Annotated in this window: 61 protein-coding genes and 3 pseudogenes; 15 read left to right on the forward strand and 49 right to left on the reverse strand. The window is 50.6% G+C overall.

The genetic code is table 11. The features are described 5' to 3' along the window. A partial coding sequence (locus A9587_RS19085; protein ID WP_172955459.1) for a transposase occupies positions 1-485 on the forward strand: 485 nt, incomplete at its 5' end. A gap of 188 nt (positions 486-673) precedes the next feature. Here A9587_RS19085 and A9587_RS19090 read toward each other — a convergent pair. The 6 genes from A9587_RS19090 to A9587_RS19125 all read right to left on the reverse strand — a co-directional run bounded on the left by A9587_RS19090 (position 674) and on the right by A9587_RS19125 (position 4320). Then, positions 674-961 (reverse strand): helix-turn-helix domain-containing protein, encoded by a 288-nt coding sequence (locus A9587_RS19090; protein WP_174498321.1) that lies wholly within the window; start codon positions 959-961, stop codon positions 674-676. Further along, on the reverse strand, positions 961-1272 hold the full coding sequence (locus tag A9587_RS19095) for a type II toxin-antitoxin system RelE/ParE family toxin (RefSeq protein WP_105263842.1): 312 nt from the start codon (positions 1270-1272) through the stop codon (positions 961-963). The genes A9587_RS19090 and A9587_RS19095 overlap by 1 nt, the downstream gene beginning before the upstream one ends. A 1140-nt stretch (positions 1273-2412) precedes the next feature. Beyond that, positions 2413-3270 carry an incFII family plasmid replication initiator RepA gene (gene repA / locus A9587_RS19105; protein WP_123057490.1) on the reverse strand — a complete coding sequence of 286 codons (858 nt, stop codon included), beginning with the start codon at positions 3268-3270 and terminating at the stop codon, positions 2413-2415. Beyond that, positions 3263-3337: a RepA leader peptide Tap gene (gene tap / locus A9587_RS19110; protein ID WP_001365705.1), complete on the reverse strand. Its 75-nt coding sequence runs from the start codon at positions 3335-3337 to the stop codon at positions 3263-3265. Before tap ends, repA begins: the two co-directional genes overlap by 8 nt. A 233-nt stretch (positions 3338-3570) precedes the next feature. After that, positions 3571-3828 (reverse strand): replication regulatory protein RepA, encoded by a 258-nt coding sequence (locus A9587_RS19120; protein ID WP_075842903.1) that lies wholly within the window; start codon positions 3826-3828, stop codon positions 3571-3573. A gap of 285 nt (positions 3829-4113) precedes the next feature. Beyond that, positions 4114-4320, reverse strand: coding sequence for a Hok/Gef family protein (locus A9587_RS19125; protein WP_001362723.1), 207 nt, complete (start codon positions 4318-4320; stop codon positions 4114-4116). Between the two features lie 279 nt (positions 4321-4599). On the opposite strand from A9587_RS19125, the gene A9587_RS19130 reads away from it, so the two are divergent. Continuing rightward, a complete protein-coding gene (locus A9587_RS19130; RefSeq protein ID WP_097762362.1) occupies positions 4600-4806 on the forward strand; it encodes a hypothetical protein in 207 nt (68 codons plus the stop codon). 498 nt (positions 4807-5304) lie between these two features. On the opposite strand, the gene A9587_RS19140 is transcribed toward A9587_RS19130, so the two are convergent. The 7 genes from A9587_RS19140 to traD form a co-directional block, all read right to left on the reverse strand. Beyond that, positions 5305-5811, reverse strand: a complete 507-nt coding sequence (locus tag A9587_RS19140; RefSeq protein WP_157922924.1) for a PIN domain-containing protein — start codon at positions 5809-5811, stop codon at positions 5305-5307. A gap of 476 nt (positions 5812-6287) precedes the next feature. Further along, on the reverse strand, positions 6288-6488 hold the full coding sequence (locus A9587_RS19145) for a hypothetical protein (protein WP_001558275.1): 201 nt from the start codon (positions 6486-6488) through the stop codon (positions 6288-6290). A gap of 132 nt (positions 6489-6620) precedes the next feature. Further along, positions 6621-7181, reverse strand: coding sequence for a fertility inhibition protein FinO (locus tag A9587_RS19150; RefSeq protein WP_105263846.1), 561 nt, complete (start codon positions 7179-7181; stop codon positions 6621-6623). A gap of 74 nt (positions 7182-7255) precedes the next feature. Continuing rightward, a complete protein-coding gene (gene traX, locus A9587_RS19155) occupies positions 7256-8005 on the reverse strand; it encodes a type-F conjugative transfer system pilin acetylase TraX (RefSeq protein ID WP_097762353.1) in 750 nt (249 codons plus the stop codon). Positions 8006-8012: 7 nt separating this feature from the next. Then, on the reverse strand, positions 8013-8234 hold the full coding sequence (locus tag A9587_RS19160; protein WP_000412083.1) for a hypothetical protein: 222 nt from the start codon (positions 8232-8234) through the stop codon (positions 8013-8015). Further along, entirely contained in the window at positions 8234-13450 is a 5217-nt protein-coding gene (traI, locus tag A9587_RS19165) for a conjugative transfer relaxase/helicase TraI (protein WP_105263847.1), read from the reverse strand. Before traI ends, A9587_RS19160 begins: the two co-directional genes overlap by 1 nt. Then, positions 13450-15648 (reverse strand): type IV conjugative transfer system coupling protein TraD, encoded by a 2199-nt coding sequence (traD, locus tag A9587_RS19170; RefSeq protein ID WP_105263848.1) that lies wholly within the window; start codon positions 15646-15648, stop codon positions 13450-13452. The genes traI and traD overlap by 1 nt, the downstream gene beginning before the upstream one ends. A 132-nt stretch (positions 15649-15780) precedes the next feature. Here traD and vapB point away from each other — a divergent pair, with 132 nt between their 5' ends. Together vapB and vapC are read left to right on the forward strand one after the other, a co-directional pair. Further along, positions 15781-16008, forward strand: a complete 228-nt coding sequence (gene vapB, locus A9587_RS19175; RefSeq protein ID WP_000450523.1) for a toxin-antitoxin system antitoxin VapB — start codon at positions 15781-15783, stop codon at positions 16006-16008. Beyond that, positions 16008-16406, forward strand: a complete 399-nt coding sequence (gene vapC, locus A9587_RS19180) for a type II toxin-antitoxin system tRNA(fMet)-specific endonuclease VapC (RefSeq protein WP_105263849.1) — start codon at positions 16008-16010, stop codon at positions 16404-16406. The genes vapB and vapC overlap by 1 nt, the downstream gene beginning before the upstream one ends. A 265-nt stretch (positions 16407-16671) precedes the next feature. Here vapC and traT read toward each other — a convergent pair whose 3' ends face one another. The 9 genes from traT to trbC all read right to left on the reverse strand — a co-directional run bounded on the left by traT (position 16672) and on the right by trbC (position 26716). Then, on the reverse strand, positions 16672-17409 hold the full coding sequence (gene traT, locus A9587_RS19185; RefSeq protein WP_097762358.1) for a conjugal transfer complement resistance protein TraT: 738 nt from the start codon (positions 17407-17409) through the stop codon (positions 16672-16674). Positions 17410-17480: 71 nt separating this feature from the next. Further along, positions 17481-18128 carry a hypothetical protein gene (locus tag A9587_RS19190; RefSeq protein WP_105263864.1) on the reverse strand — a complete coding sequence of 216 codons (648 nt, stop codon included), beginning with the start codon at positions 18126-18128 and terminating at the stop codon, positions 17481-17483. A gap of 14 nt (positions 18129-18142) precedes the next feature. Beyond that, positions 18143-21052 (reverse strand): conjugal transfer mating-pair stabilization protein TraG, encoded by a 2910-nt coding sequence (gene traG / locus A9587_RS19195; RefSeq protein ID WP_105263850.1) that lies wholly within the window; start codon positions 21050-21052, stop codon positions 18143-18145. After that, positions 21052-22458: a conjugal transfer pilus assembly protein TraH gene (gene traH / locus A9587_RS19200; RefSeq protein WP_097736375.1), complete on the reverse strand. Its 1407-nt coding sequence runs from the start codon at positions 22456-22458 to the stop codon at positions 21052-21054. The genes traG and traH overlap by 1 nt, the downstream gene beginning before the upstream one ends. A gap of 52 nt (positions 22459-22510) precedes the next feature. Beyond that, a complete protein-coding gene (trbB, locus tag A9587_RS19205) occupies positions 22511-23101 on the reverse strand; it encodes a type-F conjugative transfer system pilin assembly thiol-disulfide isomerase TrbB (RefSeq protein ID WP_105263851.1) in 591 nt (196 codons plus the stop codon). Between the two features lies 1 nt (position 23102). Next, positions 23103-23375 (reverse strand): hypothetical protein, encoded by a 273-nt coding sequence (locus A9587_RS19210; RefSeq protein ID WP_105263852.1) that lies wholly within the window; start codon positions 23373-23375, stop codon positions 23103-23105. A gap of 17 nt (positions 23376-23392) precedes the next feature. Next, positions 23393-24178, reverse strand: coding sequence for a type-F conjugative transfer system pilin assembly protein TraF (gene traF, locus A9587_RS19215; protein WP_089704651.1), 786 nt, complete (start codon positions 24176-24178; stop codon positions 23393-23395). Position 24179: 1 nt separating this feature from the next. Beyond that, the gene (gene traN, locus A9587_RS19220) at positions 24180-26114 is read right to left on the reverse strand and encodes a type-F conjugative transfer system mating-pair stabilization protein TraN (RefSeq protein WP_105263853.1); all 1935 of its coding nucleotides are present in this window, start codon (positions 26112-26114) and stop codon (positions 24180-24182) included. Further along, positions 26111-26716, reverse strand: coding sequence for a type-F conjugative transfer system pilin assembly protein TrbC (trbC, locus tag A9587_RS19225; protein WP_236942013.1), 606 nt, complete (start codon positions 26714-26716; stop codon positions 26111-26113). The genes traN and trbC overlap by 4 nt, the downstream gene beginning before the upstream one ends. A gap of 81 nt (positions 26717-26797) precedes the next feature. Here trbC and A9587_RS24675 point away from each other — a divergent pair, with 81 nt between their 5' ends. Further along, entirely contained in the window at positions 26798-27907 is a 1110-nt protein-coding gene (locus A9587_RS24675) for a hypothetical protein (protein WP_157942549.1), read from the forward strand. Positions 27908-28272: 365 nt separating this feature from the next. Here A9587_RS24675 and traU read toward each other — a convergent pair whose 3' ends face one another. The 14 genes from traU to traM form a co-directional block, all read right to left on the reverse strand. Then, positions 28273-29268 (reverse strand): conjugal transfer pilus assembly protein TraU, encoded by a 996-nt coding sequence (traU, locus tag A9587_RS19235; RefSeq protein WP_198599853.1) that lies wholly within the window; start codon positions 29266-29268, stop codon positions 28273-28275. Beyond that, on the reverse strand, positions 29268-29885 hold the full coding sequence (traW, locus tag A9587_RS19240) for a type-F conjugative transfer system protein TraW (protein WP_105263854.1): 618 nt from the start codon (positions 29883-29885) through the stop codon (positions 29268-29270). Before traW ends, traU begins: the two co-directional genes overlap by 1 nt. Continuing rightward, positions 29882-30106 (reverse strand): TraR/DksA C4-type zinc finger protein, encoded by a 225-nt coding sequence (locus A9587_RS19245; protein WP_000752802.1) that lies wholly within the window; start codon positions 30104-30106, stop codon positions 29882-29884. Before A9587_RS19245 ends, traW begins: the two co-directional genes overlap by 4 nt. Positions 30107-30108: 2 nt before the next feature. Further along, the gene (gene trbI, locus A9587_RS19250; RefSeq protein WP_105263855.1) at positions 30109-30525 is read right to left on the reverse strand and encodes a type-F conjugative transfer system protein TrbI; all 417 of its coding nucleotides are present in this window, start codon (positions 30523-30525) and stop codon (positions 30109-30111) included. After that, a complete protein-coding gene (traC, locus tag A9587_RS19255; RefSeq protein WP_336595934.1) occupies positions 30504-33077 on the reverse strand; it encodes a type IV secretion system protein TraC in 2574 nt (857 codons plus the stop codon). Before traC ends, trbI begins: the two co-directional genes overlap by 22 nt. 62 nt (positions 33078-33139) lie before the next feature. Continuing rightward, the gene (gene traV, locus A9587_RS19260) at positions 33140-33673 is read right to left on the reverse strand and encodes a type IV conjugative transfer system lipoprotein TraV (RefSeq protein ID WP_105263856.1); all 534 of its coding nucleotides are present in this window, start codon (positions 33671-33673) and stop codon (positions 33140-33142) included. Then, positions 33670-35016, reverse strand: coding sequence for an F-type conjugal transfer pilus assembly protein TraB (traB, locus tag A9587_RS19265; protein ID WP_105263857.1), 1347 nt, complete (start codon positions 35014-35016; stop codon positions 33670-33672). The genes traV and traB overlap by 4 nt, the downstream gene beginning before the upstream one ends. After that, positions 35009-35788, reverse strand: a complete 780-nt coding sequence (traK, locus tag A9587_RS19270) for a type-F conjugative transfer system secretin TraK (RefSeq protein WP_105263858.1) — start codon at positions 35786-35788, stop codon at positions 35009-35011. The genes traB and traK overlap by 8 nt, the downstream gene beginning before the upstream one ends. Continuing rightward, on the reverse strand, positions 35763-36341 hold the full coding sequence (gene traE / locus A9587_RS19275) for a type IV conjugative transfer system protein TraE (protein ID WP_000365872.1): 579 nt from the start codon (positions 36339-36341) through the stop codon (positions 35763-35765). Before traE ends, traK begins: the two co-directional genes overlap by 26 nt. 14 nt (positions 36342-36355) lie before the next feature. Next, complete coding sequence (gene traL, locus A9587_RS19280; protein ID WP_105263859.1) at positions 36356-36655, reverse strand: type IV conjugative transfer system protein TraL; 300 nt, start codon at positions 36653-36655, stop codon at positions 36356-36358. An 18-nt stretch (positions 36656-36673) separates the two neighbouring features. Beyond that, entirely contained in the window at positions 36674-37045 is a 372-nt protein-coding gene (locus A9587_RS19285; RefSeq protein WP_105263860.1) for a type IV conjugative transfer system pilin TraA, read from the reverse strand. A 298-nt stretch (positions 37046-37343) separates the two neighbouring features. Next, the gene (locus tag A9587_RS19290) at positions 37344-37535 is read right to left on the reverse strand and encodes a TraY domain-containing protein (protein ID WP_306372092.1); all 192 of its coding nucleotides are present in this window, start codon (positions 37533-37535) and stop codon (positions 37344-37346) included. A 97-nt stretch (positions 37536-37632) separates the two neighbouring features. Next, the gene (locus A9587_RS19295) at positions 37633-38397 is read right to left on the reverse strand and encodes a hypothetical protein (protein ID WP_105263861.1); all 765 of its coding nucleotides are present in this window, start codon (positions 38395-38397) and stop codon (positions 37633-37635) included. 159 nt (positions 38398-38556) lie between these two features. Further along, positions 38557-38952, reverse strand: a complete 396-nt coding sequence (gene traM, locus A9587_RS19300) for a conjugal transfer relaxosome DNA-binding protein TraM (RefSeq protein ID WP_105263862.1) — start codon at positions 38950-38952, stop codon at positions 38557-38559. A 511-nt stretch (positions 38953-39463) separates the two neighbouring features. Between traM and A9587_RS19310 the strand changes: the two genes are divergently transcribed. Next, on the forward strand, positions 39464-39916 hold the full coding sequence (locus tag A9587_RS19310; RefSeq protein WP_097736382.1) for a transglycosylase SLT domain-containing protein: 453 nt from the start codon (positions 39464-39466) through the stop codon (positions 39914-39916). A gap of 278 nt (positions 39917-40194) precedes the next feature. Here A9587_RS19310 and A9587_RS19315 read toward each other — a convergent pair whose 3' ends face one another. The 3 genes from A9587_RS19315 to A9587_RS24770 all read right to left on the reverse strand — a co-directional run bounded on the left by A9587_RS19315 (position 40195) and on the right by A9587_RS24770 (position 41647). Next, the gene (locus A9587_RS19315) at positions 40195-41016 is read right to left on the reverse strand and encodes a DUF932 domain-containing protein (RefSeq protein ID WP_001234451.1); all 822 of its coding nucleotides are present in this window, start codon (positions 41014-41016) and stop codon (positions 40195-40197) included. A 105-nt stretch (positions 41017-41121) separates the two neighbouring features. Beyond that, the gene (locus A9587_RS19320) at positions 41122-41418 is read right to left on the reverse strand and encodes a hypothetical protein (RefSeq protein ID WP_097736367.1); all 297 of its coding nucleotides are present in this window, start codon (positions 41416-41418) and stop codon (positions 41122-41124) included. 22 nt (positions 41419-41440) lie between these two features. Beyond that, on the reverse strand, positions 41441-41647 hold the full coding sequence (locus tag A9587_RS24770) for a hypothetical protein (RefSeq protein ID WP_053272777.1): 207 nt from the start codon (positions 41645-41647) through the stop codon (positions 41441-41443). A 69-nt stretch (positions 41648-41716) separates the two neighbouring features. On the opposite strand from A9587_RS24770, the pseudogene A9587_RS24880 reads away from it, so the two are divergent. Further along, positions 41717-41983, forward strand: a pseudogene (locus tag A9587_RS24880) (hypothetical protein); the annotation flags it as partial. Here A9587_RS24880 and A9587_RS25135 read toward each other — a convergent pair. Next, on the reverse strand, positions 41891-42091 hold the full coding sequence (locus A9587_RS25135) for a hypothetical protein (RefSeq protein ID WP_105265883.1): 201 nt from the start codon (positions 42089-42091) through the stop codon (positions 41891-41893). The pseudogene A9587_RS24880 and the gene A9587_RS25135 sit on opposite strands and share 93 nt — an antisense overlap. 265 nt (positions 42092-42356) lie before the next feature. On the opposite strand from A9587_RS25135, the pseudogene tnpC reads away from it, so the two are divergent. Both tnpC and A9587_RS19350 read left to right on the forward strand, forming a co-directional pair. Beyond that, positions 42357-43304 (forward strand): annotated as a pseudogene (gene tnpC / locus A9587_RS19340) (IS66 family transposase); the annotation flags it as partial. Between the two features lie 498 nt (positions 43305-43802). After that, a complete protein-coding gene (locus A9587_RS19350; protein ID WP_157941550.1) occupies positions 43803-44108 on the forward strand; it encodes a DUF6685 family protein in 306 nt (101 codons plus the stop codon). Between the two features lie 58 nt (positions 44109-44166). Here the strand turns inward: A9587_RS19350 and A9587_RS19355 are convergent, their stop codons facing one another. The 6 genes from A9587_RS19355 to A9587_RS19370 form a co-directional block, all read right to left on the reverse strand. Next, the gene (locus A9587_RS19355) at positions 44167-44784 is read right to left on the reverse strand and encodes a ProQ/FINO family protein (RefSeq protein ID WP_105264032.1); all 618 of its coding nucleotides are present in this window, start codon (positions 44782-44784) and stop codon (positions 44167-44169) included. Positions 44785-44978: 194 nt separating this feature from the next. Then, positions 44979-45587: a hypothetical protein gene (locus tag A9587_RS25140; RefSeq protein ID WP_236941934.1), complete on the reverse strand. Its 609-nt coding sequence runs from the start codon at positions 45585-45587 to the stop codon at positions 44979-44981. Between the two features lie 76 nt (positions 45588-45663). After that, a complete protein-coding gene (locus A9587_RS25145; RefSeq protein ID WP_336595935.1) occupies positions 45664-46128 on the reverse strand; it encodes an AAA family ATPase in 465 nt (154 codons plus the stop codon). Between the two features lie 15 nt (positions 46129-46143). Next, complete coding sequence (locus tag A9587_RS25150) at positions 46144-46551, reverse strand: AAA family ATPase (protein WP_236941933.1); 408 nt, start codon at positions 46549-46551, stop codon at positions 46144-46146. Positions 46552-46797: 246 nt separating this feature from the next. Beyond that, positions 46798-47388 carry a hypothetical protein gene (locus tag A9587_RS19365; protein ID WP_097736501.1) on the reverse strand — a complete coding sequence of 197 codons (591 nt, stop codon included), beginning with the start codon at positions 47386-47388 and terminating at the stop codon, positions 46798-46800. Further along, a complete protein-coding gene (locus A9587_RS19370) occupies positions 47388-47642 on the reverse strand; it encodes a hypothetical protein (protein ID WP_105264033.1) in 255 nt (84 codons plus the stop codon). Before A9587_RS19370 ends, A9587_RS19365 begins: the two co-directional genes overlap by 1 nt. Positions 47643-48238: 596 nt before the next feature. Between A9587_RS19370 and ccdA the strand changes: the two genes are divergently transcribed. The 3 genes from ccdA to A9587_RS19385 are packed head-to-tail and all read left to right on the forward strand — an operon-like array spanning position 48239 to position 49571. After that, positions 48239-48457, forward strand: coding sequence for a type II toxin-antitoxin system antitoxin CcdA (gene ccdA, locus A9587_RS19375; RefSeq protein ID WP_000813639.1), 219 nt, complete (start codon positions 48239-48241; stop codon positions 48455-48457). A gap of 1 nt (position 48458) precedes the next feature. Then, positions 48459-48764 carry a type II toxin-antitoxin system toxin CcdB gene (gene ccdB / locus A9587_RS19380; protein WP_001159871.1) on the forward strand — a complete coding sequence of 102 codons (306 nt, stop codon included), beginning with the start codon at positions 48459-48461 and terminating at the stop codon, positions 48762-48764. Next, positions 48765-49571, forward strand: coding sequence for a site-specific integrase (locus tag A9587_RS19385; protein ID WP_105265885.1), 807 nt, complete (start codon positions 48765-48767; stop codon positions 49569-49571). Positions 49572-49930: 359 nt separating this feature from the next. Here A9587_RS19385 and msrQ read toward each other — a convergent pair whose 3' ends face one another. The 3 genes from msrQ to hiuH all read right to left on the reverse strand — a co-directional run bounded on the left by msrQ (position 49931) and on the right by hiuH (position 52071). Then, positions 49931-50566, reverse strand: coding sequence for a protein-methionine-sulfoxide reductase heme-binding subunit MsrQ (gene msrQ, locus A9587_RS19390; protein WP_105281942.1), 636 nt, complete (start codon positions 50564-50566; stop codon positions 49931-49933). Continuing rightward, on the reverse strand, positions 50567-51559 hold the full coding sequence (gene msrP, locus A9587_RS19395; protein WP_105281943.1) for a protein-methionine-sulfoxide reductase catalytic subunit MsrP: 993 nt from the start codon (positions 51557-51559) through the stop codon (positions 50567-50569). It lies immediately after the preceding gene. Positions 51560-51657: 98 nt separating this feature from the next. Continuing rightward, entirely contained in the window at positions 51658-52071 is a 414-nt protein-coding gene (gene hiuH / locus A9587_RS19400; protein ID WP_000920117.1) for a hydroxyisourate hydrolase, read from the reverse strand. Between the two features lie 131 nt (positions 52072-52202). On the opposite strand from hiuH, the gene hprR reads away from it, so the two are divergent. The 3 genes and pseudogenes from hprR to A9587_RS19420 form a co-directional block, all read left to right on the forward strand. Beyond that, a complete protein-coding gene (gene hprR, locus A9587_RS19405; protein WP_105264054.1) occupies positions 52203-52874 on the forward strand; it encodes a response regulator transcription factor HprR in 672 nt (223 codons plus the stop codon). After that, the gene (locus tag A9587_RS19410; protein WP_105264053.1) at positions 52874-54232 is read left to right on the forward strand and encodes a heavy metal sensor histidine kinase; all 1359 of its coding nucleotides are present in this window, start codon (positions 52874-52876) and stop codon (positions 54230-54232) included. Before hprR ends, A9587_RS19410 begins: the two co-directional genes overlap by 1 nt. A 420-nt stretch (positions 54233-54652) precedes the next feature. Then, positions 54653-55115 (forward strand): annotated as a pseudogene (locus A9587_RS19420) (tyrosine-type recombinase/integrase); the annotation flags it as partial. Positions 55116-55242 lie beyond the last annotated feature (127 nt).

Consider the following 55242-nt stretch of genomic DNA (forward strand, 5'->3'; position numbering starts at 1 on the left):
ACGTATCCCGGGTGATGGATAACGCCACACATGTGGCGGTGTACTTCGGCTCTTACCTGAAAAAGCCACAGGTGCCGATGAGTCGTCTGGAGCATTATGCCGGTCAGGATGAAATCGGTCTGCGTTACAACAGTCACCGTACAAAACGGGAAGAATACCTGTTGATGAGTGGAGATGAGTTCATGGAAAGGTTCTCCTTGCATGTAGCAGATAAGGGGTTCCGTATGGTGAGGTACTACGGTTTCCTGAGTCTGGTGAAGCGCCGGTTACTGGAAGATGTTGTGTACGTCATAATGGAAACGGTGAGAAAAATGGCGATACAAATCAGGTGGAGAGGGATGTATCAGCGGTTACTGAAGGTTGACCCGCTGAAGTGCGTGCTGTGCGGCAGTCAGATGCGATTTACGGGGCTGAAGCGGGGATACCGTCTGGCAGAGCTGGTTATGATGCATGAGCCACTGGCCAGGATGCGGTGGTGCGGCTGAGAGCCGCATCGGGGAAGTTGCATCCATTGTCCGGGAAATGGAGCAAAAAAACATCACTGATACCGATATCAATCAATGCCAGACCATTTAATTGACGGCGGTGCACTCATGGCACGCAGACAGTGTTGAATAAACATCCGTTTTTGGGTGTTTTTTTAATCTTTTTGGGGATTTAAATTCCTATCGATTCAATAGACTGCGTGAATATCGATGGTTGCACCACAGGCCTGAGCATATTTTGTCAAAGTTTTCATACTGGCTCCTAAAGGATTACTTTCCAGGCGGCTGATTGCTGACGGACGTAACCCCATTCGTTCGGCCAGAGCAGACTTTGTTAACCCCGCTTTTTCTCTCATTTCGTACAACATTTCTACCATCTCCAGTTCTTTATCGGCATCTTCATACCCTTTGACAGCTTCTGGAGTATTAAGCAGTTTTTGCTTTACCTGGCTGAACGGAACACCTTTTACTTTCATCATTTCATCTCCTTCAGGCGCATCCTGGCGGTTTCAATAGCTTTCGTTGGTGTCTTTTGCGTCTTTTTCACAAATGCATGCAGCAGATAGATTTCGTTACCCGTTGCATAAGCGTACAGTGTCCTTGCGATATTTTTATCCCGGACTCTCAGTTCAAAAAGCCCTCCGCCAATTACACGGCTGTGAGGCATTTTCATTTTGTTACCTTCCTGTTCCAGCCGTTCAATCAGTCTGGCCATGCGACCACGCAGATTGTCTGGTAATTCCAGCAGCTCATCCAGTGCGGTCGGGTGAGTAATCACATTAAACATATTATAGCCTCCGAAAGAATAAAATACACCAGAACGAGAAAATTGCGCAAATATAAAATTTCATCAATAAATGAAAATACACATTGAGTACAGAGATCACTGGGGAAGAAAGGGTTTTTGATGCCGCGTCAGCGGCATGGAAGGCGGCACTCCGTTGTAGCATATGGCGTAGGAGTAAAACCGCCGAAGCCCGGCGTAAGCCGGTACGTATTGATAGGTTTCACCTATCCCATCCCTGCCCTGCGAGGCCATGCGGGCTTTCAGCGATGATGAAGTATAGATAAGCCCTTTTAACCCCGTTAGCGCGGCGTAGCCGCGCTGTATCGGGGACTTAGTGCTGACAGCTTGCTGGCAGTACTTAGGGGGCTGTACGTCAGAGTTCAAGCGATTTTTCTTGAGGGAACACGGTAGCTGCTAAGCCATACCTGTTTTCAGCCATGAGAGCGCTTTTGTGCGCGGTCGGAGTGGTCCCGACGAGGGTTTACCCGAAGTCGGGGCGTATCTCCGCGTTAGCGGGCCGTCAGGGCCGCTTACGAGCGTGTACTGAGGACTTCCAGCCAGAAGACTGACAGCGATGATGACGCTTAGTTACAACATTCATAATTAAAAGCGATGTTGTTCCCGCCCTTTGGGCGGGGGCGGCGGCGCTTTTCAGTTATGAGGAGGGGCTTTGTGGTTTCAGTTCTGCGCGGAACTAGGGTTTTTCCGGGGTCTATGTTTGCATGTTGTAACTAAATCGGCTCCGGTCGGGGCCCGCCGCTTGCGGTGGGAGGTGCATATCTGTCTGTCCACAGGACAGGCAGTGAACAGGTTTTCTTTTTAAATGAATGTAATTAAGTAGTTTAAAGGAGATATAAACAGGTGTTTAAAAGATACATTGCACCCTGTAAGGCTGGCGGCTGGCGCTTTATGACATGAACGGTTGTAACCTTATGAAGAAGTCCCTTGCAGTTAAATGTGGATAAGCAAAATTACCCGTCTGTTAGACGTGTTTTGAATCAAAAACAGGGGGAACCGGATGCAGCAGAAGGTGGATGATGAGGTTGTTTTTTTATGTGGTGCTGCTTTTTTTGTGCACTGCCAGGCTTCAGGTGTGCGGATGCCTCCGGCGCGGGCCGGATTATTCTGAGGAGGTCACTTTCAGGGGGAAGCTGTGGCCAGCCGGCTGTAATTACGGTTACGTGACAGAATCATGCGCTCCTTCACACGACGCTCAACTTCGCGTTTTACCGCCTCACGACTGGCAGTGAAACGTCCTTCCGCGATTTCACGCGTCAGCTGCCGTTTCACCAGGGTGACGATATCCTGACGTTCCCTGTTCGCATCACGACGCGCACGGGCACGCTTTATTCCCCGGGACTTAAGCTCTGTCTGGTAACTGCGGAAACGCTCACGCACAAAACGCCAGGCTTTCGCAATCAGTTCATCCATACCCATGGTATCCAGTCCCTGCTTTTTACGCTGTCTGTTTTCCCATTCCACGCGGCTGCGGCGTGCGGAAGCCACTGCTTCTTCAGACACATCGAGAGCAGCAAACAGCGCCGGTGTGAACGTGATATCGGTCGGGATATAGCACCCGATAAGCGGGTCATATTCCGTCTGGTAGGTAATCAGGCCCAGCTCTGCGAGGAACGTCAGGGCGCGGGTGGCACGGGTGATGGAGAGTTTTCCTGCACCAGACTCTGTCGCCAGTCCGCACTCAATGGCCAGCGTGGTGATGGAGCACTGGACGCGGTTCGCCAGCGGGTCATAGTGAAAACACAGCCCCTGCAGCAGCGCATCAATGGCCCGGCGACGCAGTACCGGTGGCATGCGCCGACGCAGACCACGCGAACGGGCATGCGCCACATGAATGGCGAAATCAAAACGGGAGGTGAAGCCCACCGCCTTTTCCATCAGTTTTTCGCAGAACTTCAGCGTTCCGGCACCTTCACGGGGTGTAAACACCGGATTCGGGTTCTTTACCTGGCGGTAATACGTTTGTTGAAGATTAGTCACACCATCCTGCACTTACAATGCGCAGAAGGAGTGAGCACAGAAAGAAGTCTTGAACTTTTCCGGGCATATAACTATACTCCCCACATAGCTGAGTTGATGGCTATGCGGTTTTATGGGGCCCCGGTAATCTTTCTGACTCGCCAAAGTTAAAGAAGATTATCGGGGTTTTCGCTTTTCTGGCTCCTGTACATCCACATCAGAACCAGTTCCCTGCCACCTTACGGCGTGGCCAGCCACAAAATTCCTTAAACGATCAGTAATCTAGCACTGACAGAAAAAACTAGCAAGAATGTGATCCCATCACATCATATTCCGGTGACAGACCTCTTTCTCGATAAGCCTTTCTATCAACTCTGCCTGAGTTACCCCTTCCTCTGCGCACAGACTGGTAAGGTAGTTTTTTAGCTCTGGTCTGACGAAAACCTTGATCTCTTTACATACAGATCGTTTGCGCGCAGAAGCTGCTCTCTGTCGTTCTGCTTCACTCAAAGGTTTACCCTTTCTGTATGCTCGTTTTGCGCCAGATGAGGAAGTCACTGCATTTTCTGTCTGCGACATCTCGCCTCCTCAATTCTCAAACAGGGATCGTTTCGCAGAGGATACTACAGTTTTTTGAAATCAGCGACTTGAAAGTTGTGACGATGATCTGTGTTGGCGCACAAATCATGTCTGATTACGACCGTTTAATGTGATTTTGATAATGAAATGACTGAAAAGCTGGAAATGCCTTAACCTGGATGCCGGCCCCCGGGCGGGACCGGCTGTTTCTGGCATGTCGGGTGTCTGCCCCCTGAAATACCTCACACTTCCGGAAAGCGGGGACTTCCGTCCCCGCCCGGCAGCTTACTTCCGTGCTTCGTAGGCCAGAGTTACCTGCACCACTGTATTTCCCCTGTGAATATTCAGCTCACATAACCGTTCCCTGAATATCAGTGAAAAACACAACACCGTGGCGCACACGGCGAGCAACCCGATAAGGGCATACTTCGTCATAAACTTTGACCTCTCTGCAAGGAAGAGGCTACAATCAGTAGTGTTAAGGTACTTCATGCAGACCTCACGAGTTAATGGATTAACGAGTGGGGTCTTCGCATTTCTGATACCTGCATCTTGCCTGAACCAGAAAGGCTCAGACACCCGCAACGATAGTACCACACTTCAGCCAGTCGGTTAATTATCTGATAACCTTAATAATCATCAGCATTTCCCGAATTGTTCCATATCTGTTTGTACGTAAAATCCCGTAAAAAAGATAATGACGATATTGCTCGTTATCTGTCAGGTAGCCGTGAATTTCTGTTTTCACTTATTTTTACGAGAGTTGATAGTATGGTTAACGCAATTTATCTTGCCTATTTTCTTATCGCCATTCTTAATACATGGTTTCTGGTGCAACAAATCAAAACCAGAAAAACACTGACTGTTTCTCATGAATCCTCAGCACTGTTAAAAGAAACCAATATTAATATCGGACTTTCCGTATTAATTTATCTTGTTGATATTATGTTTGTATATATGACAAATGCCATTCACTAAATAATACCGAAAACGCCGGGAGCGAGGAAAACTTGCTTTTTCCCGCTCCCGGGGTTGGACAACTGAGCAACGCGAAGGCGTCAGTGTCTGAAGTTCTGCCACGTATCAGTAACTCCCGTACCACCACTCATCCTCGCTTTTTTCCAGAATAATGGTGATACTCCGGACGTCATCCGGCAGTATTTCCCTGCAGAATCTGGCCGGAAGCGTAAACGTACCTGAAGACAACTTTACCCCTTCTTCATACGAGTCCGTCAGTTTCAGTCTGATTTTCCGGGCTTCTGAATCAAGTTCCGCAATAATAAAATCCTGCTTACACCGAACGGCAACCGTCACATAACACCCGGCAGAGCCTGAGTCTGTTCGCCTTATCGATAACCGGGTCTTGCCTGCGTATCTGTACGGCGCTTTCTGTCTTGTCATGGAAATAAATGCCATTATTGATTTTCGACCTTTCTGTTTTTATAAAAAATATAATTCTATTTTCTGCTGCCTGTATTACCAGATGATTTTATTCCCCGGAATTTTCATTACCCCGCGGCGAACCAGTTCATCCCGGATACCATTGGTCAGGACATCACGCCATTCACCACGCATCTGTGATTTTAAATAAATATTAAATGCCCTTTCTGTTACCGGCATATTACGAACTTTCCGCGCTGCCTGTTGAATTTTGTTTGCCCACCGGATAACGATATCCATGTCGGGTACAGCCATCTTTACTGATGACGCCTTATCCGGGGAGACGCGACGGCAGCAAATCCCGCGCGCCTGCAGTGTCCGGACAATACCGTCATATCCCTTGCCAGCGGAAACAATATGGCATTCCTTCTCCGGCCCGTAATGGCATACACACTGCCCCAGCTCCAGCACCAGATGAAAATAAACATTGTTCCGGGAGACTTCACTGACATGCCGGAGTGTGACTTTTACTGCTTCAGGGAAAGCGTTTACTGGCAGTATCACATTATTCTGTTTTGCGCCGGCAAATATAATTAATTCCATATATATATTTAAGGCAATTTCTGTCAGGTTACTGCAGTTCTCGAATCGATAAATGCAATTACCTGTTGCTTCTCTGATTTTCCGGCAACCATTTTCTTTTCCTGATTAACAAATTTCACAACCAGACAAAAGAGTCATAAATAACACTTAACACCGCCTGATATTAACAGCCAGACAACGTGATGTTATTATTCTGGTCTCCTTACTGAATGCATTTGTCCCTGACAGGGCAATATTGACCGTCGCATGGCGGTCTTTTTTTATCCACCTGACAGTTTATGGTCACAAAAACATCCCCACAGGTATTAACCACGTAATGACTGTGTGTTATCTTTCTTCCCGCAACTTTCCGGTATTAACCGGTGGTAGCTTCACAGGGTTGATGTACAGAGCATTCATTCAATGTCAGTGATACGCTATGAATGATTTTTGGCCTCCTTTGCTCAGGGGAGGTCTTTTTTTTGCCATTTTTTTCATTATCTCCGTCGCTGACAGCGTTCGGCTCTCTGCCGTGCAAACTGCTGCCAGTCTGTACGGGGAGCAACACGGGCAGCCAGGAGCCACGCTTCAGCGGCCTCCTTCCGGAATCCCCTGACCTCCAGGCTGACGGCACGGCTTCCGGCACGCTGGTAACGCCAGACCTGAGCGTCCCGTGAATGGCTTCTGAATCCGTCCATTTGTATCTGCCCTCTCTTTCCTCTGTCAGTATTTCTGTGTTAAATAATTCACTGAACTGACTTCCTTCGGGTAGGAAGTTGTTTCCTTTTGAGCATTATTGTTTGCCTCCCTTACTTCTGAGGGAGGCTTTTTTACTGTTTATCCAGCACGGCCTGAAGTTCGGCTTTTCTCCGGTTCTGGCGACGAATTTTTGCCAGACGCGCTGCCGCATACGCTTCCTCTTCCTGAGAAATATGCTCCGTCACATACCCTTCCGTGTCATACCGGCAGGCACCGGCTTTCATTGCGCCAAGATAGCTTTCTGAACGGGTAATGGCCTTCAGCGCCCTGCGCAGTTTTTTATGCGAGAGCGGGATATTCCGCCGCGATACGTCTTCCAGTAACACGTCACGGATACCGCAGGCCAGAAGCCGGGGGGTGTCACCGTCAAATAATCCCGGCCACCAGGGCTTCAGTATGCTCACGGCCTCATCCGGCGTGGGCAGTGTCAGATAAATGGACAGCGCCTGTCTGGCCTGCTCCTTTTTAGCCGCCAGCTCTGCTTCCCGGGCCGCTTTCTCCGCCAGCTTCTGCTTTTTCACCTTCCATTTTGGTGGTGTGGTGACATTGATGATGGTTTTCCGGCTGCGGACAGGGGTTGTTCCCTCTGTTTTCCGCTTCAGTGTCAGTACCGGTCGTTTCTGCTCTGTCATTTGCGAATACCTGTCGTTATATTCTGCCGCTGGCGTTGCTTCAGCCTTTTTATGCCATATTTCATCACGGTATGTTAAGCATGCATCTGCAGTCCGTTAACCATCCCTGCAATAATCAGCAGATGCAGGGCATAACCTTCTGCAAACCGCCGGCTTACCTGCTGACGCTTTGATGATGCAGGTGCATACTCATGCACAAGACACAATACCAGCAGTGTCATACCCATGCCGGCCAGCATGGGGACTGCCCCATTTGCACCGTTCAGCCATACAACAGAGCACAGCCACAGTAAAAATAACCGCCCCTGATACTGCTCCGGCGCCTGCCAGACGGATACGGCTGCCAGCAGCATCACCAGTCCCTGCCAGCCATAACTGGCAGTACTGAACGGCAGATACAGTGCCAGCATGGTTCCGGTTATGGCACCTTTTATGGCATCAGGGCGTTGCCAGAAACAGACCGCCTGCATCACCACGGCAAAACAAAACAGAATGTTCAGCTCCCACCACTGATTTCCTGTCCCCCGAAATGCCAGCCAGAATACCGGTTGCGCCAGCATTGCCATCAGCCACAGGCGATTTACGGCAGCCTGTCGTATCTGCCGCCCCGCCAGATTACAGCCCGCCATCAGTGCGAAAAGCGGGAAGGCGCACCGCCCGGTCAGGTTAAGCCAGGGACTCCCCACATGAAATGCTGTGGCAATGTGGTCACCTGCCATCGCCAGAAATGCCACGATTTTGATAATATCGCGCTGTAATGGCGCCAGTTGCCACAGGAAACGCACCGTTCCCCTGGCATCTTTTCGCTGAACACATGCCGTCATTATGGTTTCACTCCAGCACCTGACTGAGACATCCGGCCAGTGTTTCGATGACCAGCCAGGGCGCAACAAACAACGTGACCAGCATCAGTAATGCCCCCGTCAGCATTCCGGCCATAAACCGGCTTTCCGTTTTGCGCCTTCTCTTCACCTTCTCCCTGTATCGCAACGGCTCCGCAATCCGTTCATCGCCATACATCCGGAGTTCACGATAATGTTCTTTTTTCTCCATCAGAGCGTCTTCTCTCTGTCAATCACCAGTTCTTTCTCCATCTGCCGCAACTGCTCCTGTGCGTTTATGCGTTTCAGGGCAGCCACTTCATGCTGAAGTAATTGTGCGTTTTCTTTCTCTTCACGGGCTGCTGTCTGTCCGGCTGCCCTGATTTCCTGTTCTGCCACCGCATTTTCTGCAGCCTGCATGGCCTCATTATCTGCCGGCAGTATATTCCGCGCTTCATCCTGCTGCAGGGTTTCCCTTACCGCTTTTTCTGCCTCCTGACGTGCCCGCTCTTCCGGCGTCTGCAGACTGAGCAGTTCTGCGTCGGTATGTTGTACAGTCTGTGCAGTTTTCATGGCTTCAGGTGTCGTTTCTCCCTGTCCCTGCGTTAACTTCTGAAGCAGCCAGCCGGGAAGCGGCGCGGTATCCTGTTGCAGCACAACACCACTCTCAGGGTGCTGGCGGGCCAGCGCCAGTGCAGATACCGGGTCTGATGCCGTCAGCGTCACGCCATTGTGGCTCTGCTGCAGAACCACAACGCCGGCATCATCACGACCCAGCCATCTGCCCTGCTCATCCAGTCCCTGCATTCGCCCTTCTTCATCCATACGGATTTCCTGCAACCAGATACCCTGTTGCCTGCCGCTCCGGTCGTAAGCCGGCCAGGCCACATGCGGTGCCGGGTATTTGCGGCTGCCACTGATGAAGCGGGCTTTACTGTGGTCCGGCAGTCCGGTATCCCGAAGCAACGCCCGCCCCAGCGCATTCTGATTAAGCACCCGGGCGCTGTCCCACAGATTCTGTGCTGTTGTGGCACGAAAATCCTGTTGAACGTCCAGCACATCATGCGCTGTCTCCCTGCTTTTACTGGCCGCCACGGATGCCAGCCATTTTCCGGTATCATCGGTATACACCTGCACATGCTGCTTCATCCTCGAGAGCGCCACATACGCATCACTGAGGGAGGCAAGACGCTGGCGTGCACCGGTTGCACCGACCAGGGCTATCACAAAGGCCTCGCTGGCTCCCTGTGCCCGGTGTGCCGTACCGGCATAGCCGTAATCCAGATGCATATCCGACATCTCACGCCCAGGCTGAACCAGCCGGATATTTTCACCGTTCTTTAGCGTGATATCACCATTATCTGCTATCCGTGTGACTTCCCACAGTGTCTGGGTATCCCGTCCCTGTTCCCGGTCCTGACGGGTGAAGCGCACCAGGTCACCTTCCGACAGCCGGATTTCACGCAGGGAAAACACCGCAATATCCCGCAGACTGCTTTCAAAAGCGGAGAGCAGATGGTCCCGGCCTTCTGCATCACGCAGCATCACGACACCGTTTGCTGCATCAGGGCTGTGAATGGTGTAATACTGCTGATTTATCAGCGCCACACCGCCATTATGCTGTGCCAGCCCTGCAACAGATTTCAGGGCTTCTGTCTGTGTTTTTTCCCTGACCAGCACCGTTACCGTAAGTTCCTGCTCTCCGGTTTTTCCTGTCTCATGCAGGCGGTCATGAATGCCGGCATTTATGACCATTGCATCCGCGTTTGTCTGGGTGACAATCAGCGTCTGACGCCGGGCCTCTGCGGTGCGTCCGGTGTAATCATCCACGATGGCAGATATCACCCTGTCTCCCTGCGTTTCTCTCTGTTCGCGGGTCTGGCGAATTTCAGTCACCGATGATGCCGGCACATATGCGCCATTATCCCGGGGCACCTGTTCCGGTGAAACGCGGCGTATCGTGTCCAGCGCCTCGCCGGTACGTCCTTCCAGCAGTGCATACACCACCGGTCGCAGTTCCGGTGACTGACGCACAATGTCTTTCATCACCGCCACATCAATGGCGCTGCGCTGCTGCATCAGAGTAAAGGGCGCACCACTGGCCACCGGCTGTAACTGCAGACTGTCACCGGACAGAACCGCACGACCACCTGCGGCGGCAATGCGGGCCAGCGTGTCAGCCATATCCCGGTTGCCCACCATAGAACTTTCATCGATAAGAAACAGCGTTTTTGAGAAGTTAAGCTGCTCACCGCCATGCTGACGTCGCTCCGTGTCCATCAGAAAAGAGGCGATAGTCTGTGCTTTCACTCCCACACCCTGCATTTCACTGACAGCCCGGTGCGTGGGTGCCAGCCCCACCACATCCGGCCGCAGCCCTTCCGGCAACGTGTCCAGCGCCGCCAGGACACTGCGAAACTGTGTGGTTTTCCCCACACCGGCATAGCCCTGAATGGCCACAAAACGGTCCGTGCTTTCAAGAATCAGCCGGCTGGCTGCCTGCTGGCCTGATGTCAGACCAGTCAGGAGAGACGGGTCCACAGTTTCCATCAGCGAGCGTTGTGTGTTCTTTCCTTCTGCCATTGTGCGCAAAATGGCTTTTTCCTGCAGCCAGGTTTCAGCCGGCACATAACGGCTGGCACTTCCGTCACCCGGCACGAACAGGATTTCCCCGCGCTGAACCAGTTCTGCAAATGTGTGGTGAATACCGTATGGTGTCACTGACGGATGCGCCTTCAGTGCCTCCAGTACCACATCCTGACGGGAAAAGACCACACTGCTGCCCTGTGCCAGCGTTATGGCCTGACGCACCGCTTTTTCGGTCACCGGCATCACACTGTCCCGGGCCTGCTGCATGGCCGTATCCAGCGGCTTACCCTCCGGGCTGACCTGCTCCCGGGCCTGCCGGTACAGTGGAGAACGGGCAAGACGCGCATGTGCCTCTTCTTCTGAGAGTGACGTATAAATCTGCACCCGGTCACCACTGGTGGCCAGTGTGTTAAGCGTCTGCGCCTGCGTGTCACGGGCAGAGACAGCAGCCAGAACAACGCCCTGTTCACTCAGCGTTTTTCCGGGCGTGGTCACGTATCCCTGACTGATTTTCAGTCCGTCCGCAACCGGAAGACGATGCCGGCGCCCCCCCTGCCGGACCGTCAGCGTCCGGTCCGTGATGCGCTCAACCGTGACACTGTCACCTGCACGCAGTTTTCCGTGACTGCCGAGCAGCATCAGCTTTTCACCTTCAGCCACCGGAAGCGTCCCGGGCTGAAACAGTCGCCAGCTGCTGTCCATGTCCCGGACCTTTATCAGCTGACTTCTGCCTTTCTCATCCGTCAGCGTCAGTGTACGACTGCGGGCCGTCACCCGGTCAATGGTGTAACGCTCAGACGTCCGGCGTTCTGCATCATACCGCTCCAATATCTGTCCTTCCCGGTAGCTGTCCGTCAGTCTGCGGTTTTTACTGTCGAGGAACACCGGCGTCAGCGTGGATACCGTTACCTCCCTGTCGCCCAGCTCTCCGGCCGCTTTCAGTGACTGACGGATGGCCTCCGTCAGCGCCCGCTGCTCACGACCAGGGGCCTGCGCCACCACGCTCTCGCCCTGTGCATGCAGAACAGCATAATCCATGGCCAGCTGTTCATAACGCTGCCGGCGGTCACCGTGACTTATCACCGACACCCTGACGCCTCTGTCCGTTCCCCCCTGAAGCCGCACCACGCCGGCGTCTTCCAGTGTGGCCAGCGCATTTCCGGTGCCCTTACGACCCCCGCCATCCATCAGCAGCACCTGCACATTGTTACGCAACGCCTGGTCAAGCAGCGTGACTGTCTCCTTAACAGACAGTTTCTCCGCGCCGGCAATCACCAGCGTACTGTCATGCTTCAGCCCCTCCCCGGTCAGCAAATCCTTCCCGCTCACTTTTCCGTTCAGCCCCTGCAGCTCTGCCAGAAAAGCGGTCATCTTCCTGTCCGGTGCCATCACCTGCACCTGGCGTCCCTGACCTTCTGCCATCGCCACAACAGCCTGTATCTGCTCCCGCTGTGTCGCCATTCCCCGCCCGGTACTGATAATGGCCACCGCAGGCAGTGTGTCAGCCAGAACCGCAGCCGCGCCCTGCAGGGGCATTTCAGGTCGCATGCTCACCATTACCCGGTTTTCGCGCATCGCCTGCTGCGCCAGCTGCTGCACACTCAGCTCATCGAGCAGATGAATGGAGGAGGTGAAAAGCCCTTTTTCCTTATCAAGTGGCACCAGTTCACCGCTGCTGATGGCCTGCTCAATCCCTGCACGGGCCATGGCAATACTGCCCGGTTCAGCCTCCACCAGTGCCAGCGTCCTGCTCAGGACATCGGAGTAGGTAAACTGTGCCCTGCGGTCGCTCAGCAGGGAAATAGCCTGTGACACAGCATCCCGCATCACAGACGGCACGGTCACGCCTTCACGCTGGCCAGAAGTGGATGAAGACGATGTCTCCCGCTGAGAATACCCTTCGCCTTCTCCTGACAAAACAGCCTTTTCAGGTTCAGAAACAGAACGGTCAGACTGCTGCAGGGCTTCCCGTTCTGCTGCTTTTTCCCGCAATGCCCGGTAACTGAATCCTGTCCGGTCAATACGCTCATGCCACTCTGTCAGCAACTCTTCTCTGTCCGGCTCTTTCTGTTTGGCACGACGGGTATCCAGTGCGGCCACACTGCGGGATTTAGCCGATGCATCGTCCCCGACCGCTTCCCGGATTTGCTGACTGCGGGTTGAGAAAATATCGACCGGAACACCTTTAATCTCCCACAGACCATTTTTCCCGGTATCCGCCGTCTCATAGCCCATCGCCTCAACCTGACGGCGGAGCGCATGACGATAAATCTGCCCCAGCGCAATTTTGTTATCATAAAGCGCATCAATGGTTCCGGTACGACCACGCCTGTCGCTGGATAACGTCGACCATCGCCCCTCTTTTTCGGTCATGTTAAGTAACAGAAGATGCGTGTGAATTTGTGGGTCCAGCTCCCGCGAGGTGTCATGGTTAAAAGCGGCTGCCACCATTTTTCCGGTATGAACGTGCTGGCTGAGGCCATCACGCATTATCCGTGTTCCGACCAGGGACTCAATTTCCCGGCTGACAACCTCAACAGTCTGGTTATGGGCCTCCAGCAGACGGGATTCGCCATACAGCGCAATCAGTACAGACACACTTTTGGGCGCTGATAACGTCAGGTCATAGCCGCTGCGATGCACATTAATGCCACCTTCCATTCTCTCCAGACTGACGCCGTTGGGCAGACGTCCGGCAATCAGCTCATCCAGCCGGAAAGCATCCACCGGCTCTTCCAGTTGCAGCGATTTTGCGCCTTCCCCTAACCACCTGGACTGCATACTGCCCAGAAAATAGTAGTTATCCTGTGATGTGTAATAGCCTGCGCCACCACCGGCAATGGGTGCAATACTCAGCATTACCAGTTCACCTCGCGATCATCATCCTGTTCACGCGCTTCATGCGTCTGGTGACTCACCAGGTTACGTTCATCCTGTCGCATAGCCTCCTGTGCATCATCAAACGCCCGGCTGAACTGCTCACAAAGTGCTTCATACCGCTCATCGCCCGGATACAGGATTTCCCCGGTTTCTTTGTCCACAATTTCAGCCAGCTCCGCCACAGGCGCCTTTTCTTCCACAGGGTTGCACTCACCCGTCCCGCCTGTCACCGCAACCGCTGCCACCTGAGTCATCGCTGCAGCCAGTGCCAGATTGTTAAGCGATTCAGCCTGTCCGGCCTGAGACGCCGTTTTGTTCTGTTCGTCATCTTTTCTGACATCGCCCTGTGCAATCCTGTCCAGTAACGCAGCAATATCGCCGTCCTCATCCTCACGACGGGTAATTTCAGATTCAATCTCCGGGTCGAGGCTGTCATTAATGTCACGCAACAGCAGCTCTTCCGCGCAGTCCTTTATCTTTTCATAAGACATGCGCATCCGGACGGCCGGATACTCACCGGGAAACGTGACATAACAGTGGAGGTTGGGCAGTTTCTGAATGTCGGTGTAGTTCACCAGATAGCGGTCTTCTTCCACCTTGCTGAAGGAGACACCGTCACGTACGGTATCCGCACCGTAGCTGTACTGTTCACTGAAAACCTTATCCCGCCGCTGGCCAATCTCACGCTGTACCCATTCCGCTTCCGCACTGGAAGGTGAACGGAAGAAATAACGGGTGTTCACCAGTCCCAGCATGGCATCGGCAAACTCTTTACCGTAGGTGTAGTCCATCTGTGCTTTGGCCTGAAAACCCAGCACAAAACAGCCCCCGAATTTACGGGCTTCAGCCAGTACGCCCGGCAGTTCAGGCAGTTTGTTCAGCGACGGAAGTTCGTCGTAGATAAACCAGATCCGACGATGCTGGTTCTCTCCCATCCCCAGCAGACAGTTAGCGGCCTGGGCCAGCCACATGGAGATTAACGGCTTCAGCGACTCATGCTGACGGGCATTACTGGTGACCCATAACCAGCCGTGTCGGGTGATCTGCGGATCGTTGACCGTACTCATCCATTCACGAATGGTGAACGGACGGCGTCCGGTACGTTCAATGCCCTGCAGATAGCGTAATGCCTTGACATAGTTGGTCAGCACACTGCGGATGGAGATGGCGGTCTTTTCCACCTTCTCTTCCACCAGGTTACTGGCCTCCGTTCCGGCCAGATAGTCACGCAGGGCCTTCAGGTCGATCGCCAGCAACGTGCGCAGCAGGGCATTGTAGGAGTGAATACCGTTCTTTTTCTGGCGATACGCCACGGCAGAAAAAATGGTGCGGGCAGAACTCTGCCAGAAAGGATCTTCTTTTGTCCCCATCGGGATCAGCGTACTGGCTGCGCTGTCAAAATCAGGAATGGACTCAAATTCACGGAACATATCCCAGTATGTACAGCGGCGATCCAGCGCATTAAGCAGGACGTCATCCTGTTCACTGAAATGCTTTTTAATGAGCGAACAGCCTTTATCGTAAATAATGGCCATATCGCCACGTGCCCGGATTTGTTTCAGCAGCTTGTTGAGCGTGTTGGATTTACCGGCCCCCGGCGTGCCGTACATCATCAGATACTGCACTTCACTGTTCAGCAGCAGAGGTAACTTATCGATACAGATGGATGAGGCTTCACCACGACGCCGCATTTCACGCGCCACCGCTTTCACATCATCTGTCAGTTCACGTCCACCAATACGTTCATCCTGAGCCTGTTTTTCCCCCAGACGTCGCAGAAAACGGAAAATCAGAAAGGCCAGCACGCCGACCGCCACAGAGGCCCAGAACAAAGCCAGATACAGCTCCTGGAGGAACATATTGCCGGCCCAGGCCATATAATCGTCTTTCAGGATCTGCTCTGACGTTGCGTGCAACACCTGCCCGTTCCAGGGAATGTCATAGACCGGTGGAACCCGGTACAGCGCCTTTTCTCCACGGGCAGTAAGTGAAAGCCACCAGTACAGTCCGCCATTACGGATAGTTTCCCAGGGCAGACGTAACCAGAAAAATAACGGCAAAAAGATAACGAAAAACCAGATTAACCAGAATGAAACGCGTTTGTTTACCTGCATGAACATATTCAGCATATAGCTGAATACCTGCCCACCCTGCGTAATATGCTTGGTTGAACTCATAGGAACGCCCGATTGTTAAAGAACAAAAACGATGAAAAGCCTGTTAATTATTAAACGGGATATACCATTGACATATCCCACATCACACCTCACTATGGATATACATCACGTATATCCATAGTGAGGTGCCTCATGGAAACGACCGTATTTCTCAGTAACCGGAGTCAGGCAGTCAGGCTGCCGAAAGCTGTAGCCTTACCTGAAGACGTAAAGAAAGTCGACGTTATTGCTGTTGGCCGTACCCGGATCATTACCCCGGCAGGAGAGTCCTGGGACAGCTGGTTCGATGGCGACAGTGTCAGCGCAGATTTCATGAATGACAGAGAACAACCCGCCGTACAGGAAAGGGAGTCGTTCTGATGCTGAAATTCATGCTGGACACGAATATCTGTATCTTCACGATTAAGAACAAACCGGCGCATATTCGGGAACGATTCAACCTGAACTCGGGGCGAATGTGCATCAGCTCAGTTACCGTGATGGAGCTGGTATACGGTGCTGAAAAAAGTCAGTTTCCGGAGCGTAATCTCGCGATTATCGAAGGATTTATTTCGCGCCTTGACGTGCTGGATTACGACTGCGCTGCTGCCACACATACCGGTCAGATCCGTGCTGAGCTCGCCCGTCAGGGAGGTCCGGTGGGGCCGTTTGATCAGATGATTGCCGGTCATGCCCGTAGCCGGGGACTCATTGTGGTCACAAACAATACCCGGGAGTTTGAACGTATCGCCGGCCTTCGTCTGGAAGACTGGTGTTAATGCCCTCACTTCCGGTTCAGGCACACGTGAGAATACAGTCAGCCACTTCTCTGGCCTGTTTAACAGAATGAGGCCGGTACAACGGAATATAAACTTCTGACTGGTAATAATACCGATGAAAATATAAAGGGTATAACCACAATATTTATTGTCAGAAACAGCGGAAAGTAACAAAATTTATTTTGTTACTTTCCGCTGTTGGGCAACGAGCCTGCGAGGCGTCAGTAGACAAATTCCCGCTGACGGATTCAACGGGAATAAGAAATTACAGAATATTAGCAATAGATTTTGCTAACTGATCTTCAAGAACCGGTTTGGCTTCTTCAAATTTCAGGTTAACTTTGTTGGCACTGGACACAATACGCGTCTGATATTTATGCTGGTTACCGGTTTCACTGCTGGTCTGCACTTTATAACCCGACGTTCCCTGCTTCAGCGCAGCCACATTGTCAGTCGTCACCTGCGCGGAAGTGCGCTCTGCGATCTGCACATCAGTTACCATGGTGTAGTTGATATCTTCCACCATCGCATCAGCCGCCATTCCCACAAGGCCGGCAGCCAGTCCTACCCCCAGCGTGGCACCGGCAGAATTGGAGTTATAGGCTGTAATGCCTGCCCCTAACGCCGCAGCCTGAACAGCCCCCTCGTACCCCCGACTCAGAAAGCCCTGCGCTTCCCGCAAATCCATTTTATCGGCTTTCAGTACGTTCGCCTGAATCCAGTAATGCGCATCGGCAGGATTATTCACAATACGATAGCCTTTCGCCTGTATCTGACTGTTAATTTTTCCCTGAAGGCCACTCATATCCTTATCGGAGGTGTTTTTGATTTGCAGATAAACAGTGCGATCAGTGGAAGGTTCAAGCCAGATGGTTTCACTCATCTGGGTTTTGACTTCCAGATTACGCTTTTTAATTGCGGTGCTCATCGCACCACAGCCAGACAGGAGAAACGCCCCCAGAACAATCGCAGCGATAAAGTTATTTTTACGATTTAACAACATAAATTTATCCTTAAACAAAAAACAATTGCTGATAACGCCTCTGGATTATCGCATTAATCGTACCTGTATTTTCACCAACGGTCATCCCAGCGATTGTCATCACTACCCCAGGCATTCCCCCCCGCATCAATTCCACCTAACATGGGAAGTCCAGTTGCCGGATTAACTCTATTATTACTGGAACAACACACATCGTCTTTTGAACGACACTCTCCAGGCAGATTAACATAAACAAATCGAACAAAATCGTCAGGATATAGTTTTCTCACCTTATAAGAAAAAACACATGTAAAAACTGCCCCCAATAAAGCAAACACCGCCCCCGAGAAAAGGACAAATTGCAGATCAAATCCAACAGCAACAGCGATAATGATCAGGGCCACTCTGCAGGCAGATAATACACATCGTTTTTTCAGTTGTTCTGATTTTGAAATAATATCCGTTTCAGGCGCTATTTTCATAAGAACATACTGAGTAGAAGATATTTCCCACAGCACAACAATTGTAATAATTGCAGAGAAAAAGTGCACAACCAGAAAACATACTAATAGCCCCATAGCACTTTCACCGTAAACCAGAGCTGCACAGAACGTCATAAAAAATGATACTGAAATACAACATGCTGTTATCTGCACACCAAATTTACAACCAGGCCACATACGTAGCCTGTCATCTTTCCAGTTAAACGTTTTTAATTTTTCAGTTAATTGTCCTGCCATAACTCTCTCTTCTTTTATTTGTCCTTCCACTTTGCAGCATCCCTCAGACGTTGCATATTCTCTTCATCTTTATCTGAATTCCAGGCACCTGATGGCGACAACGGCCAGGGCTTCTGCTTTTCTTTCTCCTGCGCCAGAGCCTCACCGAAAGCCTTTTCACTCTCCTTATGCTGCCCCGCAAGCGTGTTCCGTTGTGTCTTCAGTTCCTGCTGAGATGATGCTATTTCCTGCTCATTTTTCAGCACCTGCGCTTCCACAGTCTGACGGGTATCACGCACCTGTTTCTGGATCTGCTCTGCACCCTGAACCGATGCGCCGGAAGCCCGTTGCTGCATGTCAGCAAAATTCTCTGCATACGCTCGCTTCAGGTCACTCTGCATATCCACGGCTGGCCCGACGCTGCCCATACCTTCTGAAGCCCGCAACCGGTTTTCCCTGAATTCCTGCTCCAGCTGGGGTTTCAGTTTCTCATCCACAAATGCCTGCGCCAGTTGTTCCCGCTCCGCCCGCAGTGACGGATTTCCGGCATCGGTCAGCACGGTCGTGGCACGTCCCGGAGCAGACTGATGCACATAGTTAACAAACTCCTGGCTGTAGTTGCTGTTAATACTTGCACTGTTGTTTTCCGCATAACTGGCCATCTGAGCATATTCATGGCTGCGGTTAAGTGCATCATTATACTGCTTAATCTGGCTCTGCAAATCGCTCAGGTTGCTGGCCAGCTGCTCAGACAGGGACGAAGAGGCATTGTCAGTATGACTGCTGTTATCCGTCGTGCGATGGTTATTAATGACATCCATGGCATCACGCACATCTTTTGTTTCCTGCGCTGTCAGGCTGCGATCATGATCCGTTTTCGAACTGATATCCGAATTGATACCATGCAACGACTGATCCGAACCTTTATAGCTAATGTCGGTATACAGCTTTCCACTGGCACTGGCCCCGGTTGTTAACTCAACAGCTTTTCCGAGAATATTTTTCTTGGTATCAATACCGGCTTCGCCATGCCCACCGGCAGTAAAATCACCACTCTGTGATTTATTCAGTACCTCTTTAACCGCTTCAGACGTACTGATACCGGCACGTTTTGCCAGTGAATCAGCCACGCTGTTCAGTTTGTTGATGGCCTGCGTCAGTGTGGTGGCCCGGCTGCTGTCAGCACCGCTTACCACTGTATCGCTGTTGCCCCGCTGCTGCGCCCACTGCGTCAGCTGACTGCCGACCAGCTGGCTGCCATAACTGATACTGTTACTGAGACTCTGTACCTGGCTTTCCGCTTCACGCTGTTGCGCCTGATAGCTGCTGCTCAGCATACGGCCAAACTGGATATCCGTCGCCAGACTGGAAATCGCCGATTTACCATCATGCAGAATGCCACCACCTGCTGTTTTTGTTGTCGTTGCACCGCTGGCATGCTGAGTCAGCATCTGACCGTCGCGCACAGACTGGTTGGTATCCCATTTAAAGCCGGAGACGTTCTCCATCTGCATGTTGTTAAACGCCCACGTACCGTCTGCAGCCTGAGAGGCAGCAGACGAGGCTGTACTGTTAATGGATGAGCCCAGATAGTTCCCTGCCTGTGAAACCACGCGCCACAGACCAAACACCAGACCGGCAGCAATAAACGGAATTGAGTTTGACAACCAGGCCGCCATCAGCCCGATATCGCTATGAGTCTGCTGGATGGTGTTCAGGTTCGACAGGGAGAAATTCATCCCTTTCGTTTCGCCTTTCAGATAAAACGCCATCGCGTAGTTCAGAATGGCATACAGTGGTGGCCAGCTCTGCAGATAAATAAGGGAGAACACATAGCCTTTCAGCACCGGCAGTGTCAGACCGTGAATGGTGGCCAGCAGAATGATTATCGGAAACATCCCGACCAGCATGGCCATCAGGACAGTATGCATCACCGGCACAAATGTGGCTGCCAGACCACCTGACGCCGCCCAGCTGAGGCGCATTTTGCTGTTCGATGACTGGTCCGCCATATTCACCAGGCTGGCGACGTTGCCGCTGGCTGCCGTATGGGTGGTGATACCCTGTTTTATGGCGTTCATCACCACATTCTGGCGCAGAATTTCACTGGCATCCCGTCCGCCCTGATAGTAGAAACCATAGCTGTCCGCCATCATCAGACCGAACAGCGTATCGGCGCTGGCACGGGGGCCAATGAAGCGGTTAACATAATAATCCCAGGTCTTTCCGCCCTTTGTCGTATCCACTTTCAGTTCACGCTTCAGCACGTTGTTGGCCAGCGCCTCACAGGTCTGGAATCCTGCCTGCGCCAGGCTGTTGCCACGTGGCACAATCACGCCACGCAGCGGGCTGGGTTTGCGGAAGATGATTTCATAAGGGTCGGATGACTGCATCAGTTCAGCCATGCTGTACTTGTGTGTCAGCATAATGTCGCCGATTACACACTGCTGCACATACTCGCTCAGCAGCATGGCCAGGTCGCCGTTCTGTGCCACCACATCCGTGGTGTTGGCCATCAGGGTGGCACCAAACAACATACCGGTTTTGCTGTAGGCCACAGAGTCCGGGGTATGGAACACGGAGTCATAAATTTTCGTCAGGGAGCCACCAATACTGGTGATAAACCGGAACGGCACCGACAACCCGGTCGGCACATTATCCACCCGCAGCACCAGTGTGGGATTCGTCATATCGATGATATGCACGGTACGTTTCGGAATAACCAGCACACTGGTTATCAGAATGAACACCGCAATAAACTTCAGCACTTCCTTCGGGTCATGGCCCCGGATATAAACGAAGAAAAGTGCCATCGCGGAGAAGAATCCCACAATATGAAACAGGGAGTCCCATGTGGATGTGCCGATAAGCGTGGCCACGCCATTAAATGCCGCCTGGAAGAACTCACCGCCACTCATGACATAAACGGTATCCACCATGCTCATCAGTTACCTCCTGTCGTCAGCTGTGCAGAGGATACAGATGTATAGTTCAGGTTCTGCTCATAACGACTCATCAGTTGCGTGGATACCTGCTGGCGCAGATAGCCCATACGCTGCTCCAGCTCCATCAGTGTGTTCGCCTTCACATCCACCTGAGCCTGCAGTCCTTCCAGCTGGCGGGAGGCTTCAGAGAAGTTCTCCCGTAACATCTTCATCTGCTCTTCCGGGAAGTTTTTACTGCCGGCCTGCACCCGGGCCTGACTCAGCAGTTCGTTCAGGTACTGCAGCAGGATGTCATAGGCAATGTAATCGGAAAGTGACGGGTAGAAGGTGGAGATATTCAGCATCTGCGGGTCCACCAGGTAACGCAGAATGGGCACGCTGGTGCTTTCAATAAAGCCTTTTTCCTGACTGGTCAGCGGGTCATCACTGACCAGCTTGTCAGAGATATTCTTTATCATGTTCTGCACGCGCTGGTTCAGGCTGTTGTTCTGGCTGACCGTCACCGTGCGATTATTTGTTTTGGTGCATTTTTTAGTATCCGTGCAACCAAAGATAGTGGCCTGTCCGCCATACATCAGTGCACGAATGAGTCCCTGATGATTAGCCTGCGGGCCAATAAATTTAATTTCACCTTTATCATCAAAAATCAGCGTCCCGGTGATGTTCATCACCAGCTCCATCAGCTCGGTATTGCCCTTCATCATGTCGTTCTTCTGCAGGATATCCCACATCAGATTACGGTCTTTCATCACCTGGTCTTTCATGTTTTCCGGTGCCTTATCCAGCACCTTATTCATCTGGCCACCTACCGTGCATCCCTGCCTCGAGGCAGCCCAGTCGGAGAACATATTGGTTTCACCGGCAATGTCCTGACAGATTTTCTGTGACTGTACGGAGTTCTTCGGCCACAGGCCGCCGATGATGCCCTGCGCAGCCTGACAGGAGGAGACATTCATGTTGTTAAGGTCGCTGGCCAGCTTCTGCATAAAATCCTTAACCTGTTTCATCCCCGGTACGGCAGTCTGCAGCGCCAGGTCAAAAAAGTACCCCACAGCGTTCCCCATCAGCTGCTTCACAAAACGCTCAATCTGTTCGCTGTTGATAAAGGAAAAGGACCCCAGATAGGCATCAATACCACCACAACCGGCGGTAATATGCGGTGGAGTAAAGGAGGCTATCTGCAGGGTATTCACCTGATTGCGTAAGAACAGGTTGCCGCCGGTGGCATAGCCTGCCGCCTGCCCCTGCCAGACAGCAGCACGGGTGGCATTCCCCTCAAAGCCCAGCTTGTTGAAGAATTTGTTCAGGTCATTATTGACGTCAGCCTGCGCAGGAATAACCAGAACTGCAGCCACAAGGCATGACAGTGTTGTCTGCCGGAGCAGAGATGAAATTTTTTGGTTCATGGTGACCAGAATTCCGTCGGAGTAATCAGAAGAAAAAAGGGAGAATCAGAACTTAGCGTGGAAATTCAGGTGATGCTTTCATACTGCTGCCTGTTCCTGTAACAGCAGCATTCGCAAATCCCAGCCCTTCATCAATACGCTGCCTGAGCGTCTGCTCGTCCACAATGCCATACAGCAATGGCAGTGTTTTCAGGGTATTCACTTCCACCAGGAACGCTGCCGGGGTCACCGGTCGCATATTGCTCCACATATCACGAATCACAGCTTCTGTTGCCGGAATGGCATCCGGGAAAGACGCATCTCCCATGCCGTCCAGGGTGTACGGGAAAACATCCAGCCCCATCTGTGCGGTCACGCGCTTCAGTAACGGGTCAAACTGCTGGCAGTAACCACAGCGTGACTGCATGAACAACACCAGTTTGTAGTTCTTCAGATTGACCACCCGGCCGTCCGGCAGACGGTAATCCCGGCGTTCAGGGACTGCGGGAGCCACAGGTGATGAAGAAGTGACTGCCGTCTGCACCTGGCTGGCCTTACCCGGCGTTGTCTTGTGCGCTTCAAGCTGGCGCAGTTCTTCCAGCGTGGACGACGCCTGCACACAGGCGGCAACCAGCAATAAACCCGTCAGGGCCTGCTTCCACATATCACTGTTCCCCTGCCGGTGCTGTGTGCCATTTCTTCCAGGCATGAAAAGCAGCCAGCCCCAGACCGGATAATCCCATCGTCGCCCCGATAACAAATATCGCCAGTGCATCACGAGCCAGCGTCATCTGGTACAGGGCGTATGCCAGTTCATCACTGACAGCCTCTGCAGGCAGGGACAGAAGACCGGCCAGATAAAACCAGATAACGGAGGCAACCATCAGCGCCATTCCCGGGTACATCAGCAGATTTTCAGTAAAACGTTCGCGTGTCATACATCTCTCCGTTTCGTTCACGACCGTGGCGCAAAATCTGTCGCCACACTTAAAAAACGTTTCATCAGGTCATCCTGCGTCATGAAGCCATAAGCCAGCGGCTGGTAACGCTCTGCCCCCGGTTCAACCAGGAAAAGTGCCGGGAGATGCGTCACACCCAGCCGCTGAGCCTGACCACTGTCAGGACGCGTCTGCGGCAGCGCCTCGCTCCGGGCACCGTCCATACTGACCGGAATCAGCGCAACGTTGTATTCGTCAGAGAAACGCTGCACCACCTTTGCAAGCTCACCATCCAGTGCATCATTCCCCCGGTAAAAGAAGAACAGCCCGTACTGACTGGCCAGCTGACGAATGGCAGCCACCTGACGGTTCTGGTCAGCCTGCAGCTGCAGCGGAACCGTGCTGTTGTAGTGGCTGTACTGCAGGTTGTAATCCAGCTCCGGATGCATCAGCAGGGATTTGGTGGCCACGGCACTGAAGCGACTGGCCTGACTGGTCCAGAAGTTCTGCATCTTCATGTAGGCCGTAAAATTCTCCACCGTCGGGTAGAGAATGGCGGTATTCAGCCGCTCCTCCGTCATTCGCTGAAGGACCTTCATCTGTGCTGTCGGAGGAAGAGATGTCAGGGGAACAGTGGCCGGTGGCGGCGTTTCCTCCTCATCCTGTTTCTGAGGTTCGTTATACCAGTGCCAGCCCACTATCGGTTCGTCCACATAAGTGCGGACCGGTTCACGTTGCGCACCTGTCTGACCGGATACCAGCAGACTTATTGTCGCAACCAGATACAGCATCGCAGACTTCATGTTACTGCCCCTTTCCTGCGGACTGCTGCAGCGCCGAAGCAACCTGCTCTTTCACACGTTCAGCCAGTTCACTGTCTGACGGAATGGTGGTGCCGGCGTTCAGGTCACTGTAGAAGTTACTGAAATCCATCCGGTCAAATTTCAGCGACTGCAGCTCTTCCACCGTGATGCCCCGGCAGTCAGGATGTTTCCCACTGCCAAAGCCGATACCCAGCTGCCCTTTACGCCCCTGAGCCTGAACAATCTGTGCCAGCTTCGAATCAAACTGACAGTAGGCTTTCTTCTTCTGCAGGCACACACCCAGCGCTTTCTTCGAGCAGTATGTGCCGACATAAACGGTGAGCAGTTTCTCTTTGGCTTTCCCCAGCGCCTTTTCTTCACTGTCACAGTGCGCCAGACCAATGCCCTGTCCCCAGCCGGAGTCCTTACAGCAGTTGTTAAATCCGGCGATGGCCATCCGGCACTCCACTGGTTTGCCGGTGAACGCCCGGACATTCACATCATTCATGGCAGCCACATCCTGTGCCGCAGCCGTGACCGCTGCCAGCGCCGATACCGCCTTACCAAAACCGTCAGATGTTCCGTTCTCAATGGCGTCACATTCACCGTTTGCACAAACCAGCTGACCGCTGCATAACTGCGCTTCCCCGGTCACCTTTTTCTCGCAGGAAAAAGTCACTTCTTCCTGAAGACAGGCGCTGCCACTCTTCTCCTGGCAGTTCACGCGCGATGCCGTACAGGCCGGATTTTTCATATACACATCACAACTGCCGTTATCCGCTTCCTGTTTCAGATACGTGTCTTTCCAGGCCCAGCAGTCGCTGTAAACGGTATAGGTTTTCCCGTCGATATTAATCGTTCTGTTCCCTCCGGCTTCTGTACACTGACTTCCCTGCAACACTTCTTCAGCCTTATTAAACGGGCAGGTTTCCACCCACTCCACAGAAGGCTTATGTTCGGTAACCTCAACATCCAGAGTCAGTGTTATTGTCACCTGCACAGAGGCCATGTTTTTTAAAAATTCAAAGGTCTTTGATGTCTTCATCACCGGGAATGACTGCCCGGCTGAAACCTGCATATCCGTATCAAACGCCTGATGAATCCGGCCCCATCCATCCCGCACATGATATGAGCAGTGTGAATTCTGCCCTCCCGTACAGATGGCATCCCTGCGGGGATACGCCACAACGTCGACAGGAAAGTCCCGCCCCATAAGACTGATGATTTCTCTGACAGAAGCCTTACACTTCTCTGAAATGCTTTCCCGGTTACAGTTGCTGTTCCAGGGAATAATCAGACGCTCACCATCAACGGCAACTTGCAGCAGTCGTCCCTTTTCCGGGATACTCAGTGCACCGTTCCATTTCCAGTTTGTAGTGCTGTAATCAAGCGTGACAACCTTCTGGTAAGTTCTGCGTACTGTTTTCCGGACAACATTGTCCTTTATGCTGGCCTTACGGGTGCAGGTCAGCTCCGCTGCCGGTGTCCGCTCACAGACATGCGACGTGATTTCCGTTTTACTGACATTCACGGTTTCACAGTTGTCATACGTGCCGTTCGTGACGATATCGGCTTTATCCTGGACATCAAAACCGCCACTGATAAATGGCGCATCCATGGAAATGGGGTCTTTGGGGCGATTCATGATGACTTCTGACGTCAGTTTTCCCACTTCCGAATTATTCAGAGCGCTGGCACCTGCGCTCTCGAGACTGGCAGAGTTTGATGATGTCACCCCGCCGTAATGCGCCGATTCCGGCGGATTTTCGGTATAGCCGGGAATCACCTCTCCCGGTTTAAAGTTATTCAGGACGCCTGAGCCATTTCCCTTCAGGTTGTCCGCAAACTGCTTCCCTGAACTGTATTTATCGCTGGCCTGCAATCCCGTTCCGAAGGTGGTCAGTGCTGCCAGCATCATCACGATAACCCGCTTCATCGTTCACTCTCCCTGAGAATCGCTTCAGCCACCGGGGCACATTCCCCTTCCTTTGCCACCCGCTCCAGCGCCGCTTTCAGGCGGATATTGCCGCGAATCAGGTCATACCGTTCACCACAGGTCACCACCAGTGCCGGCACGGATGTGATGCCGTATTTTGCAAACTGCATCGGGTCTATCTGAACACCGCCTGTATTTTTCTCCCGGGTAATACGGAATACGGCCTCTGCTGTTTTCCGGAAGTCATTGTCGATGAGTCCGTTAACCAGTGCGGGGATACCCAGCGTCCTGGCCTCCGGCAGCATGCGAATCAGACCATCTTCCGGTATGGAAAACGATAAAAAATACAGCGCACGCGGTGTTTTTTTACTGCGGGCGGATGCCTGCTGTGATTTTCGGGTCAGACGCTGTATCCACGCATCATTATGTTTTCCGGGCACTGGCTGCTGCAGAAACTCCGGTACAGTAGCCTGCCGGCGCAACATATCACTCTGGTCACGCAGGGATTCAATAAAAGCCGCACTGTCCTGCGAAGCACAGACAATGCCGGATGACAGCATGCAGGTCATGGCTATGCTGCAGACAGAGACAATCTTCCACACAGTAATACTCCTGATTAGAATTCACGGAAAAACAGTCAAAAACAGAGGGATATGATGTTATTCAGAAAGAAGCGCCTTTTTATGGCGCTGATATTCATTACTGGCAGCGCCGGCTTTATTGCATTCAGAAATACCGGAACAACAGAGCATCCTGTTCAGATAATGTCATCCGGGCCAGTTAAGCCAGACAACTCACTGCTGACACACCGGATAATCATGACAGACCAGCATTATGGTCTGACTTCCGATGAAGAAGTACAGGCCGCATTATCAAACACACAGTTTGTGCTTTCAGAAATAAAGAAACAGTGTTCATCAACCAGAAATACAGGGCAGTTTTTGCAGTGTGCCAACAACATTCTGGGCGAGCATTTTTATTACCAGGAAACCGCCCTCGCCTCCGCGGGTTATTCGCGAAAGATTTCAGACTGTGACCTGAATGTTTATTTGTTACTTGATGCAGCAAGGTTACTGAACCGGCAAATAAATATTGTTCATGCTCCCGGACATGCGTTTATTGCTTACACCGACGAGAATGGTCTGCCGCAGTTCTGGGAAACCATTGAACCAGACAATCATGGTCAGCCCGCACAACTATGGACATCTGCGTATGCCAAAACGCTGCATCCTTTTTTCTACACACCACAGCCTGAAAACAAAGTTGAGGATATATACCGGTTATTTATATTAAATAAACTACCTGAGAATGAACGAACACGTCTGCTTTCTGTTCTGGATGAAACATTGCATGATAATCCACTCTATCTCAGTGCATATTATGGCAATAAGAAAGACATCAACCGGGAGGATGTAAATCACTTACTCTACCTGCTGCAGAAAGATACGTACTCCTTTGATAAAAAAATCATTGCAGCGCGTTACTTTAATGCTAACAAGGACTATCAACGCGCAGAGTCTCTGCTTAATGCAATTCCAAAACATCAGTGCACAGTGAAATGCCTTGAGGAAAAGGCAAAATATTCTATTAAACATAAAATATTTTACCACATTGCTAATAATAGCAATTACAAATCAGAACACGTTATTGAAGATGCAGCAGAATCAATCTGGGGTAATATCCTCATGTTGTTGGTTTCTGTTTCTATACTGATAATATCTCTCTGCAGAAAAGAAATAGCAGAAAAATACAATAACTATCACCGAAGAAGAATTCATCATTTTAAGAGATAATGACGCATTAACGAGTTCTTCTGCATTATCGAACAGGACATACGCTGAGTAATAACTAAAAAGCGTCGGCGCAAGGAGACGAGTGTGCATCCAGATAAGCATTCTCCAGCATATTCGCTCTCCCGGCCAGCCACTAAGCTGCCCCAGAGATGCAAGAGAAATGATTACACATGTTATGTAAGGCATCATCACAAACTGCACCCCCGTAAAATCCCCCATAATCTCCCCCTGCCCAAAAACACGAAACCGGGCAGGAGACTGGACCATAAAGAGATCGTATGCCCAGCAGGCTAATCCGATCACAAATCCCCAAGCTGTCAGCATATCCAGCCATTTCAGTATCGTTTTTACTGTCATTTTTCTACTCACAAAAACACGCAGTTACGTTTACGCCAGATCAGGTAGCCGTAGTTCTTTTTGGTATTGGGGGACGCATGACCGGCCTCCCAGGCCATCACCGTTCGCCCGAACGGGTGACAGGCTTTCGTATCCGGGTGCATGTTCACCATCTGATAGCGAAAACGGTCTTTCGGCATAATCGGCGAGTAATATTCCTTACAGACCTTCTGGTCCTCACCGATGCTGTTCAGGATCATCCCCTGACGGTGCAGTTTGAACGCCATACGCTCCGATAACAGCACCGACGACTGTTGTGGACTGAATTCATCAGAAATATTTCCGGTAAACGGGTACAGACTGCCGTGAGAACCAGCACACCAGAACAACGCATTGATGGGTTTCCCCTTCACCGTTTTAATCGCATCTGCGGCACAGGCCCCCTGTGCAATCGGGTTAGCCACCACCAGAGCTTCCGGTGAGAGAATTAACGACAGCGCATCATCATCCCAGGTCGGATCAAGTTCAGACAGATATCCAATATCCAGATCACCACGCTGCAGACAGGCAATCGACATGATGATATTCAGCCAGTATGTCAGCGGGTATTTGTACCAGTGCACATGATAAAAGCCACCTGCCACAGGTCTGTCTTCCTGTCCTGCATTACCAGCACCGACTTTTCCGACCGGAATATTGAAGCCGCCCAGATTAACCATGCAGTACGGCGAACGGGTCACGTCCGTCAGCGCAAAAGGCTCCCAGTATCCTATCGCCATGCCGATACGGTAACCCACCGGCACCAGAGGACAAATCTGCAGGGGCATGGACGGGTTATCCGTATCTGGTGCATCACCGTCAAAGACCGAAACATCTCCGATGCTCATCGGGAAAATGCACTCCCAGCAAATATCGCTGATCGGGTTAACAAAATTCCCGTCACACATTTTATCCTTGTCTTCTGCCAGCACATTTCCGGAATACAGCCCCAGCGCAATCAGAGCGGCTGTCAGCGTCTTTCTTATCACGATTTTCCCTCCGGCATAGCTGCCGATGTGACAACCAGTGAACTCCCGTCCTGACGCACCACTGCCGGTATCCAGGTCAGCCCGAAGCGACAGCTCAGGGTGCCATCCTGATCAAAATAAATTCGCGTGTTCAGCGCCTTTGTGGCATCACGGATATTTCCCCCGACCAGTATCACCTTACGGTTCAGTTCTGCCGGCTGCTGCTTAAACCATGCCACCTGTCGTTCATCATCCGCATCCAGAAAATACAACGGACCGGCTAATGACACGGTATCCAGCGGGTTAATACGCTGCCCTTTACGGGCAAAAATGCGCCCGTTCTGATCTGCCATATCGGCTGTCACGCTCACTGTCGGATCAACACGGTGTGTGTGCGACCGGGTGTCTGTCTGCAGCCCCTCCACCGGCTTCGGACGCAGCGTGTTCTGCACCACCCGTTCCTTAAACTGCGTCTGCATCTCTGCCAGTTGCCCGCTGGCCTCCATGCTCTCCAGCCGTTGATGGATCAGGGAAAGCATGCTCTGCTCCTGCACCGGCCAGAGGTCACCCTGCACACCCAGATCCTTCGCCGCCAGCGGCAGGCTTATCAGCAGCCCGCACCACATCCACTTCACTGCCACCTCCTGTAATGGCGGGCCTGAATCTCCTGTACCTCCTGGCACCCCACACATTTCCGCACACCCGGTATCAGCCGGCGACGTTCTGCCGGGACCGGCGCACCACAGTCATCGCAGAACAGGGCACTGATACCCGTTAGCTGCTGACGGATACGTTGTATGCGATCGGCTTCCAGCATCGCCTGATGAGACTGAAAACGTTCGATTTCATCTGCCATACTCACTTCCCTTCTGCCATACGTGCAGCCACTGACTGCTGAATCTCTGCCGTAATATCTTCTGCACCGCCCACAACGGCCGGTGCCACAATAATGACGGCCCGGTGATCACGCTGATATGCCGTCAGACTGTCAGAGAGTGCACGGTTAAAACGTGCAGTCAGCGCCTTTATCTGAGCTTCATCCAGTGCCTGCGCCGCAGCCTGTGACATAAAACTGTTCACGGTTCCGGCCATATCAAAACTGACCATGACCGGCTGGCGCCACTCTGTCAGTAACAGGGAGACCGCCGCATTCAGCACCATCATGCCCGCCACCACACCGGCGACAGACTTCAGATAACGACGGCGACGGGAGCATTTAGCGGGGGATTTTTCCGGTGTACCGGCAGAGGAAATCAGTGATTGTGTTTTATCCATTCCGTCAGTGTCTCCATTTCCTGCGGGAACTTACGCCAGGCCAGTTCTCCGATGATGTCGTGGATATCTTTACCGGCACGGAGTCCGGCTTCACGGTAGTCAAAATCCTCACCGTCGGATGAGAACATGACGCGACTGATAGGATCGAGCAGCAGGCGGTGGAATGATGTCTGCCCCCCGTAACGCAGCATAAAGGCACTGAAATGCGCCTCACGGGCGGCCGGAAAGCCCTCAATGACCTCCCGTTCAAACCGGTTAAACTGGTCCGGGTTATCCAGGCAGTATTTACGGAACGCATCGCGGTTCTGACGCAGGATGATTTTGAAGGAGGAGTTCGCCCAGGCGGCTTTGGCTGCACCACTGGCTTTCTGTCCGTCGAAGTCTTCAATCCCCTGTGTGATGGTGATGTAGGCGCCGTTATATTTACGTGCCGTGCGGTACCCGTTCTCGATAAAGTCCTCGGCCCGCTTGTTGTCCTTCGACAGCAGCTTCCAGGCCTCATCAATCAGACAGACCTTGTGTTGCTTACGGTCGGAGAGATACATCCGCTGCTCAACGTAAATCATCATCGAGAACATCACGGCAGCCAGCAGGTCAGGCTTGTCCTTCAGCTCGCCCATCTCCAGCACGGAGAAACGCACGTTATCATCCAGTGACGGTTTTTTACTGTTGAAGTACTCGCCGTAAATCCCTCCGCGGCAGTACTTTTCCAGTCCGACGATAATCTCATCCATGCGCGAACGCACGGTGGTGGTGTCGCGGTATTCCGGCTGCTCCAGCGCTTCCCGCATGTAGAGCACGATATCGTCAATCAGTGCCTCATTCTTTTTACGCTTCCAGACTTCATGCACCGCTTTCAGCAACAGCGACATAAAAGTGTCGTCGCAGTTACCGGACGGATTGGCCAGCACAACCAGCAGGTTACGGATACTCTCGGCGGACTCCTTAATATCCACAATGTTGGCGAAGGGATTGAAGCGCAGGTCAAGCGCGTTCAGGTATACCCCGCCCACATTACGGCAGAGCCCTTTGTAGGAGTCGCCCATATCAAACACCCAGGCCCGGCCACCGCTGTCCAGCACCTGGCGAATGATGCCCTGCATCAGAAACGATTTTCCTCCCCCGGAGGTACCGGTAACGGAGAGGTTGTTGTTATCCGTATCCAGCCCCGCATTGCGGTCGAACAGGTTCAGGAAGGAAAGCTGATTGCGGTAAGACGGAATGGGCAGCCCCTGCAGACAGACCTGGTTATCCGCCACCACCGGCAGGATATTGGCCACATTGCTGGCCCGCGCCCGCTGAATGGCATTTGAACGGCAGATATCGCTCCACAGCCCTTCCGGCATCATAAACGGGAAGACGGAGAGGTAATTACGCAGCTGCATAAACTCCGGCATATACATCGACAGCCCGTTACGGCGGAAGGTGTTCAGCACCGCCATCTCTGTTTCCAGCGCCACTTCATCCCTGTCCTCACAAAACAACGTGACGTTGAAGTAAAAACGCGCCAACGAGTCCTGGTTGGTACTGAGGGATTCCCGCAGCCTGCCCCACTCCGCAGCCTGCTTTTTCACCGACGGTACAAACTTCGCAAAGGGCGAGTTCGCCTTTTTGTCCAGCTGGATAAATTTGCGGTTGGCCTCCCGCTGGGTGCCGGCCTGCTCCTCCACTTCCAGCGCCAGCGTCATCACAAACGGGCAGGAAATGGTGCACAGCGGGTCCGTGACGTTGCTGATATTGTCCCCCATCTGCCACAGGGCATACGGTTTCTCGGGATTTTTTTCCAGCATGAAATTAAGAATGCGTGTGCGCTCACGTTCGCCGCCGCGACGCGACTGCAGACTCTGCTCAATCCGGTCCGGATGCAGCATCAGCCGCAGGGAGCGGTCGACACATTCGGTGTTCAGCGGCTCAAACTCCGCAACACTGCCATTCGGCGGCTCAATATTGCCGTGGCGAAAATTCGCCAGTTCGCGCACGAGGGAAACCAGCCCCTTTTTATCCACCCGCTGCGACCACAGCCCCGCCGACGCCAGGCCGGCCACCACCCGGTTGGCCACCTGGTTCAGTTCCGTCTTTTTCTGCTCCGTCAGGCTGCCCACTTCTTCGGCATAGGAGACAAAGAGACGGTAATGACGCAAGGTCAGTGGGTATCCTTTCTTGTTGGCGAACTGTGTCAGCGCCGCCCGCTCGTAGTAGGCACGGGTAATGGCATTGAATTCATCCGCCCGCTTCCCCTGCCAGCGGAAGTCTGCCAGCCCGTGCTCCAGCATCGGGCGGACACACGGTGACCCCACGAGGGTGAACGTCAGAGGAATTTTGCGGGGGATTTTGTCCCGCAAAAAATAATCCAGCGACTTACTGATAGCTTCGTTGGCCCCGGACAGGGGCCGGCATTCCAGGACAAAACCGGTGGTTTTTGCATTGATAAACAGCTCGCTGTCCGGGTCGTACTGACGGTACGGAAGCAGGCTGGCGAAAGAGGGATAGTCCATCTCATCCAGGATTTGCTGCGCCTGCTGGCTGCCGTCCGTTTTTTTCCAGCCGCCCATGAGTTGCGATAACAACACCTGCCAGCCTTTCACTTCAGATTGTTCATGGGGTACGTTCTCTGTCACCCTTTCACCTCCTGGTGCTGCCAGCGGGCAGGCTCCACTTCAAAGGACACGACTGACGGCTGATGCCAGACCGCCTGATCATCCACCCAGGCCGCTATCCACATCCGTGCCGTGGTGGACGGCAGACGAACGGGACGCGTCATGCCGATATCAGACCAGACCGGGGAAATCTGAGCGCCATCGGATATGACAGCGACACCTCCTGTTCCCGCAACGCTCCCCCGGAACGGATTGCGGGCTGTTGCCCCCGGAGTAACAGCTGCTGCGGCATTTTTTGTCACAGGTGATCCCCCCGCAGACGTCGCGCTCGCCTTAATCACCGGCACAGCAGCCAGTGGTGGCAGGATGCGGCGACCTTCAGCGGCTTTTCCTTTCTGATTTTCAGTCATGGTACGGGCCTTGTTATTCGCCTCGTCCATCGTCATACAGCCATTGCTGGCCGTATCATTGCAGTCAAATTCACTTTTCATGCCGGCACAGCCTGTCAGCATCAGGCCACCGGCAAGAACCATCAGTAATGCAGGTTTCATTGTTGTTGTTCTCCGCTCTGACCCTCTGACTGCGGGACTGCATCCCCCAGATTCAGTTCCCGCAGCATCTGCTGCGACACCTGAATGCCGTTATCCACCACGGCTTTCGCCTGCTGTGCCGGGCGGGACTTTTTGTCCTCATCCGTGTACTTCAGCTGAAAGCCTTCCTGAAACACCACCGTCACTTCCGTGCCCGCCCCAACTGGGATGACGGGGTGATACTGTTCGGCACGTTTGATGTAGTAATCACTCAGTGTTTTACCGACCTGAGATGCCCCTCCACCCAGCGCACCGTTCATCACCGTACTGCCAGAGACAGAGGCCACAGCGCCGGCACCCGGTGTCTCCTGACCAATTTTGGCTACACCACTGCCGATACCGTCCACTGCCCCCGCCGCAAACGCCCAGCCGATAATTTTGCCATTGCGCATCACCGGCTCACCTTTGATACCGTTCTTGCCCCGGAAAGAGACGTGTCCCTTGAATGGCATATCAATCACGCCCTCATCCTTATGACAGGAAAGACGATCAGTACGAATCAGCGCCCGCTCGCTGGAAATATCGCCATACGCGCCTGCTGTTACCATGCAGCCGGTCAGGTCATAAGTTTTGTCGTTGGGCATTCTGACCAGGCCGGTCAGACGGAACTGCATGGGGGACGGGTCACTGTTACCGGTGACGGACGCATTGGCATCGGCCCCTTCAATCACCACCGCCGGCGCAAAACTGGCCGACGGGATATAGGGCAGAAGCGGTTTATCGCTGACAGCAGATTTCTCACCATAATCCACCGTCATCGAGGACAGGCCTTTTTTCGGCTGCGGTGTCACCTGATACTGTGTGACAGGTGCCAGATTATTCACCTCACCACCGCCTCCCGGCTGGTAAAACGCCGTCGGCGGAGGAACAGAAGAACCAGTGCCAAAAGAAGGCACCGGTTGTCCTGCGGGTAATTCGGGACCGCCATTCTCTTTCATGGCCTCCTGTTCAGCCCGCAGAATGGCCAGTTCATTCTCCTGCTCTTCAATCTTTGCCCGGTAGTCCTGCTCCCGCTGTTCCATCTTTGCCAGGCGGGATTCGAAGGCTTTGAGCTTTTTCTCCGCCTCACTGGCGGTATGCTGAATATCCGCGACCGCAGCATCGGAGACCTTCTTGTCAAACGTCTGTGACACCACACCGGTCATATTGGGCGGAGGCGCTTTCTGCTGTGTCTGTGCTGCTTTCCCGGAAGATTTAACCGTTGACATATACCAGGCACCCGCGCCAACAGCACTGATACCCAGCGCAATCACAGCCATACGCAGGTTTTGTTTGCGGCGAACCAGCTGATTGACATTAGCCACCGTTCACCTCCTCCTGCCCCACCGTCACCCAGACTTCCGCGCTGGCACCGGGGAGCAGTGTTTCTGCCCACGGTGATATCAGCACACTACGCACGCCAGGCGCACTGAAGAGACGCTCCGGTAAAGCCCTTGCCTCAGACTGACGGTTACTGACCCGGTAGCGGTACACCCGCAGGGCATCACCACTCCACATATGCTCAGCCCGGAGCGTCAGACCGGCCGGAAGCGAAAACACCGGTTCACCGACAACGGGCGAAGCCACATACCCCGGTGGTACTTCCCCGCGCAGCAGGGCTTTCTGTACATCAACCAGCAACGCCACATAATCGTGGCTCCGTTCCCAGGGGGCAGCCGCCTTCTGGCGGACTGGCTGGTCACTCATCAGGTGCACTACCCGACCATCCCGGGCCTGTGGTTGTCCGATGACCGACACCACCAGACCACCTTCCGTGCGAACATAAAATGTGAATGGTGTCGTTTTTTCCGTCATCAGCACCACACCTCCGTTCGCCATGCCTGTCTGCCCGTAGTCCCCGGCATTCGTAAACGTCCCCTGCGCACTGTCCACAGCCACAATGCGATCGCCAGGCACAACCAGCAGGTTGGGCTGGGTATTGCTGAGCGCGATCCGCGCCTGTGCATCCGGACTGACCGGCACCCTGACCGGCAACTGTGCAGACGGCGCAGCCTGTACGCCACAGGCCAGGCTACACAACAGAGCGACTGCGCTCAGCCACATCTGCCCGTTACTGTGCGGTTTTCTCTTTTTCATTCACCAGTTCCTTAAATGACCTGATTGTCGTCATGCCATCCCGGTAACCCAGCTCCAGCCGGTACGCTTTCTCTTCCGGCAGAGCTTCCCGCTTACCTATCCACGTTTTCAGTGTCCCGCGAAAATCCACCACGCCGGCTTGCGGGTACACATCAATACCCGTCATGTAAAACGCCGAAGAGACGTTGTTGGTGATGATCTGACTGGCTTCTGCGTCCAGGATCGCTTTCATCTGCGGACGTGCAGCCGTGTCGAAGTAACGCAGTAATGCCTGATGCTGTGCTTTAATCGACTCCGGCGTGACGTTAAGCCGCAGAAACATCAGCGATTCAGCCACCTGCTGCAGATAGCTGGCATCTGCCACATTGCGTGAAAGCGAAAACGGCTGATTAAAAAACATCGGGATATAGGTTTCTTTTTGTCCCCGCTCCAGGTCTTCAATACGTAACCAGGCAAGAACGTTGGCGGACAGGCTCAGTCCGAGGAAAAACAGCAGAATGACAAATGTCAGGGATGTGAACTTCAGGGCTGAGCGATGTGCGCTCAGGTCCATATGTCCCTCCTTAGTTACTTAAGCCACAGGCGCCAGGCCGATTCCGGCAGAACCTTAAACTGTCCGTTCAGGCCGGGCAGGTGCCAGTAACACATGTTAAAAAGCCAGGAAGTGCCCTTCCCTTTTTTGAAATGGGTCAACGCAAACCAGAACAGCAGCCCGGCAATCAACCCGATCAGACTCTGATTGAAGTAAATTCCGACACAGGCCGGTGTCAGGCCAACAGACGCCTCATCAAGAGGGATCCCGATGAGGCGTTTCTGTTCGGTCAGCGTCTGAGGAAAGATGTAACGATCTTCCACTTCACCGCTCATTGACCATCCTTGCTGTTATCAGGGAGCAATCATGCTGAAGATAACTTTGGTCACCACAATAAATACCGGGATCAACACAAACGTGGCCGGGTTGTGGTTACGCAGATAGAGCATGAAAACCAGGAAAACTTCCGCAATCATGAAGTAATACATCATGGTGGAGTCTTCACCGAAAGTTGCCTCCACATCGGCCTTACCGGCGGATGCCAGGTCAGTGGCCTGCGCCATGCCCTGTGCAGCCAGCCAGAGAGCCAGCGGCGCAGCAACATATTTCACCAGGGCTTTGGCGGTTGATTTATTAACAACAGCCAAACAATGTGACAACAAACCCGGCTTACGTTTTTTCGCAGACGTTGCCATGACATTATTTAAAACAGCCATTTCAGCCATATAAACTCCTCTTTAACGGACAATAAAAAGTTATATGGGCGGAATTGCCCTCTGAATACCCGAAAACAGATATTCAGAACGAAACACCGGAATATCGCAGATACGCTACCGCCCTCGGGTGCAAATCCGATCGTGACCGGGAAATACGGTCTGCAGGGCGCAAAAGTCCCTGCCCACAAATAACAGGGCATGACAAATGCAAAAGAAGCTCTTTCTCCGCAAAAGGCAAAAGAGTATTGCTGATATTTAAACTCCCGCTACGGAGTTTCTTTACTGAGCAAAGATTTAAACGGCTAAATCAATTCTCCTTCAATATCTCCCAATAAATCTCCTCAATATCCGGGACATGTTTAAGGCTATGGGCTAAACGCAACATAGCTTCATGACGGACTTTACGCCCTGAACGCTTAGCGGCCTCATGAAGACGTTGTGCTGTAACATCGCTCATTACTACCGATACTGATTTATGTCGTGTTCTACAGCTTTTCATAAACCCTCCCACTACCACTTCATGGATATATTGTTTCAGAAAAAAACAAATAGCGAAACGGGTACACCTGTACCCGTCATTTTTACAAAAATGCCTTCTAGCATGCTGCCTTAATTATTTTTAATAGTTTTGTAACACTTTTTAACTGGATCGTTTTGGGTATATATCTTTCCCACCCATACAACCCAGAAATATAGAGAAAGTTTTTTAAAGTATGTACATTTAACGTTCTAAATGAACGATTAAGCAGTTCTGCTGTATTTTTCAAATTCCTTTCTGTAATTTTCGATATATCCCGATAAGAATACCCCATCAAACATAGCCAAAGTGCACACCATTGTGACTCATTGAGGAAATCAAGCGGATTAAGCTCAGAAAATTCTCTGACTGGCTTTTCGAGAACACTATCTGTTGAAGATTCTTTTGATAACATCTTATTATAAGACATAAAACTAAAACGCCTTAGAGAGCACACATCAATAACTCGCGTTATTGTGTATTTTTCATCACCAAAAAGGAAAGGTTCTGTGATATACACAAGCGGCGTATAATGTTTATCACAATAAAAAAGATGGATTTCAAGAGTAATGATACGAAGTGATTTACTCATCACTGTTGTACGTATCTTTTTGTTTCTGCGACGATAATTTTTAGACAAAACGCCTAGTTCTTCATCAGACTTCCCGTACAGATTGGGATTTTTGAGTTTGAAAAGTTCAGGAACAGTCCTGGAATGTAGCAAATATTCTCCATCTGCATTCATAATGAACCATGGAGCAGCATTATCTGTATAATGTTGCAGAAAAGCGGTTAAAAGATCTTGAGATCTAACAGATAGATCAATAGAGTTGTACTTAGCCATAACTAGTCCTCCTGCAACGGCTAGATTGTGGTTAGCACTGGCAGCGGGACCGATATTCCCCTGTCAGTGCGACTCAGTTAAATTTTAAAATAGTCAGACGTCGCCAACTATTTTTTCAATGCAAATTTTATCAAACACTTTTTCTTTGTTCAATATCCCTCATTCTTTTTCAGGAAAAAACTCCTGCAACGACTCTCTTATTTCATGCTTAAACTTCGAAATCATCTCATGATAGTTATGACGCGAATCCGATTTTATTTCTGTTAAATCAAACATACAATTAAGAATAGCCTGAGTAGTAAGGCGACTCTTCATACATTCTTCCAGAAGTCGCTTACGAAATAATTCCTCATCAGTTAACCCGCCATTTTTTTCCTCTTCCTGTTCACGCTTTTTTAATTGCTGTACAACGCGTAATCCCGTCTCCAGCAATTCGGAACAGACACTTGACATATTAACATCAGCCGGAGTGGCTCCTTCAGCCAGTCTTTCATCAACAAGCTGACGAATACCATCAAGTGTTTTTTGTTTCATATAAACGTTTTGTCTCGGCATTAAATATTTCCTGCTACAAAATTACAGCGCCTGATGCAGCACCGTTCAAAAAACAAGCAACAGTGCCTGATCCAGCACCGCAGCACCATAACAGGCACTATAGCATCAATATCAGGCACTGTAAGCAGCACTGTACAGGCAAAATCCAGCCACAATCCAGCACCATAACAGGCACCGTTACGGTGCCTGTTGTTTGGTAATGTCATGATTAATAAAGATTAGCACTGTAACCAGCCACAAAGCAGCACCAATCCAGCCACAATCCAGCACTGTTACGGTGCTGCGTATAGCTGAAAAGTGCAAAATTTGCTACATAAAATAATTTTAATATACTGATTCTAAAGACAAATCATGCAAAACACAGTTTTGCGACAGGTGTGAGGAAAATACTTTCAGAGGAGAGATGAGGCAAAAAGCATCCCGGGGCTGATTCGGAATTTCGGGGCATTGCCTGTAAAGCACAAAAATGGCATGCTCACGCCATAGTATTGACACTATAAATAGTAAATGCATGCATATGATTATCGCCATTATCCTCATAATGTTTGCAGGAAATACATATTCCTCTGACTGTTTTGAACTTGCTGGCAGAGATTACAAAATAGATCCCGATTTACTGAGAGCGATTTCATGGCATGAATCCCGTAACAGGGTTAATGCTATCGGCATTAATCCTGTTACGGGATATGGCTCCGGCCTGATGCAAATCGACTCCCAGCATTTTAAGGTGTTGTCACGTTACGGAATAAAACCAGAACACCTGGTTACAGACCCGTGCATGAATATTTATACCGGTGCGTATTACCTGGCAATAGCGTTCAAAAAGTGGGGCGTAACGTGGCGGGCTGTCGGTGCTTACAATGCCGGTTTTCGCAACACAGAGGAACAGGAACGACGCAGAAAAATTTATGCTACAAAAATACAGAACATTTATCGCAATATAAAGAACAAACGAGGGTACTGAAAGATGTTATGCCGCGACAGCGGCATGGAAGGCCACACACAAAAATACCATATGAGTGATAATGCTGACTGGCCGAAGCCCCGCGAAGCGGGAACCCATCTTATATATACCCGGTAACTGCGCAGCCTCCTGCCAGACCATTTTTCGCGGGCACAATATTTACAGACGACCGGAAAGCCAGTTGATGAAATTGAGGCATATCAGACGACACAGCAATGCCGCATAATGATAATATAAGTAAAGCCCCGAAAAAATTTTTCGGGGCTTTACTTATATTATCATGACTTCCACTCCCTGAACTGTTCGGCAATCATCCATAATGCTTTGTTAATTCGGATGTCACCATCAATGCCTGTAATGGCTCTTGTCCTTGTATTTTTACCGGAGGCACTTTTTCCCGATAATCCACCTTTTATCATATTCTCCTGAACCCGCTGCCAGGTCGTCCAGAGATCGTTCTGTTTATCCTCCCGACGACGGGGAGTAATTATTTGTTCAGGCGTCACTGGCGTTTTATTTTCATCCTCATACCTGACCATCAGTGCAGCCCTGCCAAATAAATGTTGCTCGTCACTGTTAAGATGAATTTCTTTCATCGCCTCCATATTATCAGTGACCTTATCAAAGACATCGAGCACTTCATATGCTCCCTCGATAACCTGCCCGACAATATCGCCTTTATGTGGAATGCGTATTTCACCAAAATTATTCCCGCACACCAGGCCATTTGTGCAGACAAAACGAAAAATTCCGGGGATCATCTGATAACTGGATGAACCATCATGTGAATTAAGCAGGATAATTTCAGGAACTTCCTGCCCGTTAATATGCCCTTCCCTGCGAAGACGTAACATATGTTTACTGTATTCGCGACGCCCCAAATCACGAACCCGACTCTGACAGGCAAAGAACGGCTGGAAACCTTCATCACGTAACTTATTGATGATATTGATGGTTGGGATATATGTATAACGCTCACTCCGGGATTCATGTTTATCACCAGAAAAAACAGACGGCACAAACTGCATTAATTCGTCATCCGTTAACGGGCGCTCACGGCGAATGGAATTATATCGGCCAAAACGGGAGGCCAGTCGCATAATATTCACTCCTCGCTGAAAGAAAAAATAAGTCAAAAATTTTTTCGCTTAATTTCCTCCCCCTGATTGTTATTAACAAATCGACAACAATCAGGGAGAAAATCATCACACCGGACTGATCATGGGCTGACCGGCCTGTTGGCTGAAAAGCATCATCAGTGCACTCAAATCACTGGCTTTTTGTCTGATAACTGGCGTGTGATTTTCCACGCTGTCCAACAACGCCCCCAGTTCATCATTGATTTGCCCTAACTGTTTCATCAGCGTTTCCGCATCCTGGCTGCTCTGATATGCAAGATTTGCCTGAACAGCACGATTCTGCATGATGTCGATTTGTGTGATCGCGTCTTTTTGTTGATCGCCGGTTGGCTGATAAGTGGTGTTAAAAGAAAATGCGCTCATAATTCCTCTGTATCTGATGTTTTCAGCCCCCATCACCCGTTGAGTTTCGGGAGCCGCGGTTTTGACGTTTTGCGGGGACCTGCCGTTTGTTCCCTCCGGTATTAACCATCACCCGTTTGAGAACCTTCGCCGCAAGGGGCATCACTGCCACGACCGGAAACGACTGTCCGGGGGCAGACCGCAAAAGTTTTTGCCTGCTTCCGGGCAAAAACTTTTGTGGGATGTGCATTTCACCCCTGGACTGGCGGAGACGGTTGTGGCTGTCTTTGCCCCCGGGGACAGGGGCTTAAACAGGTGAATGGCACCGGATACAACAACGGGCAGGTGCCCGCCGCAACGACGAAGAGCGCGTGCGCGAAACGGCGTTGCCCCTCACATCCCGGCGGCCTTTTGCCGGGATGCCGGGAGCGCAGGTCACGGCGCGACAGAGGCGGCGCGACCGGAACGGTCGCTGCAAGCCGGGGGTTTGGCGTCAGGGATGGAAGCCCGCCAGGGCGGAGACAGCTTCGCTGGCTCCGTTCACGACATCCCGCCCCGCCAGGGGGACGCCCGGGAAAGGCACAGGTAGGAGAAGAACAAAACTGACAGGAATCAGGGCAGCAGTAATCAGAGTCAGAACAGGAGGAAAAAGAGAATAATCACAGGGAAGGTGATGTAATTTCCGACAGGCCATAACCAGAGAAGGCGGGGGAAAAGAACGAGCGCCGCAGGCGCACGTTCATTCCCGTTCCCGGAGGGAAACAGCCTTCCAGGCAGTCTGGTTGTTCATGCCCATACAATGCCAGCAAGGAGAAAGGGGCCACCGGCGAACCAGCAGCCCCTTTATAAAGGCGCTTCAGTGCAGTCAGACAAGCATCAGCCCTGAAAAGGCGGGCCTGCGCCCGCCTCCGGGTTGCTACTTACCGCCGGATTCGTAAGCCATTGTTGCCGTAACTTCCCTGTATCGCCAGCAGCATATCTTCTCCCGAATGGGGGTGGAGGTTCCCGTCAGTACAATGGCGGATATGGTTGGTGTCGCCGGAGCTGCACTGGCCCCGTTGGCAAAACTGTTACACCACGAGCTTCTGACACGGGATGTTATTCATGCTGATGAAACGTCCCTGAGGCTCCTTGATACCCGGAAAGGCGGTAAGTCCTGCTCCGGCTGGCTGTGGGCTTACGTCAGCGGAGAAAGAAGCGGCCCGCCGGTCGTCTGTTTTGACTCGCAGACCGGACGGACCCTCAGATATCCTGAGGCCTGGCTGCAGGGCTGGCGTGGTGGCACGCTGGTGAGTGACGGATACAGCGTGTACAAATCTCTGGCGGATAATCACCCCGGTATCACATCCTCCTGTTGCTGGAGCCACGCAAGACGCGGCTTCGCAAATCTGTATAAGGCCAGCAGGGAGCCCCGTGCAGCCATGGCGCTGAGAAAAATCGCCGGCCTTTACCGCATTGAGAAACTCATCCGCGACCGACCTGTGGAAAAAATACGGCAGTGACGACAACGGTACTCCCGGCCGATAGTGAACGACCTGTTTGCCTGGCTTGAAGAGCAGGAGCCGTGCTGTCCGCCCGACGGGCCATTAAATAAGGCGATTAACTATATCCTGAACCGGCGCGATGAACTGAGCTGCTTCCTGGGTGACGGAGCTGTGTCCCTGGACAACAATATCTGTGAGCGAGCCATTCGCCCGGTGGTCATGGGGCGGAAAGCGTGGTTATTCGCCGGTTCACTGATGGCCGGGAACCGCGTGGCACAGATAATGAGCCTTCTGGAAACGGCAAAACGTAATGGTCTGGAGCCACATGCCTGGCTGACAGACGTCCTGACGCGTCTGCCGGAATGGCCAGAGGAGCGACTGGCAGAGTTGCTGCCCCTTGAGGGATTTACCTTCTCCGGGTGAGAGATACCTGCCGTCAGGTGTTCGTGCACCGGGCTGTAACCTGAAGTCGGTAATTGAACGCCTGACGACAGGAGATCAGCCAGGCTAGCAACCACGCGGGCTGACAGCGGGGCAGAACCTGAATCAGCCCGGAACCATTCCCGTGTCAGTACTTCACGACCTGACGCAATTACCCGACTCAGTACTTCAGAGCCCGCCGCCGGTACCTGCCCGGCGCTCGCCCCTGCGCAAGCAAAATAAATCGACCATTGTCAGACTGCGATCGTTCGTGTGCATCGCTGATGACGCGCCCGAAAAACGCGTCAATATGAGTTCGCCGGAACGATACAATGTAACTCTGTCATACACGTTCGTAAGCGGCCCTGACAGCCCGACTGCGGGTAAACCCTTCAACCGCGTACAGCACATTTTCATTGCTGACAGATCGTATAGCCTTGCAGGACAGGGGGAACTGGAGAATATCTGGTCCCTCTAAGGTTGAGTCGCTTCCATGTAAACATGCAGATGGTTTCAGCTTTATGTCAGCAATGGCACCTGTTTGCTATTCCTGCAGATGAACGGTTAGCCTGCTTTTTCAGGGCGATGATTGCCTTTGAATGCCCATTTGGTAATTCAGAATTACCTCGGAATATGCACACTACTATAAAGTCAGGAGCCAAACTCAAACTCGTTTGGCTTGAACGTGATCATACCAAAGCAGACATTGTTGCAGATGTACTTGCTACTGCAGGTTTCCCTGATTTTGGGGATCAATTGAAGCTGCTGGCTACCAGCAGCCTGCAAAAAACACATAAGCTGGCCTGAAAGGAATACTTCACAATGAATATCATTGTGTTGGTAACCTGCTGTTATCGTGATGAAATTACCGCTCAATTTTTTCGGTTGACGCGGTCTGTTCCTGCATGGTTTTCATCTTTAGCTTCTGTTTTTCCCTTATTGCCAGCCAGCGTCTGGCATTCTGCGCATCGCATTCTGATACCTGACCTGCTGGTAGTCCATCCAGTCCATAACGAGGGATACCTGCGACAGCAGTCCGCTGCAGATATACCTGTCGGGTGGTGATGTAGGATATTGCACAGGACCATTCATCCAGTGTCAGTTCTGTCTCAGGGTGTTCTGTCAGGAATGCGGCAGAATCATTGGTTATGCCAATTTTCAGTGGAAGAAATCCCCCGCTTTCTGCGCGAAGATGGGGAAACAGAGACTTAACTTTTTCCACGCAATCGTGAGTAAATTCATGAGTCCAATGAGGCTGGCGTGGAAAACGGCGTCTTTTCTTTTTTTTCTTACTGGCAGAAGCTTCAGGGGGATGAGTATCGACGGCAGGAGAACTGCTCCCCACAGAGACTGGTTCTTCCATCTTTACCGTTTCTGAACGTGCGATAACACCTGTTTCTTCAGATAAGGAAGGGGGTGAAAGAGTACGACGTTTTTTCACTATAATGATGGGGGTTTTCTTTTCTTCCTGATATTTACCCATAAAAACCTCTACGATGTGTTCTTATATAATAATATATATCATATTTTCACGATTAACATAATATATTCGTTAAGAAAATAACAGAACAAAACTTGTTGTTTTTTATGACAGGCATGAAATGAACCAGCATAATTATATTAATCATTATCCCAAATGAGCTTTTTGTATTTGCTCATTTGGGATGGTTGGATATTTTAAGTTATATCTATTATATCATTCTCAGGTAATCGTTCCATTAAATCAGAAACTACGGGCTGTAACCAGTCAGTGACTTCTCTTACATACTGATGCCATTCGGGATGCCTGGAGGCCAGATCCATCACTCGTGTTAACCCGGACGGACGATCAATGCCCAATTTAGTTAAAATGTTCGAGATATAATTATGAGCATCAAGTTCAACTCTGATATCCCTTGCTGTTTCTATTATTTCTAAATATTCGCCACCCAATCCGTCCAGTGGGACATTTGTAATAAGATAATGAATGTATTGTTCAGGCTTAACCCCATTTGGAAGATTAAATTGTTTTATTTTTCCTTCCGCCGCCGCCTTTAACTCATAAGTTCGTGATTCTGTGCCGGTGAAAACTTTATCAAGAGCAGTTTTCTTTTCATTTTCTGTGGGATATTTGTTGCCATCAAGAATATAAAGTTTATCAGATAGATTATCTCCACGAATAAGTGTACTGGCAAGTAGAGTGAATGCGTTTGAAGCTGCGCCAAATTTAAATATTTTCACATATCTGCTGGCCTTAAGTGAAGAGCATATTTTATTTATTATTGCAACAGCCAGATCATCTTCCACATATATTTCAATGGGAGTTGTTGATTTACCTGTTAATCTGTTTATAGCATCAGGTTTTGTTTCTTCAAATGAATAACTACGGCCTTGAATGTTTACGACGTGTCTTATAATTTATCTTGTCTGATAAAGTGGTTACCATTTCTCTATGGGTAGTGAAGATGATTTGTTTATTTTTATCTTCGGCATGAGTTGATATGACGTCTATTAACTTTTTCAATGCTTCGTCATGCAACAGCAAATCTAATTCATCGATTAATATTAATGCGTTCTTGTCCGCTTTCAATATTGTTTCCAGAATTAAAAATATCTTTTGCTCTCCTGTGCTCAGACTTAATGATGAGTAGGCCACTCCCTCTGACTCAACTCCAATCAATATTTTTCCATTGGGTTGTTGATGTTGATTGAAACTTGTATATGGTTTATTAAGTATATAGGAGGCGTAATGAAGAATGTTTGTTATTAAATCATTACTGACACTGCTGGTTTCATACTGAATATTATTCTTTTTTTCTGATTCTATTATAGGAACACATTTATCAATGCCAAGATAGTAAACTTATCTTAAAGGACGACGAGCATAGATCTGAATCCATCGTGAGCCTCGAACATCAGCTTTTCCATAATTTTTCAATTCATTTTCAATCATTACCCCATCTTTACGATAAGTTAAATTTACAATGAAGTCACTGCCGTTCCATTCAGCATGTGGGCTGCGTGGAAAAAAATGCATTAACCGATGGTCTTCACCGGGGAAACCTTCTTCAGGCATGTATATGCTTGCTATAGCATGGAGTATTGTTGATTTTCCGCTTCCATTTGGACCTAAAATTGCGGTTAACGCATGAGGTTTAAAAATAATCTCGTTTAATCCATTTATACATTTTAGTTTGTTAATTTTAATGGAGTTCAAGACTTGACCAGTAATGGTTTTTTTCTTTTTTCTGCCATTTTCAAATCCTAGCATTATGTTGGGGGGATTCACCATGTAATTCAGAAACATATAACTGTGAACAGGGGATATATCAAATCCTTTTAATATTCTATTTGGCACAGTATTCTACATCATGCCTCTTTTATGCTACAGACTTTTTGGGATATCTGTAATTTTAGACTTAATGTTATGACTGATCATATCTCCTATCCACTGGTGGCGCAGGAAAGTTAACCGGCTGCCACCATGGGATGATGTGTAAACCGTGCAGGTATGTTTTTACAGGGTGATGCTTTCATTAACCTGCGCACGAACCTCTATTCCTGCATCGTGACAGGCCTGCAGCCACAGCGCCACTTCCAGCGGATCGCCTTCCCGGCGTACCACCCTGCCTTCTTTATTCCATAACTGCAGACAGGTGCTGCCGTCGAGACGCACCACAAAATCTCCACGGCAGGCCTGATACGTCATGCCGTCCAGCTCCACCGGCAGATCTGTAGCAGAAGTGCCGTCTGCAGACGGACCTGATACCGGGACCAGCGGCAGTACGACGACTTCTGCCGCGCGCTGCTCCGCCAGGACGCGCGCCTGTTCGTCAGCGAGAAGCGGGGCGGACAGTGCACGCCCGGCATCCGTCAGTTCGACAGCCAGCTGCAGATTAGGGGCGCGCAGGGTGCGCAGCCAGCCTGATGCTTCCATGCGCCGGCAGGAGGCGCGCAGGTTTGGCCCGTAGACCGGGGCTTCCCCGCTTCGCTCCAGCACCCGTTCTATGTCCCGCGTCAGCACGGGGCCCGGCCGTTTTTCATCAAGGGCAGCCAGCACAATCAGTACTCTCCGCTGCAGTGGCGACGGTCGGCGGCTCTGAGTCATTAACTGTCACCCTCCGGCCAGATGAGTTTTTTGAGGCGCTGATAATCGGTATCAATGCGTTCCCGGGCCTGTGCGTGATTGTTCTGTGGCGCACCATGAATGGCCAGTTCATACCACAACCACAGCAGAGCTGAGGCCTTCAGTTCACTGATGCATCTGGCGCTCTGGCTGTCCAGCCCACATTCACGGATATTTTTTTCCGCTAATCGGGTTAGTTGCTCATAGCTGAGTGAAAACCCCCTTTCTTCATCCATCCTGCACGCTCTATCTGATAATGTTCTGACAGGTAAAAATCATATCTTGTATGATTTGTGTGTTGTTGATTCCTGATAATATCAGATATTGTTTTATCTTAAATAATGAAAATCATATCTGATATGATTTTATGTAAGTTGCTTAATTATCATATTTCTTGCCCGTTTCCCGCCGCGCAGATCCGGTTTCCGGCAGTTACGGATCTTCCTTTCCCTCTGCACAGCGCCATCTCCCGTCAGCACAACATGTCGTGCTGAATTCATCTGCTCATGACACTATATGTTGTGTCATCTCCCTGACCTGTGATGCGCCGCGCAGGGGCGGAAAACAGCGATATGATGATTTCCTCAGCGTGGTACACTTCCGGAAAGTTGTGATATTCCGGAAAGTCGGATCTGACGGAAACGGCTCTCCGGTAATTACGCTTTGTTTTTATAAGTCAGATTTTAATTTTTATTGGTTAACATAACGAAAGGTAAAATATATAAGGCTTACTAAAAGCCAGATAACAGTATGTGTATTTACGCGCTGATTTTTGCGGAATAAGAATATATACTGACATGCATACCCGAAGCGTGTCAAAAAGAGGTGTGCTATGAAGCAGCGTATTACAGTGACAGTTGACAGCGACAGCTATCAGCTGCTCAAGGCGTATGACGTGAATATTTCCGGTCTGGTCAGTACGACTATGCAGAACGAAGCCCGGCGACTGCGCGCAGAACGCTGGCAGGCTGAAAATCAGGAAGGGATGGCAGAGGTCGCCAGGTTTATTGAAATGAACGGCTCTTTTGCCGATGAGAACAGGGACTGGTGAAATGCAGTTTAAGGTTTATACCTATAAAAGAGAGAGCCGTTATCGTCTGTTTGTGGATGTCCAGAGTGACATTATTGACACGCCCGGGCGGCGGATGGTGATCCCCCTGGCCAGTGCACGTCTGCTGTCAGATAAAGTCTCCCGTGAACTTTACCCGGTGGTGCATGTCGGGGATGAAAGCTGGCGCATGATGACCACCGATATGGCCAGTGTGCCGGTCTCCGTTATCGGGGAAGAAGTGGCTGATCTCAGCCACCGCGAAAATGACATCAAAAACGCCATTAACCTGATGTTCTGGGGAATATAAATGTCAGGCTCCGTTATACACAGCCAGTCTGCAGTCATGGTACCGGCAGTGTATTCTGCCGGACAGTCTGCACAACTTCCTGTTGCCATTGATTATCCGGCAGCGCTGGCACTCCGCCAGATGTCGATGGTTCATGATGAACTGCCGAAATATCTGCTGGCTCCCGAGGTGAGTGCCCTGCTCCATTACGTCCCGGATCTGCGTCGCAAGATGTTGCTGGCCACTCTGTGGAACACCGGCGCGCGTATTAATGAAGCACTGGCGCTGACGCGGGGGGATTTTTCGCTCGCGCCTCCGTATCCGTTTGTGCAGCTTGCCACCCTGAAACAACGGAGCGAAAAGGCAGCCAGAACGGCAGGAAGAATGCCCGCCAGTCAGCAGACTCACCGGTTGGTTCCGCTCTCTGACTCCTGGTACGTCAGCCAGCTGCAGACGATGGTGGCAACACTGAAAATTCCTCTGGAACGGCGTAATAAACGAACAGGCAGGACAGAGAAAGCGCGGATCTGGGAAGTGACGGACAGAACGGTCAGGACCTGGATTGGGGAAGCAGTTGCCGCCGCTGCCGCTGATGGTGTGACGTTCTCTGTCCCGGTCACGCCACATACGTTCCGCCATTCCTATGCGATGCACATGCTGTATGCCGGTATACCGCTGAAGGTCCTGCAGAGCCTGATGGGGCATAAGTCCATCAGCTCAACGGAGGTCTACACGAAGGTGTTTGCGCTCGATGTGGCTGCACGGCACCGGGTGCAGTTTGCGATGCCGGAATCTGATGCGGTTGCGATGCTGAAACAATTATCCTGAGAATAAATACTCTGGCCTGTATATGGGAAATACCTCAAGTCTCCCCAGGGATGGGAGACAGGCCTGGTTATTTCTTTATACTAACAATGGTGATTACTGTCTTATATTACTGACGCTGGCAACTCCGACTACGCAAAGAAGCATTATCATCGCTGACCGGGCGCATGGCATTGCAGGACGGAAGGACGACCGCACAGACTTACGTCGGGCTTCGGCGGTTTTCTCCTGTGCCATATGAAATCACAGCGTACCGTCTTACATGCCATTGACGCACATTGTTTAGGTTATCCAGTTGGACAACTCCATTAAATATTTACTGCCAGCCCACGTAACCTAAGTGTCTGCAGGAGACGCACAGATTATGTTGTAATTTTGTGTTGAAACAACTTCTGTAACTTTTTGAACAGAGAAAACCATTTATTATGACGCAAGCCTAAAAGTAGCAACACCAGGACAGCGTAACTTACTGATTGCATTGAGGTAATCTTTACTGACCACAGATAATGTATGGGGACCAGGAGCGCGACAAGATAGACGAAGTTATGCAATTGTTGCCAGCGTTTGCCTAAGGTTCGCTGCATCGCCTGCGTGGAAGTGAATGTTAAAGCCAGTAAAATCAGCCAACTGATAATTCCGAGCGTTAAATAAGGTCGGGTGATTAATTCCTGACCCAATAACGTCAGATTATTCACTCCCAGCTCCAGCAAGGCATAACTGGTTAAGTGCAGCGTTGCCCAGGCGAAACACCATAAACCCAACAGGCGGCGAGTGCGAATCAATAATGGTTGTTTAGCGTAGCGCGCCAGCGGCGTAACCAACAAGGTCGCCAGCAAGAATTTCAGCGCAGTCCGACCGGTAAAATGCTGAATATCTTTCACCGGATCGGCACTTAATCCACCGTGGTTAATTGCCCACATCAGCCAGACAAACGGCAAAAATCCGGCAAGATGCAGGCAAACTTTCAGCCATGTCACTTGTTTTGCTGTCAGTCGCACTTAGAAATTCTCCCGTAAATCCAGTCCACGATAAAGCGACGCCACTTGATCGGCGTATCCGTTAAACAACAGCGTTGGCTGACGTTGCACATCAAGAATGCCACCTGAACCGATAAACCGTTCGGTAGCCTGCGACCAACGGGGATGATCAACATGCGGATTGACGTTGGCATAAAAGCCGTATTCATCGGGCGCGGCCAGATTCCAGGTGGTTGGCGGACGCTCCCGGGTCAGCTTAATACTGACAATCGATTTAATCCCTTTAAAGCCATATTTCCACGGCACAATCAGCCGTACTGGTGCGCCATTTTGTGGCGGTAGCGCCTTGCCATAAACACCAACGGTCATCAGCGTGAGCGGATGCATCGCTTCGTCGAGACGTAATCCTTCTATATAAGGATATTTCAGGCCGCCGCCAATAAACCGGTCCTGCTGGCCTGGCATCTGTTCCGGCGCATAAATAGTTTCGAAGGCGACGTATTTCGCGTTACTGGTCGGTTCTGCCAGTTCCAGCAATTTGTGCAGCGGAAAACCAATCCACGGCACCACCATCGACCACGCTTCTACGCAACGCATACGATAAATCCGCTCTTCCAGCGGGAAACGACGGGTCAGTGCATCATGATCGAGGGTTAACGGTTTAGCGACTTCGCCGCTGATTTTCAACGTCCACGGATCGGTTTTCAGACTGCCGGCATTTGCCGCCGGATCGGCTTTATCCAGTCCGAACTCATAGAAGTTGTTATAGCCGGAAACTTTATCTTCCGGCGTCAGTGGCAGGTTATTTTGCCAGGCAGCAGGCCTGCTGAATTCCAATGGCTTCCCGGCGGGCGCGGGCGGGCGATTGTTACCCTTAAACCAGCTGAGCACATCCGCATGGGCGGCGTTTGGTAAAGAGAGGGCTGCAGCGCTGATACCTAATGCTTTCAGAACTTGCCGACGTTGCATAAAAAAAGCCGACTCGGCGGTAATATCAGATTCTTTTAATCTCATAATTCATCACGATTTTTTGTTATTTATCAGCAAGAGCTAACCTGTCAGGAAACGTCTTTCCTGACAGAAGCAGAGATATGCATCTATATATTTATGAGTTAACTTCCACGATAGGTTGAATATCCATATTGACTGAGCAATAAAGGCACATGATAATGTTCATTCAGTTTATTAATATGAAATTCAACGGGGATCTCAGGAAAGAAACTTTCAAGATTTTGTTGCTTGAAATAGTCCCCGGTTTTAAATATGACACGATAATCGCCTGTGGTCGCAGTTTGTTCGGGCCACAGCGCCTTAATTCTTCCATCTTTATCTGTTTTAGCGGTATTAAGTTGTAACCAGTCATTATCCGCTTTCTTTTCAAGAGTGACTGTCACATCGGCAGCAGGTTTTCCTGTTTGCTGGTTCAAAATATGCACGCTAAGAATGTTTTGTTGTGTGGCATAAACCAAAGACGGTAATGAGAATGCAGCCGTTGCCACCGAGAGTAGTAAATAACGCTTTAACATGTTTATATCCTTGTCATGTGAATGAGCTTTGAGGATAGCGAAAAAACGTCTGGGTAACCTTACAGCAGAATTACAATTTTGTAATGAACCAGGCTGTTTCTATAATATATGATTTATGGCATATTATTTTCATGAAGATTCTACTTATTGAAGATAATCAAAGAACCCAGCAATGGGTAACGCAGGGGCTTTCAGAAGCGGGTTATGTCATTGATGCCGTTTCTGATGGCAGAGATGGGCTTTATTTTGCGCTGAAGGATGATTATGCATTGATCATTCTGGATATTATGCTTCCTGGTATGGATGGCTGGAAGATCTTACAAACGTTACGAACGGCAAAGCAAACCCCCGTTATTTGCCTTACAGCAAGGGATTCTGTCGATGACAGAGTCAGAGGGCTGGACAGTGGAGCAAATGATTATCTGGTAAAACCCTTTTCATTTTCTGAGTTGCTGGCAAGGGTTCGGGCGCAATTAAGGCAACATCACGCCCTGAATTCAACATTAGAAATCAGCGGGTTAAGAATGGACTCTGTCAACCAAAGTGTGAGCAGAAACAATATCAGTATTACTCTGACGCGCAAGGAGTTTCAGTTACTTTGGCTACTGGCCTCCAGAGCTGGCGAAATTATACCCAGAACGGTTATTGCGAGTGAAATTTGGGGGATCAATTTCGATAGTGATACCAATACGGTGGATGTTGCCATTCGCAGGCTCCGCGCAAAAGTTGATGATCCTTTTCCTGAAAAACTAATCACCACAATCCGGGGGATGGGGTATTCATTCGTAGTGGTAAAAAAATAATGAAAAGATTATCTATAACCATCCGTTTAACCTTGCTTTTTATATTACTGCTGTCTGTAGCTGGCGCTGGAATTGTATGGACTCTCTATAATGGCCTGGCAAGTGAGTTGAAATGGCGCGATGATACAACGCTCATTAACCGGACAGCGCAGATCAAGCAGTTGCTAATTGATGGAGTAAATCCAGACACTTTACCAGTGTACTTTAACCGGATGATGGATGTTAGCCAGGATATCTTGATTATTCATGGTGATGGCATCAATAAAATTGTTAACCGAACAAATGTCAGTGATGACATGTTAAATAACATACCTGCGACTGAGACAATCAACGCAGCTGGCATTTACAGAAGTATTATTAATGATACAGAAATAGATGCTTTGCGAATTAATATTAATGAAATTTCGCCAGTATTAACGGTTACTGTAGCTAAATTGGCTTCAGCAAGACATAACATGCTTGAACAGTATAAAATCAATAGCATTATAATTTGCATTGTCTCCATTATATTGTGCTCGGTACTTAGCCCGCTGTTAATCAGAACGGGATTACGAGAGATCAAAAAGTTAAGTGGTGTAACTGAAGCATTGAATTATAACGATGCCCGTGAACCTGTTGAGGTTAGCGCACTACCGAGTGAACTAAAACCTCTTGGGCGGGCACTGAATAAAATGCACCATGCTTTAGTAAAAGATTTTGAACGCCTTAGTCAATTTGCTGACGATCTCGCTCATGAACTTAGAACGCCAATTAATGCATTACTTGGTCAGAATCAGGTCACGCTCAGCCAAACAAGAAGTATCGCTGAATATCAAAAAACAATCGCTGGAAACATTGAAGAGCTGGAAAATATTTCGCGGTTAACAGAGAATATACTTTTTCTTGCCAGAGCAGATAAAAACAATGTTTTGGTGAAACTGGATTTGCTTTCTCTCAATAAGGAAGCAGGAAATTTGTTAGACTATCTTGAATATCTCTCAGACGAGAAAGAGATTCGTTTTAAGGTCGAGTGCAATCAGCAAATCTTTGCGGATAAAATTTTACTACAACGAATGTTATCGAATCTTATTGTTAACGCTATTCGATATTCACCGGAAAAATCGCTCATTCATATAACCAGTTTTCTTGATTTCAACGGATATCTTAATATTGATGTCGCCAGTCCAGGAAAGAAAATTAATGAGCCGGAAAAAATCTTCCGCAGGTTTTGGCGGGGAGATAACTCGCGTCATTCCGCAGGTCAGGGACTTGGTCTTTCTTTAGTCAAAGCGATTGCCGAATTGCATGGGGGAAGCGCCACATATCACTATATAAATGAAAATAATGTATTTCGAATCGCCTTACCACAAAAATATTAATTTATGACAACAATTTATCTTTTGGGGTTGGCATATATTCTAAATGTGAAGGCGAAAACTGTCGCTGCAGGGGAAATCTGGCAGGATGACAGTTGGTTGCCTGCAGCATAAGCACCGTTTATCACTGCCTGGCAGACACTTCAGGCGGCGGCAGTTACGTACGACCGTTATTGCTGGCTCACGACTTCAACATTGTTGAGTACTTTTGTAAGGTTGCCGCGTGCGGTACGGAAGTTAATGGATTGCATAAACATCTCGTGTACTCGTTATATGTACACAAAATGGTTTTACCCGCAATAATGTGTGATAAGCAAACAAAAGGATCCGAGCACTGCGATTTATTGTCGTGGAAGGATCCGGGCGTTCAGGTCAGAATACCTGTATCCATAAACAGTGTGTGTGCTACGTGAAAAATAACTCATGAACAATGTCATTCCCCTGCAGAATTCACCAGAACGCGTTTCGTTGTTGCCGAACGCCCCGGGCGTTGATTTTGCGACCGCCGTGGCATTACGAGGCATGGCCACCTCCACCGGTGCCACCCTGGCCTATCTTCTGACCCCGGAAGTGAGCGTCCTCTTCTGGTATATGCCCGACCAGCGACATCACATGCTGTTCACCACTATGTGGAACACTGGTATTCGTATCGGAGAAGCCAGAACGCTGCCCCCCGGAGTCGTTTGATCTCGACGGGTTAAGACCATTTGTGCGGGTGCTGTCAGAAAAAGTCCGCGCGCGACGCGGACGCCCGCCAAAAGATGAAGTCCGCCTGGTTCCGCTGACAGATATAAGCTATGTCAGGCAGATGGAAAGCTGGATGATCACCACCCGGCCCCGTCGTCGTGAACCATTATGGGCCGTGACCGACGAAACCATGCGCAACTGTCACGAACGGTGCAATAGTGATCCACACCCAACGCCTGAAATCAGATCCAGGGGGTAATCTGCTCTCCTGATTCAGGAGAGCTTATGGTCACTTTTGAGACAGTTATGGAAATTAAAATCCTGCA

The organism is Escherichia sp. MOD1-EC6162, assembly GCF_002965125.1.
In the GTDB taxonomy this organism is placed as follows: domain Bacteria; phylum Pseudomonadota; class Gammaproteobacteria; order Enterobacterales; family Enterobacteriaceae; genus Escherichia; species Escherichia marmotae.

Bases quoted from the DNA above. Each gene is read 5' to 3' on its own strand.
- A9587_RS19190 (WP_105263864.1), bottom strand. From the start codon at position 18,128: ATGGCAGGACAATTAACTGAAAAATTAAAAACGTTTAACTGGAAAGAT.
- A9587_RS19370 (WP_105264033.1), bottom strand. From the start codon at position 47,642: ATGGATGAAGAAAGGGGGTTTTCACTCAGCTATGAGCAACTAACCCGA.
- traN (WP_105263853.1), bottom strand. From the start codon at position 26,114: ATGAAGCGGGTTATCGTGATGATGCTGGCAGCACTGACCACCTTCGGA.
- hiuH (WP_000920117.1), bottom strand. From the start codon at position 52,071: ATGTTAAAGCGTTATTTACTACTCTCGGTGGCAACGGCTGCATTCTCA.
- vapB (WP_000450523.1), top strand. From the start codon at position 15,781: ATGGAAACGACCGTATTTCTCAGTAACCGGAGTCAGGCAGTCAGGCTG.
- traT (WP_097762358.1), bottom strand. From the start codon at position 17,409: ATGTTGTTAAATCGTAAAAATAACTTTATCGCTGCGATTGTTCTGGGG.
- A9587_RS19145 (WP_001558275.1), bottom strand. From the start codon at position 6,488: ATGGACGGATTCAGAAGCCATTCACGGGACGCTCAGGTCTGGCGTTAC.
- A9587_RS25135 (WP_105265883.1), bottom strand. From the start codon at position 42,091: ATGGCCTGTCGGAAATTACATCACCTTCCCTGTGATTATTCTCTTTTT.
- A9587_RS19350 (WP_157941550.1), top strand. From the start codon at position 43,803: ATGCAGATGGTTTCAGCTTTATGTCAGCAATGGCACCTGTTTGCTATT.
- A9587_RS19125 (WP_001362723.1), bottom strand. From the start codon at position 4,320: ATGAAGTACCTTAACACTACTGATTGTAGCCTCTTCCTTGCAGAGAGG.
- hprR (WP_105264054.1), top strand. From the start codon at position 52,203: ATGAAGATTCTACTTATTGAAGATAATCAAAGAACCCAGCAATGGGTA.
- A9587_RS19290 (WP_306372092.1), bottom strand. From the start codon at position 37,535: ATGAAAAGCTGTAGAACACGACATAAATCAGTATCGGTAGTAATGAGC.
- trbI (WP_105263855.1), bottom strand. From the start codon at position 30,525: ATGGATAAAACACAATCACTGATTTCCTCTGCCGGTACACCGGAAAAA.
- traL (WP_105263859.1), bottom strand. From the start codon at position 36,655: ATGAGCGGTGAAGTGGAAGATCGTTACATCTTTCCTCAGACGCTGACC.
- traV (WP_105263856.1), bottom strand. From the start codon at position 33,673: ATGAAACCTGCATTACTGATGGTTCTTGCCGGTGGCCTGATGCTGACA.
- traH (WP_097736375.1), bottom strand. From the start codon at position 22,458: ATGAACCAAAAAATTTCATCTCTGCTCCGGCAGACAACACTGTCATGC.
- A9587_RS19120 (WP_075842903.1), bottom strand. From the start codon at position 3,828: ATGTCGCAGACAGAAAATGCAGTGACTTCCTCATCTGGCGCAAAACGA.
- A9587_RS19095 (WP_105263842.1), bottom strand. From the start codon at position 1,272: ATGTTTAATGTGATTACTCACCCGACCGCACTGGATGAGCTGCTGGAA.
- A9587_RS19245 (WP_000752802.1), bottom strand. From the start codon at position 30,106: ATGGCAGATGAAATCGAACGTTTTCAGTCTCATCAGGCGATGCTGGAA.
- traC (WP_336595934.1), bottom strand. From the start codon at position 33,077: ATGGGCGGCTGGAAAAAAACGGACGGCAGCCAGCAGGCGCAGCAAATC.
- A9587_RS19315 (WP_001234451.1), bottom strand. From the start codon at position 41,016: ATGCGACTGGCCTCCCGTTTTGGCCGATATAATTCCATTCGCCGTGAG.
- A9587_RS19310 (WP_097736382.1), top strand. From the start codon at position 39,464: ATGCATATGATTATCGCCATTATCCTCATAATGTTTGCAGGAAATACA.
- ccdB (WP_001159871.1), top strand. From the start codon at position 48,459: ATGCAGTTTAAGGTTTATACCTATAAAAGAGAGAGCCGTTATCGTCTG.
- ccdA (WP_000813639.1), top strand. From the start codon at position 48,239: ATGAAGCAGCGTATTACAGTGACAGTTGACAGCGACAGCTATCAGCTG.
- A9587_RS19385 (WP_105265885.1), top strand. From the start codon at position 48,765: ATGTCAGGCTCCGTTATACACAGCCAGTCTGCAGTCATGGTACCGGCA.
- vapC (WP_105263849.1), top strand. From the start codon at position 16,008: ATGCTGAAATTCATGCTGGACACGAATATCTGTATCTTCACGATTAAG.
- traD (WP_105263848.1), bottom strand. From the start codon at position 15,648: ATGAGTTCAACCAAGCATATTACGCAGGGTGGGCAGGTATTCAGCTAT.
- A9587_RS19150 (WP_105263846.1), bottom strand. From the start codon at position 7,181: ATGACAGAGCAGAAACGACCGGTACTGACACTGAAGCGGAAAACAGAG.
- traF (WP_089704651.1), bottom strand. From the start codon at position 24,178: ATGAAGTCTGCGATGCTGTATCTGGTTGCGACAATAAGTCTGCTGGTA.
- traE (WP_000365872.1), bottom strand. From the start codon at position 36,341: ATGGACCTGAGCGCACATCGCTCAGCCCTGAAGTTCACATCCCTGACA.
- trbB (WP_105263851.1), bottom strand. From the start codon at position 23,101: ATGTGGAAGCAGGCCCTGACGGGTTTATTGCTGGTTGCCGCCTGTGTG.
- A9587_RS19365 (WP_097736501.1), bottom strand. From the start codon at position 47,388: ATGACTCAGAGCCGCCGACCGTCGCCACTGCAGCGGAGAGTACTGATT.
- traX (WP_097762353.1), bottom strand. From the start codon at position 8,005: ATGACGGCATGTGTTCAGCGAAAAGATGCCAGGGGAACGGTGCGTTTC.
- A9587_RS19285 (WP_105263860.1), bottom strand. From the start codon at position 37,045: ATGGCTGAAATGGCTGTTTTAAATAATGTCATGGCAACGTCTGCGAAA.
- A9587_RS19160 (WP_000412083.1), bottom strand. From the start codon at position 8,234: ATGGAGAAAAAAGAACATTATCGTGAACTCCGGATGTATGGCGATGAA.
- traG (WP_105263850.1), bottom strand. From the start codon at position 21,052: ATGAGCATGGTGGATACCGTTTATGTCATGAGTGGCGGTGAGTTCTTC.
- A9587_RS19210 (WP_105263852.1), bottom strand. From the start codon at position 23,375: ATGACACGCGAACGTTTTACTGAAAATCTGCTGATGTACCCGGGAATG.
- msrP (WP_105281943.1), bottom strand. From the start codon at position 51,559: ATGAGATTAAAAGAATCTGATATTACCGCCGAGTCGGCTTTTTTTATG.
- A9587_RS24770 (WP_053272777.1), bottom strand. From the start codon at position 41,647: ATGCACATCCCACAAAAGTTTTTGCCCGGAAGCAGGCAAAAACTTTTG.
- A9587_RS19090 (WP_174498321.1), bottom strand. From the start codon at position 961: ATGAAAGTAAAAGGTGTTCCGTTCAGCCAGGTAAAGCAAAAACTGCTT.
- A9587_RS19410 (WP_105264053.1), top strand. From the start codon at position 52,874: ATGAAAAGATTATCTATAACCATCCGTTTAACCTTGCTTTTTATATTA.
- A9587_RS19295 (WP_105263861.1), bottom strand. From the start codon at position 38,397: ATGGCTAAGTACAACTCTATTGATCTATCTGTTAGATCTCAAGATCTT.
- traK (WP_105263858.1), bottom strand. From the start codon at position 35,788: ATGAAAAAGAGAAAACCGCACAGTAACGGGCAGATGTGGCTGAGCGCA.
- A9587_RS24675 (WP_157942549.1), top strand. From the start codon at position 26,798: ATGGCGCTGATATTCATTACTGGCAGCGCCGGCTTTATTGCATTCAGA.
- A9587_RS19140 (WP_157922924.1), bottom strand. From the start codon at position 5,811: ATGGAATTAATTATATTTGCCGGCGCAAAACAGAATAATGTGATACTG.
- A9587_RS19130 (WP_097762362.1), top strand. From the start codon at position 4,600: ATGGTTAACGCAATTTATCTTGCCTATTTTCTTATCGCCATTCTTAAT.
- traM (WP_105263862.1), bottom strand. From the start codon at position 38,952: ATGCCGAGACAAAACGTTTATATGAAACAAAAAACACTTGATGGTATT.
- A9587_RS19355 (WP_105264032.1), bottom strand. From the start codon at position 44,784: ATGGGTAAATATCAGGAAGAAAAGAAAACCCCCATCATTATAGTGAAA.
- A9587_RS25150 (WP_236941933.1), bottom strand. From the start codon at position 46,551: ATGCTAGGATTTGAAAATGGCAGAAAAAAGAAAAAAACCATTACTGGT.
- A9587_RS19320 (WP_097736367.1), bottom strand. From the start codon at position 41,418: ATGAGCGCATTTTCTTTTAACACCACTTATCAGCCAACCGGCGATCAA.
- traI (WP_105263847.1), bottom strand. From the start codon at position 13,450: ATGCTGAGTATTGCACCCATTGCCGGTGGTGGCGCAGGCTATTACACA.